The sequence below is a fragment of the Cellulomonas composti genome (genome assembly GCF_007990245.1).
Classification (GTDB): Bacteria; Actinomycetota; Actinomycetes; order Actinomycetales; family Cellulomonadaceae; genus Cellulomonas; species Cellulomonas composti.
Genome location: NZ_BJWG01000008.1, coordinates 1 through 57,671, shown reverse-complemented (window position 1 = coordinate 57,671; position 57,671 = coordinate 1). Strand labels below are relative to the sequence as shown.

Annotated in this window: 47 protein-coding genes and 1 pseudogene (1 of these 48 running past the window's edge); 32 read left to right on the top strand and 16 right to left on the bottom strand. The window is 73.4% G+C overall.

Annotated features, from left to right (window positions below; genetic code table 11):
• The 3 genes in view from CCO02nite_RS09740 to CCO02nite_RS09730 are tightly spaced (each overlapping or abutting the next) and all read left to right on the top strand, a layout consistent with a single transcriptional unit that may run on beyond the window.
• On the top strand, positions 1 to 1,158 hold the 3' portion of the coding sequence (locus CCO02nite_RS09740) for a class I SAM-dependent DNA methyltransferase (RefSeq protein WP_307724047.1). It extends 456 nt beyond the left edge of the window; the window shows 1,158 of its 1,614 coding nt (coding positions 457-1,614); its start codon lies beyond the left edge, outside the window; its stop codon occupies positions 1,156 to 1,158.
• Positions 1,151 to 2,263 carry a restriction endonuclease subunit S gene (locus CCO02nite_RS09735; protein ID WP_146842947.1) on the top strand — a complete coding sequence of 371 codons (1,113 nt, stop codon included), beginning with the start codon at positions 1,151 to 1,153 and terminating at the stop codon, positions 2,261 to 2,263. Before CCO02nite_RS09740 ends, CCO02nite_RS09735 begins: the two co-directional genes overlap by 8 nt.
• Positions 2,263 to 5,448, top strand: coding sequence for a type I restriction endonuclease subunit R (locus tag CCO02nite_RS09730; RefSeq protein ID WP_146842946.1), 3,186 nt, complete (start codon positions 2,263 to 2,265; stop codon positions 5,446 to 5,448). The genes CCO02nite_RS09735 and CCO02nite_RS09730 overlap by 1 nt, the downstream gene beginning before the upstream one ends.
• 168 nt (positions 5,449 to 5,616) lie before the next feature.
• On the opposite strand, the gene CCO02nite_RS09725 is transcribed toward CCO02nite_RS09730, so the two are convergent.
• A complete protein-coding gene (locus CCO02nite_RS09725; RefSeq protein WP_146842945.1) occupies positions 5,617 to 6,237 on the bottom strand; it encodes a hypothetical protein in 621 nt (206 codons plus the stop codon).
• 504 nt (positions 6,238 to 6,741) lie between these two features.
• Here CCO02nite_RS09725 and CCO02nite_RS09720 point away from each other — a divergent pair.
• A complete protein-coding gene (locus tag CCO02nite_RS09720; protein WP_146842944.1) occupies positions 6,742 to 7,920 on the top strand; it encodes an RtcB family protein in 1,179 nt (392 codons plus the stop codon).
• A 190-nt stretch (positions 7,921 to 8,110) separates the two neighbouring features.
• Entirely contained in the window at positions 8,111 to 9,046 is a 936-nt protein-coding gene (locus tag CCO02nite_RS09715; protein ID WP_146842943.1) for an endonuclease/exonuclease/phosphatase family protein, read from the top strand.
• Between the two features lie 4 nt (positions 9,047 to 9,050).
• Here the strand turns inward: CCO02nite_RS09715 and CCO02nite_RS09710 are convergent, their stop codons facing one another.
• Positions 9,051 to 10,307 carry a hypothetical protein gene (locus CCO02nite_RS09710; protein ID WP_146842942.1) on the bottom strand — a complete coding sequence of 419 codons (1,257 nt, stop codon included), beginning with the start codon at positions 10,305 to 10,307 and terminating at the stop codon, positions 9,051 to 9,053.
• Positions 10,308 to 10,422: 115 nt separating this feature from the next.
• Here CCO02nite_RS09710 and CCO02nite_RS09705 point away from each other — a divergent pair, with 115 nt between their 5' ends.
• Complete coding sequence (locus CCO02nite_RS09705) at positions 10,423 to 11,394, top strand: M15 family metallopeptidase (RefSeq protein ID WP_246117470.1); 972 nt, start codon at positions 10,423 to 10,425, stop codon at positions 11,392 to 11,394.
• 34 nt (positions 11,395 to 11,428) lie between these two features.
• Here the strand turns inward: CCO02nite_RS09705 and ligD are convergent, their stop codons facing one another.
• A complete protein-coding gene (ligD, locus tag CCO02nite_RS09700; protein ID WP_146842941.1) occupies positions 11,429 to 12,499 on the bottom strand; it encodes a non-homologous end-joining DNA ligase in 1,071 nt (356 codons plus the stop codon).
• A gap of 147 nt (positions 12,500 to 12,646) precedes the next feature.
• On the opposite strand from ligD, the gene CCO02nite_RS09695 reads away from it, so the two are divergent.
• From CCO02nite_RS09695 to CCO02nite_RS09670, 6 genes are all read left to right on the top strand, one after another.
• Positions 12,647 to 13,084, top strand: a complete 438-nt coding sequence (locus CCO02nite_RS09695; protein ID WP_246117469.1) for an ATP-binding protein — start codon at positions 12,647 to 12,649, stop codon at positions 13,082 to 13,084.
• Positions 13,085 to 13,213: 129 nt separating this feature from the next.
• Positions 13,214 to 14,752 carry a chromosome partitioning protein gene (locus CCO02nite_RS09690; RefSeq protein ID WP_146842940.1) on the top strand — a complete coding sequence of 513 codons (1,539 nt, stop codon included), beginning with the start codon at positions 13,214 to 13,216 and terminating at the stop codon, positions 14,750 to 14,752.
• Between the two features lie 178 nt (positions 14,753 to 14,930).
• Positions 14,931 to 15,518 (top strand): RNA polymerase sigma factor, encoded by a 588-nt coding sequence (locus CCO02nite_RS09685; RefSeq protein ID WP_307724046.1) that lies wholly within the window; start codon positions 14,931 to 14,933, stop codon positions 15,516 to 15,518.
• A 109-nt stretch (positions 15,519 to 15,627) separates the two neighbouring features.
• A complete protein-coding gene (locus CCO02nite_RS09680; protein ID WP_146842939.1) occupies positions 15,628 to 17,094 on the top strand; it encodes a hypothetical protein in 1,467 nt (488 codons plus the stop codon).
• A 193-nt stretch (positions 17,095 to 17,287) separates the two neighbouring features.
• The gene (locus CCO02nite_RS09675) at positions 17,288 to 17,947 is read left to right on the top strand and encodes an ABC-2 transporter permease (protein WP_186812655.1); all 660 of its coding nucleotides are present in this window, start codon (positions 17,288 to 17,290) and stop codon (positions 17,945 to 17,947) included.
• Position 17,948: 1 nt separating this feature from the next.
• On the top strand, positions 17,949 to 18,899 hold the full coding sequence (locus CCO02nite_RS09670) for a 5'-3' exonuclease (RefSeq protein ID WP_146842938.1): 951 nt from the start codon (positions 17,949 to 17,951) through the stop codon (positions 18,897 to 18,899).
• 61 nt (positions 18,900 to 18,960) lie between these two features.
• On the opposite strand, the gene CCO02nite_RS09665 is transcribed toward CCO02nite_RS09670, so the two are convergent.
• From CCO02nite_RS09665 to CCO02nite_RS09655, 3 genes are all read right to left on the bottom strand, one after another.
• Positions 18,961 to 19,488, bottom strand: a complete 528-nt coding sequence (locus tag CCO02nite_RS09665; RefSeq protein ID WP_146842937.1) for a hypothetical protein — start codon at positions 19,486 to 19,488, stop codon at positions 18,961 to 18,963.
• Positions 19,489 to 19,574: 86 nt separating this feature from the next.
• Positions 19,575 to 20,111, bottom strand: coding sequence for a DUF3806 domain-containing protein (locus tag CCO02nite_RS09660; RefSeq protein WP_146842936.1), 537 nt, complete (start codon positions 20,109 to 20,111; stop codon positions 19,575 to 19,577).
• A gap of 108 nt (positions 20,112 to 20,219) precedes the next feature.
• A complete protein-coding gene (locus CCO02nite_RS09655; protein WP_146842935.1) occupies positions 20,220 to 24,086 on the bottom strand; it encodes a S8 family serine peptidase in 3,867 nt (1,288 codons plus the stop codon).
• 229 nt (positions 24,087 to 24,315) lie between these two features.
• Between CCO02nite_RS09655 and CCO02nite_RS16225 the strand changes: the two genes are divergently transcribed.
• The 9 genes from CCO02nite_RS16225 (at position 24,316) to CCO02nite_RS09615 (ending at position 34,819) form a co-directional block, all read left to right on the top strand.
• On the top strand, positions 24,316 to 24,441 hold the full coding sequence (locus tag CCO02nite_RS16225) for a hypothetical protein (RefSeq protein WP_281284588.1): 126 nt from the start codon (positions 24,316 to 24,318) through the stop codon (positions 24,439 to 24,441).
• On the top strand, positions 24,434 to 26,158 hold the full coding sequence (locus CCO02nite_RS09650) for a GMC family oxidoreductase (RefSeq protein ID WP_146842934.1): 1,725 nt from the start codon (positions 24,434 to 24,436) through the stop codon (positions 26,156 to 26,158). The genes CCO02nite_RS16225 and CCO02nite_RS09650 overlap by 8 nt, the downstream gene beginning before the upstream one ends.
• 120 nt (positions 26,159 to 26,278) lie before the next feature.
• Entirely contained in the window at positions 26,279 to 27,601 is a 1,323-nt protein-coding gene (locus CCO02nite_RS16090) for a M15 family metallopeptidase (protein WP_146842933.1), read from the top strand.
• A 32-nt stretch (positions 27,602 to 27,633) separates the two neighbouring features.
• Positions 27,634 to 28,824 carry an AAA family ATPase gene (locus tag CCO02nite_RS09640; RefSeq protein WP_146842932.1) on the top strand — a complete coding sequence of 397 codons (1,191 nt, stop codon included), beginning with the start codon at positions 27,634 to 27,636 and terminating at the stop codon, positions 28,822 to 28,824.
• A gap of 70 nt (positions 28,825 to 28,894) precedes the next feature.
• Positions 28,895 to 29,332: an OsmC family peroxiredoxin gene (locus CCO02nite_RS09635; protein ID WP_146842931.1), complete on the top strand. Its 438-nt coding sequence runs from the start codon at positions 28,895 to 28,897 to the stop codon at positions 29,330 to 29,332.
• 70 nt (positions 29,333 to 29,402) lie between these two features.
• A complete protein-coding gene (locus tag CCO02nite_RS09630; protein WP_146842930.1) occupies positions 29,403 to 29,660 on the top strand; it encodes a ferrous iron transport protein A in 258 nt (85 codons plus the stop codon).
• Complete coding sequence (gene feoB / locus CCO02nite_RS09625; protein ID WP_146842929.1) at positions 29,657 to 31,561, top strand: ferrous iron transporter B; 1,905 nt, start codon at positions 29,657 to 29,659, stop codon at positions 31,559 to 31,561. The genes CCO02nite_RS09630 and feoB overlap by 4 nt, the downstream gene beginning before the upstream one ends.
• The gene (locus CCO02nite_RS09620) at positions 31,561 to 31,767 is read left to right on the top strand and encodes a hypothetical protein (RefSeq protein ID WP_146842928.1); all 207 of its coding nucleotides are present in this window, start codon (positions 31,561 to 31,563) and stop codon (positions 31,765 to 31,767) included. Before feoB ends, CCO02nite_RS09620 begins: the two co-directional genes overlap by 1 nt.
• Before the next feature lie 76 nt (positions 31,768 to 31,843).
• Positions 31,844 to 34,819: an FAD-binding and (Fe-S)-binding domain-containing protein gene (locus CCO02nite_RS09615; protein WP_246117468.1), complete on the top strand. Its 2,976-nt coding sequence runs from the start codon at positions 31,844 to 31,846 to the stop codon at positions 34,817 to 34,819.
• 51 nt (positions 34,820 to 34,870) lie between these two features.
• Here CCO02nite_RS09615 and CCO02nite_RS09610 read toward each other — a convergent pair whose 3' ends face one another.
• Positions 34,871 to 35,338, bottom strand: a complete 468-nt coding sequence (locus CCO02nite_RS09610) for a pyridoxamine 5'-phosphate oxidase family protein (RefSeq protein ID WP_146842926.1) — start codon at positions 35,336 to 35,338, stop codon at positions 34,871 to 34,873.
• A gap of 516 nt (positions 35,339 to 35,854) precedes the next feature.
• Between CCO02nite_RS09610 and CCO02nite_RS09605 the strand changes: the two genes are divergently transcribed.
• Both CCO02nite_RS09605 and CCO02nite_RS09600 read left to right on the top strand, forming a co-directional pair.
• Positions 35,855 to 36,148 (top strand): MTH1187 family thiamine-binding protein, encoded by a 294-nt coding sequence (locus CCO02nite_RS09605; protein WP_146842925.1) that lies wholly within the window; start codon positions 35,855 to 35,857, stop codon positions 36,146 to 36,148.
• Positions 36,149 to 36,359: 211 nt separating this feature from the next.
• Positions 36,360 to 37,856: a restriction system modified-DNA reader domain-containing protein gene (locus tag CCO02nite_RS09600; RefSeq protein ID WP_146842924.1), complete on the top strand. Its 1,497-nt coding sequence runs from the start codon at positions 36,360 to 36,362 to the stop codon at positions 37,854 to 37,856.
• Between the two features lie 12 nt (positions 37,857 to 37,868).
• Here CCO02nite_RS09600 and CCO02nite_RS09595 read toward each other — a convergent pair whose 3' ends face one another.
• The 6 genes from CCO02nite_RS09595 to CCO02nite_RS09570 all read right to left on the bottom strand — a co-directional run bounded on the left by CCO02nite_RS09595 (position 37,869) and on the right by CCO02nite_RS09570 (position 44,025).
• Positions 37,869 to 38,834, bottom strand: coding sequence for an alpha/beta hydrolase (locus CCO02nite_RS09595; protein ID WP_146842923.1), 966 nt, complete (start codon positions 38,832 to 38,834; stop codon positions 37,869 to 37,871).
• Positions 38,835 to 38,843: 9 nt separating this feature from the next.
• On the bottom strand, positions 38,844 to 39,797 hold the full coding sequence (locus CCO02nite_RS09590) for a zinc-binding dehydrogenase (protein ID WP_146842922.1): 954 nt from the start codon (positions 39,795 to 39,797) through the stop codon (positions 38,844 to 38,846).
• A gap of 37 nt (positions 39,798 to 39,834) precedes the next feature.
• Positions 39,835 to 40,533, bottom strand: coding sequence for a DUF5995 family protein (locus tag CCO02nite_RS09585; RefSeq protein WP_146842921.1), 699 nt, complete (start codon positions 40,531 to 40,533; stop codon positions 39,835 to 39,837).
• A gap of 91 nt (positions 40,534 to 40,624) precedes the next feature.
• Positions 40,625 to 41,359 carry a maleylpyruvate isomerase N-terminal domain-containing protein gene (locus CCO02nite_RS09580; RefSeq protein ID WP_146842920.1) on the bottom strand — a complete coding sequence of 245 codons (735 nt, stop codon included), beginning with the start codon at positions 41,357 to 41,359 and terminating at the stop codon, positions 40,625 to 40,627.
• 52 nt (positions 41,360 to 41,411) lie between these two features.
• Entirely contained in the window at positions 41,412 to 42,632 is a 1,221-nt protein-coding gene (gene metX / locus CCO02nite_RS09575) for a homoserine O-acetyltransferase MetX (protein WP_146842919.1), read from the bottom strand.
• 73 nt (positions 42,633 to 42,705) lie between these two features.
• Entirely contained in the window at positions 42,706 to 44,025 is a 1,320-nt protein-coding gene (locus tag CCO02nite_RS09570; protein ID WP_146842918.1) for a bifunctional o-acetylhomoserine/o-acetylserine sulfhydrylase, read from the bottom strand.
• A 482-nt stretch (positions 44,026 to 44,507) separates the two neighbouring features.
• Between CCO02nite_RS09570 and CCO02nite_RS09565 the strand changes: the two genes are divergently transcribed.
• Positions 44,508 to 45,902 (top strand): C40 family peptidase, encoded by a 1,395-nt coding sequence (locus CCO02nite_RS09565; RefSeq protein WP_146842917.1) that lies wholly within the window; start codon positions 44,508 to 44,510, stop codon positions 45,900 to 45,902.
• A gap of 52 nt (positions 45,903 to 45,954) precedes the next feature.
• Positions 45,955 to 46,371, top strand: coding sequence for a DUF2510 domain-containing protein (locus CCO02nite_RS15710; RefSeq protein ID WP_186812654.1), 417 nt, complete (start codon positions 45,955 to 45,957; stop codon positions 46,369 to 46,371).
• A 22-nt stretch (positions 46,372 to 46,393) separates the two neighbouring features.
• Here the strand turns inward: CCO02nite_RS15710 and CCO02nite_RS09555 are convergent, their stop codons facing one another.
• Complete coding sequence (locus tag CCO02nite_RS09555) at positions 46,394 to 46,888, bottom strand: inorganic diphosphatase (RefSeq protein ID WP_146842916.1); 495 nt, start codon at positions 46,886 to 46,888, stop codon at positions 46,394 to 46,396.
• 189 nt (positions 46,889 to 47,077) lie between these two features.
• On the opposite strand from CCO02nite_RS09555, the gene dacB reads away from it, so the two are divergent.
• The 7 genes and pseudogenes from dacB to CCO02nite_RS09520 all read left to right on the top strand — a co-directional run.
• The gene (dacB, locus tag CCO02nite_RS09550) at positions 47,078 to 48,499 is read left to right on the top strand and encodes a D-alanyl-D-alanine carboxypeptidase/D-alanyl-D-alanine endopeptidase (protein WP_146842915.1); all 1,422 of its coding nucleotides are present in this window, start codon (positions 47,078 to 47,080) and stop codon (positions 48,497 to 48,499) included.
• Positions 48,500 to 48,590: 91 nt separating this feature from the next.
• Complete coding sequence (locus CCO02nite_RS09545) at positions 48,591 to 49,742, top strand: Rv3626c family coenzyme F420 biosynthesis-associated protein (RefSeq protein ID WP_146842914.1); 1,152 nt, start codon at positions 48,591 to 48,593, stop codon at positions 49,740 to 49,742.
• 5 nt (positions 49,743 to 49,747) lie between these two features.
• Positions 49,748 to 50,788, top strand: a complete 1,041-nt coding sequence (tilS, locus tag CCO02nite_RS09540) for a tRNA lysidine(34) synthetase TilS (protein WP_146842913.1) — start codon at positions 49,748 to 49,750, stop codon at positions 50,786 to 50,788.
• A gap of 71 nt (positions 50,789 to 50,859) precedes the next feature.
• Positions 50,860 to 51,414: a hypoxanthine phosphoribosyltransferase gene (hpt, locus tag CCO02nite_RS09535; RefSeq protein WP_146842912.1), complete on the top strand. Its 555-nt coding sequence runs from the start codon at positions 50,860 to 50,862 to the stop codon at positions 51,412 to 51,414.
• 153 nt (positions 51,415 to 51,567) lie between these two features.
• The gene (gene ftsH, locus CCO02nite_RS09530; protein WP_146842911.1) at positions 51,568 to 53,604 is read left to right on the top strand and encodes an ATP-dependent zinc metalloprotease FtsH; all 2,037 of its coding nucleotides are present in this window, start codon (positions 51,568 to 51,570) and stop codon (positions 53,602 to 53,604) included.
• On the top strand, positions 53,601 to 54,203 hold the full coding sequence (gene folE, locus CCO02nite_RS09525; protein ID WP_146842910.1) for a GTP cyclohydrolase I FolE: 603 nt from the start codon (positions 53,601 to 53,603) through the stop codon (positions 54,201 to 54,203). Before ftsH ends, folE begins: the two co-directional genes overlap by 4 nt.
• Positions 54,204 to 54,237: 34 nt before the next feature.
• A pseudogene (locus CCO02nite_RS09520) lies at positions 54,238 to 54,825 on the top strand (1-acyl-sn-glycerol-3-phosphate acyltransferase); the annotation flags it as partial.
• Positions 54,826 to 55,018: 193 nt separating this feature from the next.
• Here CCO02nite_RS09520 and CCO02nite_RS09515 read toward each other — a convergent pair.
• Both CCO02nite_RS09515 and CCO02nite_RS09510 read right to left on the bottom strand, forming a co-directional pair.
• Positions 55,019 to 55,378 (bottom strand): VOC family protein, encoded by a 360-nt coding sequence (locus CCO02nite_RS09515; protein WP_146842908.1) that lies wholly within the window; start codon positions 55,376 to 55,378, stop codon positions 55,019 to 55,021.
• Positions 55,379 to 55,744: 366 nt separating this feature from the next.
• The coding region (locus tag CCO02nite_RS09510) for an HNH endonuclease (protein ID WP_146842907.1) at positions 55,745 to 57,671 on the bottom strand (1,927 nt) is incomplete at its 5' end.

Here is a 57,671-nt window from a genome sequence, read left to right as displayed (position 1 = left end):
ATCGACACGTTCTCCCGTCAGGACCTCGCCGCCGCCGAGTTCTCCGGCCTGGACGTGCTGGGCCGCGTGTACGAGTACTTCCTGGGCCAGTTCGCGTCGAACGAGGGCAAGAAGGCAGGCGAGTTCTACACGCCCCGCTCGGTGGTCGAACTCCTCGTCGAGATGCTCCAGCCCTACCGTGGGCGCGTCCTTGACCCGGCGTGCGGCTCGGGTGGCATGTTCGTCCAGGCCGACAAGTTCGTCGCCGCCCATGGCGGCTCACGCAACGACATCTCCGTGTTCGGTCAGGAGTCCAACCCGACCACCTGGCGGCTGGCGAAGATGAACCTCGCGCTGCGCGGCATCGAGGCCAATCTCGGCCCACAGTGGGGCGACTCGTTCCACGCCGACGCGCACCCCGACCTTCGGGCTGACTACGTGATCGCCAACCCACCGTTCAACGACTCCGACTGGGGCGGCGAACGGCTCCGTCAGGACGTGCGCTGGAAGTACGGCACCCCGCCGGCGCAGAACGCCAACTACGCGTGGTTGCAGCACTTCCTGCACCACACCTCGCCCACCGGCACCGTGGGGACCGTCCTCGCGAACGGCTCGCTCTCGTCGCAGCAAAACGGCGAGGGCGAGATCCGTCAGGCGATGGTCGAGGGCGACGTCGTCGAGTGCATCGTCGCGCTCCCCCCGCAACTCTTCTACGGCACGCAGATCCCGGTCTGCCTGTGGTTCCTCACCCGCAACAAGGGATCGGTCAACCGACACGGCCGCACAACCCGGGTACGTACCGACGAGACTCTGTTCATCGACGCCCGCGGGCTCGGGTCACTGACCACCCGCACGCTGCGCGAGTTCACCACCGAGGACGTCCTGCGCATCGCGGACACCTACCACTCCTGGCGCGGCACCGAGACCAGCGTCGACACGCAGTACGAGGACGTACCCGGCTTCTGCCGCTCCGTCTCGACGTCCGAAATCGCCGAGCACGGCTACGTTCTAACCCCGGGCCGATACGTCGGCAGTGAGGAAGTCGAGGACGACAGCGAACCGCTGGAGGAGAAGATCACACGTCTCACGACCGAGATCCGCAACGGATTTGAGGAGCGCTCCCGACTCCAGGGGCTGGTCATCGCGGCTCTTGACTCCTTGGCGGTCGCAGATGGGTGAAACGACCACTCTCGGGGATGTCGTCGACATCCTCACGGGATACCCATTCAAGAGCGCTGACTTCACGCAGAACCCTGAAGACGTACCGCTCCTGAGAGGCGACAACGTCGTCCAACGACGGATTCGCTGGGACGGGGTCCAGCGCTGGCCGAGGTCGGGCGCGGAGTCGTTCGCGCAGTACCGGTTGGCGTTGGGCGACGTCGTACTCGCCATGGACCGCCCATGGATCGAGGCCGGGCTCAAGGTCTCTGACGTCCGGGAGGGGGCGATCGGCGCGCTTCTCGTTCAGCGGGTCGCCCGGCTACGAGCAAAGGACGGGCTCGACCAGGGATACCTCAAATGGCTCCTCTACGAGCGGCGGTTCACCGACCACATCCTCGGCGTCCAGACGGGAACTGCGGTTCCGCACATCAGCAAGACGCAGATCCAGAACTACCGCGTGTCGCTTCCGCCGTTGGATGAGCAGCGGCGGATCGCCAGTGCGCTCGGGGCCTTCGAAGACCTCATCCACACGAACCATCGGCTGGTCGACGGTTTGTGGCAGCGCGCCGCGGCGGCGTACCAGGCGGCCGCCGCCTCAGGTGAGTTGTCGGTACTGAGTGAGCACATCGAGTTGAAGTACGGCAAGGCAATGCCGGCGCGTGACCGCCGCCCGGGGCCGCATCCGGTTGTCAGCAGCGCGGGCATCGTTGACCACAGCGATGCAGTCCTCGCACGCGGGCCAGGCGTCGTGGTCGGACGAAAGGGAACCGTCGGGTCGGTGACGTGGGTTTTCGATGACTTCTTCCCGATCGACACTGCGTTCTTCGTCGCGACCGACCTCCCGATGGCATACGCATACTTCGCGCTCCGCGACGCTGGGCTTGAGCACATGAACACGGACTCAGCGGTCCCCGGGTTGAACCGGACGAACGCCCTTTCGCGACTGGTCGCCGTGCCCGGAACAGCCAGGCTTGAAGCGTTTGACCGCGAAGCGCAGGTGTACCTCTCTGGAGTTCGCGCCCTAGAAGGAGAGATCGCCGACCTCATGCGAACCCGTGACGAACTCCTGCCACTGCTGATGTCCAGCAAGATCCGTGTGTCCGAGAGCATGGCGGTGACGTGATGGTCGGGCCGACCGAGGACGACCTTGAGCGCTGGGTTCTGGAGATCTTGGAGGAGTTGGGCTGGTCCCACGTCTACGGTCCTGACGTCGCGCCGGGGGAGGTCGCTGCGGAGCGCTCGGATTATCGCGAGGTCGTGCTCGTCGGCCGGCTGCGCATGGCGGTTGAGGACCTCAACCCTCGGCTGCCGCCGGCGGCGGTCGACGACGTTGTGGCCACCGTGACCCGCACCGAGTCGCCCGTGGTGGAGTCGGAGAACTGGATTGGGTACCGGTACCTGACCCAGGGGGTGCCTGTCGAGTTCCACGACGCTGATGGCGCCCTGCGGTCGGACCGGGCGCGGCTAGTCGACTGGGAGAATCCGCGGGCCAATGACCTGTTGGCGATCAACCAGTTCTCCATTGAGGGTCCCAAGAGGACGCGCAGGCCCGACGTGCTGCTGTTCGTCAACGGACTGCCGCTGGCGATCTTCGAACTCAAGCGGATCGGGAAGACCTACGCGAAGGTCAGTGGTGCGTTCCGGCAGTTGGCTACCTATCGCAGCCAGATACCCGACGTGTTCAAGTGGAACCAGGTGGCAGTCGTCTCAGACGGGTACGAGGCGCTGGCCGGGTCGTTCTCCGCGCCGTGGAACCACTGGGCGGCGTGGAAGACGATCGACGGCACTGTCCGTGACCCGAAGAGCCTTGACGGTCACCGCATCCCGCAGGTCGAGGTGCTGACTCGGGGGATGTTCCGCCCGGAGGTGTTCTTTGACCTGGTGCGGCACTTCGTCGCCACGTTCGGTGAGGGCGTCCAGACGCGCAAGGCGGTGGCCAAGTACCACCAGTACTGGGCGGTGAACAAGGCGGTCGATCAGACGCTGGAGTCGGTCGAGACGGACGGGCGCATCGGCGTCGTGTGGCACACGCAGGGGTCGGGCAAGTCGCTGGAGATGGCGTTCTACGCGGGCAAGGTGATGACCCATCCCGGGATGGAGAACCCGACACTGGTCGTGCTGACGGACCGCAACGACCTAGACGACCAACTCTTCGACGAGACGTTCGCCCCGTCCAAACCCGGCTCTCCCCTGCCGGAAGCACCGGTTAAGGCGGAGTCGCGCCAGCACTTGAAGGACCTGCTGGCCGGCCGCGAGTCGGGCGGGATCGTCTTCACCACGGTGCAGAAGTTCGGTCTGACCAAGGAGGACCGCGAAGCCGGCCGGTCGTTCCCGCTGCTGTCGGAGCGGCACAACATCGTGGTGATGGTCGACGAGGCGCACCGGTCGAACTACGACGTCATCGACGGGTTTGCCCGCAACGTGCGCGACGCGCTTCCGGAGGCGTCGTTCATCGGGTTCACGGGCACGCCGATTGACGAGAAGGACCGCTCGACCGCGGAGATCTTCGGTGAGTACATCGACGTCTACGACATGACGCAGGCGATCGAGGACGGCGTCACGGTCAAGGTGTTCTACGAGCCGCGCCTGGCCCGGGTCGAACTGCCGGAGGACGCCAAGTCTGAGATCGACGACGAGTTCGACGACGCCACAGTCGGCTCGGAGGAGGAGATCTCCGAGCGCCTGAAGTCCAAGTGGGCCAAGGTCGAGGCGATCGTTGGCTCGGACAAGCGGATCAATCAACTCGCCGCCGACATCGTCGAGCACTGGGAGGCTCGCCGGGAGGTGCTGGCGGGCAAGGCGATGATCGTGACGATGTCGCGGCGCATCGCCGTCGACCTGTACGAGGCGATCATCGCGCTGCGGCCCCAGTGGCACTCGGACGACGACAAGGCCGGCGTCCTCAAGGTCGTCATCACTGGAAACGCGACCGACCCTGCCACCTTCCAGCCGCACATTCGTAACCAGCAGGAACGTCGTGACATGAAGGCCCGCGCGTCCGACGCGAACGACCCGCTGGAACTCGTGATCGTGCGGGACATGTGGCTGACCGGGTTTGACTCCCCGCCGATGCACACCATGTACGTGGACAAGCCGATGCGCTCAGCCGGGCTCATGCAGGCCATCACCCGCGTGAACCGCACGTTCAAGGACAAGCCGTCGGGGCTGATCGTCGACTACATCGGCATCGCCGAGAACCTCAAGGACGCCCTCGCCACCTACACCGACCGCGACAAGCAAGACCGTTCCATCGGCGAGGACGTGCGTCTGGCCGCCATCCCCGAGATGCTCGTCGAGCACGCGATCGTCTCCGACCTCCTGCACGACATCGACTGGGTCACCGTCCTCGGTTCCGGTAACGCCAAGGCGTTCGTGTACGCGGTCACCGCGGCCGTCGACCACCTCCTGGAGTCCGAGCGCGGGCTCGACGAGACCAGTGACGACGTGCAGACCGGCGAGTTCGACACTGACGCCGCGGACAGCCCCTCACTCAAGAAGCGGTTCATGGCGCACACCGGGCGGCTCAAGCGGCTGTTCTCCCTCGTTCCGACCTCCAAAGAGGCGACTGCGATCCGCGACGATGTCGCGTTCTTCGACGCCGTGCGCCAGTCCATCGCCAAGATCGAAGCGGTCGACCGCACCCCGGACGGCGAGGCAGTCCTCGACACGGCCGTGCGGCAGATCATCAGCGAGCACATGTCGGGCTCCGGGGTCATCGACATCTTCGCCGAGGCCGGCCTCGACAAGCCCGACATCTCTGTGATCGACGACGAGTTCCGCGCGAAGTTCGCCGCGTCCGACAACAAGTCGCTGCAACTGGAGGCCGTGCGCCGCCTGATCTCCAAGGAGGTCAAGATCGTCGCCAAGCGCAACGTCGTGGCCGGGCGCAAGTTCTCCGAGATGCTCGCCGACGCGCTCAACCGCTACCAGAACCGCACGATCGACGCCGCGCAGGTCATCGCCGAGATCGTCGAGATCGCCAAGGCGATCCGAGCGCAGCGTCAGCGCGGCGAAGAGACGGGTCTCACAGAGAACGAACTCGCGTTCTATGACGCCCTGGCCACCAACGAGTCCGCACGCGAGGCGATGAAGGACGACGTCATGGTCCTCATCGCGCACGAACTCACCGACATCGTCCGCAACGACGCCAAGACCGACTGGCAGGTCAAGGAGACAGTCCGCGCGAAGTTGCGGACGCGGATCAAGCGGCTCCTGCTCAAGTACGGGTACCCCCCGGACAAGGAACCGCTGGCAACCGAGTTGATCATCCAGCAGGCCGAACAGATCGCCGAAGCCGACGCAGCGTGAGCCCTGGCTCAGCCTTCGCTAGCACGCCGATCAACGAGCGACTGGACGAGTGCGCTCCCCGCAGGCGACGTCGGAGCCCATCGTCGTGGCACAACCGTGTTGCACGGATTCCCTCGTTACCGCGACTCCGGCCGCATGAGGATCCGAGTCGGCTAGAGAGGTCTGTCACTATCGCGCTAGTGCGGTCGCAGGACCGCCCGCTCCGAGGTCGGCACGCAGAGCCGCGAGAGCAGCGTGCAGCGCTGCGTCGGCCTTGTCGAACGCCTCGTCGATCTCATCCTCGTCTGCTTCGCTAACGGCGCCGAGCCTCTTGCGAAACGTCCACTCGAAGGCGGAGACGGCGTTGACCGCCCGGCCCACCACCTCTCGAACCGCGTCGGGTGCGAGGAGGTCGAACTCGCCCAGCGCGTCCTCGATCTGCGCCCACTCCGCGCGGGCCCGCGCGAGTTGCTCCGCTTCAGCGGAACCCGGGACGCCAATGATGCTCCGCATGACCCTGATGTCCGCGAGTACCCGGTTCTGCGCCTTCAGTGCGCCGAGCACCTTCGCGTAGATCAGCCGCTTGTCGGCCAGCCACCGTCGGTCCAGATCGTCGTCCCGCGCGCGCTCCTCACGGGCCTGGGCGGCGAGCCGGTCCCGTTCGTCGCGCACCTTCGTGTCGTGCCGGTTCACGAAGAACTGCGTGATCGCCCAGCCGGTCGTCACCACGGCGAGCACCAGCGCGATGATCGCAATCATGTCCGGGCCTGCGTCTGCCCCTGCTGCCGTTGCACCTGCCTCCATGACCATGCTCGGACCGTAGCGGCGCTGGCAGACGCCCGGTCGGCGGCTCGCTGCCGCGATGTTCCGGCACAGCACCCACGCTGAGCGACGGGGGCGCTCGCGTGGCTCACCCGCGAACGAAACGGTAGGGGTGGGGGTCTCCACCCGGAGTCGACTCGTGCTAGGGCCGCGCTAGGAAACTACGTACTCCCTAGCGCGGCCATGCCGCATGTTGCCGACTGGCGGGTCGACGTTCGAGCACATCAGCGGCCATATCCGCTGCAGTGCCGCACGTTGCCGGATCGGCAGTGCCCAACTCGTAATGAGAAGGTCAAGGGTTCGATTCCCTTAGGCGGCTCAGACCACGAAGGCCCCGCCACCTGCACATCCGCAGGGGTGGGGCCTTGGTCATGCTCGGCCGGCATGCGACCTGCTGGGCCAAGCGGTGGGCCTGCCGCCGAACGGGTGGTGCGGGCGGCGGCGGCGCTATTGCCCGTGACTCGGGTCGTGGCGGCTGGCAGGGTCCGTGCCATGACCAGGCAGCACCTGTCCCGGACGCTCATCTCGTGGGCGTCCATCCTCGAGCCCGAGACCGCCGACCAGGCGATCCGGACCGCGAGCATGCCCTTCGTCTACCCGCACCTCGCCCTGATGCCCGACGCGCATCTCGGCAAGGGCGCGACCGTCGGCTCGGTGATCCCGACCCTCGGCGCGATCGTTCCCGCCGCCGTCGGCGTCGACATCGGCTGCGGCATGATCGCGGTGCGCACGCAGTGGACCGAGGACCAGGTCCGCGCACGCGGACCGCTCGCCCCGCTGCGGGAGTCGATCGAGTCGCGCGTGCCGCTGTCCGCGGGCGTGTACAACGAGGACCTCACCGACAGCGCGGCCCGGCGGGTCGAGGAGCTCGAGCAGCTGGCCGCCAAGGCCGGGTTCGACCCGGCCGGGTACGTGGGCAGCTGGCGGCTGCAGCTGGGGACGCTCGGGTCGGGCAACCACTTCATCGAGGTGTCGGTCGACGAGACCGGAGCGGTGTGGCTGTTCCTGCACTCGGGTTCCCGGGGGATCGGCAACCGGATCGCGCAGCACCACATCAAGGTCGCCGCCGAGCTCTGCAAGCAGTGGTGGATCAGCCTGCCCGACCCGGACCTGGCCTACCTCGTCGAGGGCACGGCCGAGTTCTGGGCGTACATCCGTGAGCTGCGGTGGGCCCAGCACTTCGCGCTGCTCAACCGCGAGGAGATGATGGACCGGGTCGTCGCGGCGATCGGCGAGCACATGGGCGAGCCGGTTGCCGAGTCCGAGCGGATCAACTGTCACCACAACTTCACGGAGCAGGAGCAGCACTTCCGCAAGCAGGTCTGGGTGTCCCGCAAGGGCGCGATCCTGGCCGACGAGGGTCGGCCGGGGCTGATCCCGGGCTCGATGGGGACGGCGTCGTACGTGGTCGTCGGCAAGGGCGATCGCCTGTCGCTCAACTCGTCGCCCCACGGCGCGGGCCGGGAGTACTCACGGTCGGCTGCCCGGCGGAAGTTCACGTTCGAGCAGCTCGACGAGGCGATGGCGGGGATCGAGTACCGGCGCACGGATGCGTTCATCGACGAGATCCCGGCCGCGTACAAGGACATCGACCAGGTGATGGCGGACGCCGCCGACCTCGTCGAGATCCGCCACACGCTGCACCAGATCGTCAACGTCAAGGGCGACTGAGCGCCCAGCACCCCAGATCGTGCGAGGGAATGGCCACCGAGAGCGGCCATTCCCTCGCACGATCGCGGGTCAGGGGGCCCTGATCGTGGCGTAGCGATCGCGGGGTCCACCTCACGCGCAGTCGTCGGGTGGGTCGGGTTCACCCGGTGGCGCTGTGGTGGGGCGGCGTGGTGAGTGGTGGCATGGGGGTGTGAGCGAGGTGGCGCCCGGGGTGGTCGCGGCCGAGGTCGACGCCGTGCGGGGCGCGGTGGCCGCGGTGGTGCCGGCGCGCACGGCAGACAACCTGCTCGTCGGGACGTGGAACCTGCGCGCGTTCGGCGACGTGAGCCGCACGTGGGCGGTCCGCGAGGGGCAGTCGCCCAAGCGGGACTGGCGCGCGGTGGCGCTGATCGCCGCCGTGGCCGAGCACTTCGACGTGGTCGCGCTGCAGGAGGTGCGGCGCAGCACGGCCGCGCTGCGGTTCCTGCTGCAGCGGCTCGGACCGCAGTGGAAGGTGCTGGCCTCCGACGTGACGGAGGGGTCGGCGGGCAACGGCGAGCGGCTCGCGTTCGTGTACGACTCGACGCGCGTCGAGCCGTCGGGGCTGGTGGGGGAGATCGTGCTGCCGCCGGTGGTCACGCAGCCGGCGGCGCAGTTCGCGCGGACGCCGTACGCGGTGGGCTTCGCGCGCGGGGACGTGCAGACGGTGCTGACGACGGTGCACGTGCTGTGGGGCAGGACGACGGCCCGCCTGGTCGAGGTCCAGCGGTTCGCGCAGTGGATGCGTGCTTGGGCGGACCGCGACGACGACTGGAACACCAACCTGCTGGTGCTCGGCGACTTCAACCTCGACCGCATCGGCAACCCGCTGTACGAGGCGTTCGTCTCGACGGGCCTGTGGCCGCCCGCGGAGCTGTCGGCGCTGCCGCGCACGATCTTCGACGACGACAAGGACCGGCACTTCTACGACCAGGTGGCCTGGTTCTCGCACGACGACGGGACCTCGACCCTGCAGTCGATGCGCTACACCGGCCGCGCCGGCTCGTTCGACTTCGTGCCGCGGATGTTCGCCGGGCTCTCGCGGACCGAGACGTCGTGGCGCATCTCCGACCACTACCCGCTGTGGGTCGAGTTCACGCTGGGGTGAGCGGTTACAGGACGGGCGGGCAGGGTCCGACGATCACGGGCACGCCGGCCGCGCGGGCGCGGATCTCGCCGTCGGGCGACGCCCAGCGGTGTGCCACGACGAGGCCGGGTCGCGCGGTGTCGGACGCGAGCACGACGACGGCGCGGTCGCTGCTGCCGGCGTCGTGGTCGGCTCCGGTGGCGCCGAGCCCGGGCACGACGATCGCGCCCGAGGGGTCCAGCGCGACCGGCCAGCTCAGCGCGGCGCGCAGGCCGCGCTCGGCGGCGAGCCACGCCTCGGCGGCGGCCAGCGCTACCTCGGGCGAGCCGTCGAAGTGCCGCACGCGCACGTGGGTGCCGTCGTCGAGCATCGCGAACGTCGTCGGGCCGTCGGTGAGCGCGCTCGCGAGCGCGCGGTCCAGGGCGCGCAGCGCGAGCTCCTGCAGCTCGGCGGACGGGACGAACGGGAGCTCCGCGGGCGTCCGGTAGTGCACGGTGGGCGTCTCGACGGCGGCGCTCGCCGAGCGGCGGCCGTGCCGCTCGCGCCGGGCGGTCGCCTCGGGAGGCGCGGCGGGCACCGACGGTTCCGACGACGACGCCACGCTGACCGGGGACGGGGGTGCCGACCCGGGCGCTGGTGCCGGAACCGGCGCCCGGGTGGCGATCGGGGGCGCCGCGACCACGGCGGGCGCGGCGTCGGGGCCGGCCTGGGGGCCGCGGGGCTGCGGGACGTGCGCGGAGGGCACAGCGGGGACAGCGGGCACAGCGGGCGCGACCGGGGTCGCCGACCCGGCGCCGAGGTGCTCGGCAGCCGCCGCGACGTAGCGTTCGACCCACGCCTCGTCGTCGGCCCCGTGCGTGCTGGTCCAGCGCCGCTCGACGTCGTCGAACGGGACCACGGCGGCGGAGCCGTCCACGGACAGCAGCGCGGGCGCGGGCGTCGCCGCGGCGACGCGCAGCACCCAGCCGGCCTGCCCCCCGCGCGCGAGGACGAGGTCGCCGACGCCGACGGCGATGGCGGCGAGCATGCCCGAGGGGTCGGGTCGGGTGCCGTCGGGTGCGGCGGCCCACCGGCGGTACGACGAGGCGAGCAGCGCGCCGAGGCCCGCGGAGCTGCGCACGTCGGCGCCGGAGGCGGCCAGGTGCGCGCGCAGGCGCTCGAGGTGGCCGTGCTCGCCCGGGGTCAGCTCACGCATGCCGGCGGCGACCGCGGCGGGACCGGTCGCGGTCGAAGGCGGCGTCGAGGTCGCCGGCGCGGGTGCGTAGGGGTGGGCCGTGCTCATGGGGGAGGGATCGACCGGGCGGGCACTCGTCTTGAGCGCGCGCGCGAGGGTTCCACCGGATGGGGGAGCCGTGGCCGTGTTGCACGGTGTGCGTGTCGGTCGGCACACTCGGCGGATGGTCGCCGGACCGCGTCGCAGCGTGCTCGTGGGCACCGTCACGGCTGCGCTGGTGGTCGGTGCCGGTGTCGGCTGGGTGCTGCGCGACCGTCCCCCGCCGCCGGCCGAGCAGGTCGCGCGCACGGTCGTCGTGACCCCGAGCGCGACGCCGGGGATGACCCAGGCGCAGTGGGCAGCCCTGCGTGAGGCCGAGCTGGCCGCGGCCAACGAGGCGACCCTCGCGGACGCCCTGACGCAGGCGCAGGCCGCGACGCTCGCCGCTCAGAGCACGCTCACCGAGTCCGCCGACGAGGTGGCCGACGACGCCGTGCGCGCCGCGCTCGCGGCGCTGGTCGCCGAGCTGCAGACGGCGCTCGCGGCCGACGACCCCGACGCGGACGCGATCCGCGCGCTCGTCGTCGAGGTGCAGACCGCGCAGGGGACGGTCGTCGCGGCGCACGAGGCGTGGCTCGCCGCGGCCGCGTCGCCGACGCCTCGTGCCGACGACGACGACGAGTGCCGGACCACGTACGACGGCCCCGCGTTCTACACGTCCGCGCCGACCGAGGGCGGCGACGGCTCGAACGGCAACGTGCCCGCCTCGATGCTCGCCGCGACGTCGTGGGGCGTGGACTCCCAGGGCACCCGCTACTGGTTGCGCACCGACGCGACGGCCGCGCTCGAACGGCTCAACAAGGACTTCCGCGCCGAGTTCGGGCACGACCTGGACCTCGACCTGACGTACCGCGACTACGCGACGCAGGTCGCGATGCGCAAGGCGCTCGGCTCGATCGCGGCCGAGCCGGGTACGTCCCGGCACGGCACGGGCCTCGCGCTCGACGTCCCGGAGTGGCCGTGCGAGTACGGGTACGACACCCCCGAACGCGACTGGCTCGTGAACAACGGCCCCGACTACGGCTGGGTGTCCCCGTCGTGGGCGCGCTCGAACGGTTCGAACCCGGAGTACTGGCACTACGAGTTCACCGGCTGACCGCCGGGACCGCCCGACGACGAACAGGGCAGGCCTACGTGGCGTCGTCGGGCTCGGGCCGCGCCCGCGAGGGCTGCACGCGCTTGGGCTCGCCCGGCATCTTGGGGTACTCCGGCGGGTACGGCAGGTCGCCGTGGCCCTCGTCGGACTCCTGCCGGTCCGCGAGCTCGAGCAGCGAGTCGATCGCGAAGCGGGGGCCGGCGTGCGCGGCGAGCGGCGCGAACAGGTCGCCGACCTCGGCGAAGCGCGCGGGCATCGTCGTGACCGTGAAGTCGTCGGGGTGCACGTCGCCGACCTCGTCCCAGCGCAGCGGCGCGGAGACGGTCGCACGCGGGTTGGCGCGGATCGAGTAGGCGGACGCGATGGTGCGGTCGCGGGCCATCTGGTTGTAGTCGACGAAGATCTTGACCCCGCGCTCCTCCTTCCACCAGCGGATCGTGACCTCGTCGGGCAGCCGCCGTTCCAGCTCGCGCCCGAACGCGATGGTCGCGCGGCGGGCCTCGACGAACGTCCAGCGCGGCTCGATCGGGACGAACACGTGGATGCCGCGGCCGCCGGAGGTCTTGGGCCAGCCCTCCAGGCCGTGCTCCGCGAGCAGCTCGCGCACGTGCGGCGCGACGCGCGCGGCGTCGGAGAAGTCGGTGCCGGGCTGCGGGTCGAGGTCGATCCGGAGCTGGTCGGGGCGGTCGACGTCGTCGGACGTCACCGGCCACGGGTGGAACGTGATGGTCCCGAGGTTCGCCGCCCACGCGACGACCGCGAGCTCGGAGGGCGCGACCTCGTCGGCCGTGCGACCGGACGGGAACGCGATGCGCGCGGTGCGCACGTACTCCGGCGCGCCCGCGGGGACGCGCTTCTGGTAGAACGCGTCGCCCTTGGAGTCGGTGCGCGTTGCGAGCTTGGCGCCCTCGAAGACGCCGCTCGGCCAGCGTTCGAGCGTCGTGGGCCGGTCCAGCAGCGCGCCGAGGATGCCGTCGCCGACCGCCACGAAGTACTCGACGACGTCGAGCTTGGTGATCCCGCGCCCGGGGAAGTACGGCTTGTCGGGGTTGCTCACGCGCACGGTCCGGCCCCGCACCTCGATCTCGACCGCGGGAGTGGGCATGGGGCCAAACCTAGGCTCGGAGCGCCCGGGCGGCGAGGTCACGGCGGCGCCCGGTTCCTGGTCGCCTGTCCGACTCGATGCCGTCTCGTGACCCGCAACGGTGCGTCCTGAGCGGCGCGAAGGCGTGTGTTCCGGCACCCTGGAGATGTGGGAGAGGTCCGAGACCTGGCGAGCGCACCGAGCGTGCGCCGACGCCGGCCCGTCGTGAGCGACGAGCTGGTGCTCCCGGCCGAGCCCACGGCCCCGCGCGTCGCGCGCCGCTGGGTGATGCGCACGGCCGCCCACGCGGGGGTCGGAGGGACGACGAACCAGCTCGCGGAGCTGCTCACGGCCGAGCTCGTCGCGAACGCGGTGGTGCACGCGCCGGACTGCGGTGACGTGAGCGTGCGTGTGGTGGTCGACTCCGCGGTGCTTCGCGTCGAGGTGACCGACGGCGGCGCCGGGCGGCCGGTGCTGCGTCATGCCGCGCCGAGCGACCCGAACGGCCGCGGGCTCGCGCTCGTCGAGGCGCTGTCCGTCTCGTGGGGCGCGACGGGCGCCGGGATCGGCAAGACGGTGTGGTTCGAGCTCGCCGCCGACGCCTGAGACAGCCCCGGACAACCGCCTCACCTGCGCGATCGCGCGCTCGGCCGCCGATTCGCGTAGTTTGCCCCTGGGGGTACTGACACCGTACCGACACCGTACGGACGCGGTACTGACGCGGGGAGGTGCGCCATGGGCGACGACGAGGCTTCGCGGACGCTGCCGCGGGTGAGCGCCGAGGTGCGCGACGACGGCACGGGAGCGATCTCCGTCGACGGCGTCATCGAGCGGATCCAGATGGCGACCCTGCAGGAAGCCGGAGCCGCGATCACCGCACGCGTGGCCGCGCTCGCGGGCGAGGTGGGCCATCCCGTGCCCGTCACGGTGCGCGACCCCGACGGCATGTGGGACCTGCTGATCCACGCCGACGGCCTCGTCGACGAGGCGCCCGGCGACCTCGCGGACGACCACGCCGCCCCGCAGTCGCCTGCGCTGGGCGCCCCCGTCGCGGCCGACGCACGTACCGCGACCCCGGGTCCGACGAGCGAGCCGGCGCCCGTGCCGGCGACGAGCACGTCGAACGGCGCGCCGACGAGCATGCCGGCCGCCCCGACCGCGGCTCCGACGAGCGGCCAGGCGGATCCGTCGCCGGCGCCGACGACCGGTCCGACGACGGGGCTCACGACCGAGCCCACGACCGAGCCCACGACCGGCCCCACGGCGGGCCCGACGAGTGCGAGCGGCGCCGAGCGCCCGGCCGCCGGCGCCGGCGCGGCGGTCGCGGGGCACACCGGGGCGCTGCCGACGCTCGACGACCTGCTCGCGGCGCGCCACCCGGCCTCGACCGGTCCGGCCGAGGAGGGCTGGCGCGTCGGGGTGCGCCGGGTGACGTTCGGCGCGATCCACCCCGGGCCGGGGCGCGCCGAGCGGCGTCGTCGGGTCCAGGTGGCGTCGGTGCGGCGGACGCTGGACGGCCCGCGCACGGTCGTCGTGATCAATCCCAAGGGCGGCGCGCACAAGACGACCGCGACGATGCTGCTGGCCGCGACGTTCGGGCTGCAGCGCGGCGGCTACACGCTCGCGTGGGACAACAACGAGACGCGCGGCACGCTCGGCTGGCGCTCGGTGCACACCGACCACACGCGTACCGCGGTGGACCTGCTGCACGCGCTCCCGTCGCTGGGCGGGGACGCGACCGTGCGGCTGGGCGACCTCGACGGCTTCGTGCGCACGCAGGCCGACGAGCAGTTCGACGTGCTGGCCTCCGACGAGGACGCGTCGTCGGCCACCCTCATGGACGCGGCCGCGTTCGAGTCGCTGCACCAGGTGCTCTCGCGGTTCTACCGCGTGCTCGTCGTGGACACCGGCAACAACATGCGCGCCTCGAACTGGCAGGCGGCGGTCGCGGCGGCCGACCAGATCGTCGTGGTCTCGACCATCCGCGAGGACACCGCGCAGTCGGCGGCGTGGGCGCTCGACGCGCTGCGCGCGACCGGGCACGAGGACGCGGTGCGCAGCGCGGTGACGATCCTGTCCGCGCCCGACGCGCGCGTCGACAAGGACCTGCGCAAGCGGCTGCGCACGCACTTCGGCGCGCTCACGCGGGCGGTCGTCGAGGTGCCGCACGACCCGGCGCTCGTCGCGGGCGGGCCGATCACGTACGAGGCGCTGCACCCGACGACGCGCGACGCGTGGCTGCGGGCGGCCGCCGTGGTGGCCGACGGGCTGTAGCCCTCGTCCGGTCCGACGGGTGGTTCGCCGTGGTTCGTCGGGCCTCCGGGCGCGGGCGGGTCACGGTCTGGTCACACCTGGGCGACGCAGTTCACGAAAGCGTGCAAGACGGTGCGGGGAGCCGACACAGTGGGGGTGGGGGCGCTGTGGCGTGCCCACCGACGACGAGGGGGGTCACGTGTTGCCGCGCATCGAATCGCCGGACGGTGAGAACGGACTCGCCGACGACCTCGACGCGCCCGAGGGCGACGCGGCCGCACCCGAGGTCCGCCCGATGGCCGGTGAGGGCCCGCCCCACGACGCCGACTGGTTCACCGCGCTGGTGCACGAGCACGAGCGCGCGCTCTACCGCTACCTCGTGCGGCGCACCGGGCAGGAGGCCGCCGACCTGACCGCCGACGTGCTGACGGTCGCGTGGCGCCGGCGCGACGACGTCCCCGACGGTGCCGAGCTGCCGTGGCTGTACCGGACCGCGGGCTTCGTCGTCGCGAACCATCGACGCAAGGGGCGCCCGATCCCCGTCGAGCACCTGCCCGACGAGGTCGAGGACGACGACCCCGCGCTGCACGCGGTGCGTGACGAGCAGGTGCGTGAGGCCCTCGCGGCGCTGAGCCCGCGTGACCGGCAGATCGTGCTGCTCAACGCCTGGGAGGGTCTGACGGGCCAGGCGCTCGCGGAGGTGCTCGGCGTGAGCCGTGGCGGCGCGGACGCAGCCCTCAGCCGAGCCCGCGCCCGACTGGCCGCGGCCTGGGTCGCGTCGGACTGAGTGCAGCACCGGCGCAGTGCAAGACCGGCGCAGTGCAAGACCGGCTCAGTGCAAGACCGGTCGCGCCGGGCACATGGAAGGGGTGAGGACGACTTCCCCGGAGGATTCCATGAACCGCTTCCCGACCGATCACGAGCCCGACGACGGGCAGGTCGACCCTGAGCTCCTGAGTGCGGCACTCGAGCGGGTCCGCGCGGCCGACCCCGCCGTGGACGCCGTGCTCGATGCCGACTCGCTGCACGAGACCCTGGCCGTGACCACGGGGGTCCAGGTGGGCACGGCGCCGGGCGACGAGCTGGCCGCGGCCCGGGCACGCCGGCGCACCCCCCGCTGGTTCCAGGTCGCGGCCGTCGTCGCGGGCATCGCGGTCGTCGGCGCGAGTGGCTACGCGATCGGGGCGAAGGGTGCGGACGCCTCGGCCACGAGCGCTGACGCATCGCTCGAGGCCCCGATGTCGCTCGGTGGTGCGGCGCCCGCCGAGCAGCAGGAGGTCGACTCCGGCGCCGCCGTCGACGCGCAGAATCTCGTCGGCGGGCGTGACGCGTTGCCGTCGAGCTACTGGTACGGCGGTCGTACGGTGTTCCACGGCGCGGGCCTGCCCACCGCGGGATCGAGCCACGACGCGTGGGGATTCGACCCGTCGGCGACCTACAGCCAGGCGACGGCTGCGCTCGCGGCCGACGTGTTCGGCGTCTCCGGCAAGCCTCGTCAGGACGCGGGCGGGTGGACGGTCGGCAAGCAGGACGGTTCTGTCCCGACCGTGACGATCGCCCCTGACGGGACGACGAGCGTGAGCTACTACGACCCGACGCGCGACCCGTGGGCCTGCGGGAGCGACGTGGTCGCTCCCCCGGACGAGCCCGACTCCTCGACGGCGGACGACGCGAAGGCGGACGACACGCCGGGAGACGACGGTGCGGTCAGCGGCGGATCGGAGCCTGACTTCGGCGTGGACGGGGACTGCACGGCTGAGGCGCCGTCGGCCAAGGACGCGACGGCGACGGCGCGTGACGCGCTCGCCGACCTCGGCCTCGACCCCGACGACTACGCGTGGACGACGCAGACCGACGCGGGCGCCTCGGTGAACGTGGGCGCCGAGCTCGTCGTCGACGGCCAGCGCACCGGCCTGACCTGGTGGTTCACGGTCATGTCCGACGGCGTGCAGTCGGCCTGGGGCTCGCTCGCACCGGTCGTGGCACTCGGTTCGTACGACGTGGTCAGCCCGGCGCAGGCCGTGGAGCGGCTGAACGACCCGCGCTTCGGCGCTTCGGGTGGTGGCGTGTACCCGATGGCCGCGCGCGAAGCGCTCATGGGCGCGATGGAGTCGGGCACCGACACGTCGTCGAACGAGGAGCCGACGAGCACGCCCACACCGCCCGCGGCGCCCGAGCCCGGTGCGTCGTTCTCGTGGCCGGTCATGGACGTGACGATCACGGCGGCGCGTCTCGGCGTGGCGCTGCAGACCGACGTGGACGGCTCGACGTCGCTGATCCCGACGTACGAGCTCACGAGCGACGACGGCTCGACGTGGACGGTCGTCGCGGTGGCCGACAGCATGCTCGACCTGACGAGCTGAGCCCGGTCTGGCGCAGGACGTCCGGAACCGGGTGGCAGGGTCCCCGGTCCGGGCACGGACGAAGCCGGTCGACGCGGAGGGGCGTCGACCGGCTCTCGTCGTCTGCCGGCGTCCTCCTGCTTTCGTCGTCGGCGGCCGCTAGCGTGGCCCCGACGAACGTCGGAGCGTCTCCGGCCGTCGGAAGGGGTCTGGCATGGACTCGTCGGGGCTGATCGCGCTGCTGGTCGGCGTGCTGCTGTGCTTCTACGGCATCCGTTCGGTGAACCTCGCGCTCCTGGCGGCGGGCTTCTCGGTCGGGTACCTGATCGCCGACGCGTTCACGACCGATTCCTGGACGAAGCTCTGGGTCGGGCTCGGCTCCGCGCTGCTCATGTGGCTGGTGGTCTCGCTCATCTTCCGGGTCGCGACGTTCTTCGTCGGGCTCGCGACGGGTGCCGTGATCGGCGCCAAGCTGGTCTCGGCGCTCGCCGGTCCCGGTTCGAGCGTGCTGCTCGGCATCATCGTGGTCGTGAGCGTGGCGTTCGCCTCCGCGCTGCTCGCGGAGAAGTACTCGCGGCGCGCGCTGCTGTGGCTCACCGCGCTCGGTGGCGCGAGCCTCATCCTCACGGGCGCGGCGCTGCTGTGGCCGGACGCGTTCGACATGCTGCGGCATCCCGAGGACGGCTGGCAGCAGACCGTCATGCTCGTCGTGTGGCTGGCCGTCGGCGGGTCCGGCTGGTACGTCCAGCGCCAGATCTTCCGCAAGCGCCTGGGCCTGCCGCCCAAGGAGCCGAAGACGGCTCCCGCACCGGCACCGGCTCCCGCACCGGCACCGACGCCCACCCAGCCGACCGAGCCGCCTGCGGGTTCGTGACGTGGGCGACGGCAGGCTGCTGCTGCTCGACACGGCGTCGCTGTACTTCCGCGCGTACTTCGGCGTGCCGGAGTCGGCGGGCCGCGCGCCCGACGGCTCCCCGACGAACGCGGTGCGAGGGCTGCTCGAGATGATCGCGCGCCTCGTCGTCGACCGTCGGCCGACCCGCCTGGTCGCGTGCTGGGACGACGACTGGCGCCCCGCGTTCCGCGTCGAGGCGATCCCGAGCTACAAGGCGCACCGCGTCGCGGTCCCGGTGCCCGGCACGACGGGCCTCGAGGAGGTGCCGGACACGCTCGCACCGCAGGTGCCCGTCATCGTCGAAGCGCTCGCGGCGTTGGGCATCGCGCGGCTCGGCGCGCCCGGCTTCGAGGCCGACGACGTGATCGGCACGCTCGTCGCGCGCGAGGTCGCACGCCCGGCCGACGAGCGCGACGCGGTCGACGTCGTCACGGGCGACCGGGACCTGTTCCAGCTCGTCGACGACGAGGCCCGGGTGCGCGTGCTGTACACGGTGAAGGGGATCCGCGACCTCGAGGTCGTCGACCAGGCGCGGCTCGTCGAGCGGTACGACGTGTCCACCGGCCGGGGCTACGCCGATCTCGCGGCGTTGCGCGGCGACCCGTCGGACGGGCTGCCGGGGGTGCCGGGGATCGGCGAGAAGACCGCGGCGGCGCTGATCCGCCGGTACGGCTCGCTCGCGGGAGTGCTCGCGGCACGCGACGCGCACGACCCCGGGCTGACCGCGACGCAGCAGCGCCGACTCACCGAGTCGGACGCCTACCTGCAGGTGGCGCCGGCCGTCGTGCGCGTGGCTCCGGACGCGCCCGTGGCCGACGAGGACGGTCGGCTGCCCACGGCACCGGCCGACCCGGACGCGCTCGTGCGGCTGGCGGAGCGGTGGGGGATCGGGTCGAGCCTGGCCCGCGTCGTCGACGCGTTGACACGCTGAGCGAGTCCCCAGCTAGACCCGAGCGAGCCCAGAGCGAGCCCCGAGCGTCGGGGAGTCGCGGTCAGTCCACGACCCAGACGCCGGGCGCGACCTCGTGCCAGCCGTCGCCGGGGCTCGTGCCGGGCGCCGCGAGGACGAGCGCGGGGTTCCCGTCGGCGTCGGCGACCGTGATGCGCAGGCGGTCGGTCGGGGCGGCGCACCCCTGGGTGGGCAGCGTGCCCGGCAGGACCGTGACGACGCAGACGTCACCGTCGGTGCCGATCGCCGCGTAGTGCGTGCCCAGGGCGGTGGTCGTCAGGAGACGGGTGCTGTCCGCGAGGACGGCGAGCTCGGCCAGATCGCCGTCGTCGAGCTTGTCCGCCGCGCTCTGCGCGACGGCGAGCTGCGGCACGACGGAGGTGGTCTCGGCGGCCTGCGCCGCACCGTCGGAGCCGGCGTTGCTGGCCCAGACGATCCCGACGACGATCAGCGCGAGGGCGACCGCGAACGCCACGACGGCCACCACGGCGGAACGGCGTCGGGGCGCCGGCTCGGCCTCACCGAAGTCGCCGAACGCCTCGACGAGGTCGAGGTCCTCGAACGTCGTCATGCCTTGAGTATCGGCGTGAGTGGCGTCACACGTGAGCATTCGGGACGGAATGCCCGGCGAGCCGCGCCATCGGATCGGGGTCGAGGCTACGGCGCGTGCGGAGGTATGCGGCCGAGGGCGCCGTCCACGACGACGTCGACGTGCTCGGCGAACCAGCCCGGCCCGACGTTGCCCCAGTGCGCGCCCACGGACGCGATCGGGAAGATGACGAGGTCGTGCTCCGCGTGGCTGAGCACCAGCTCGGTGCCCGCGCGGTCGGTGTAGGAGGCCCAGTCGAGCCCGGGCACGCGCTGGCGGACGAGGTCGCCGAGCCCGATCCCGAACGCGTGCACGAGGGGTTCGGGATCGCCCGGATCCGGCGCGTCCAGCCAGGTGCCGTGCACCCGGTCGAACAGCCCGCCCACCGTCGGGGTGTCGAAGCCGTGGTCGCACAGCTCCGCGACGAGCTCGCGGTGCTGCGCGGCCCACACCGACTCCGCGTCGTTCAGCGGGCGGACCACGCCGCCCGCCTCGTCGCCGGGCGCGTGCGGCTGCGGGATCTGCGCGCCGCCCCGAGGGCGTGAGACGCCGAACGGTTCCATGTCAGCCGCATCGGCGCGGATCGTCCCGGGCTTGACCTGCACCGACGATCGTCCACCGGTCGGACGAACCGGGGCGGGCCGCCGGAGACGGCGCGGGGACGCCGCGGGGGGATGACCCCACCGCGACGCCCCCGCCGGGAGGCCGTTCGACTACGGCACGACCTTCAGCGTGGCCGTGGCCGACGAGGCCGTCGTGGTGCCGCTGCCCGTGTAGGTGACCTTCAGGGCGTGGCTGCCGACGGTCAGGGTCTTCGGCAGCACGATCGTCACCTTGCCGGTCTTGCCGGACACGACGAGCGTCCCGCTGCCGAGCACCTTGGTGCCCTCGGTGACCTTGACGACGCCCGCGGGCGGCGAGGTCGCGCCGGTCACGGTGATGATCGCCTTGGCCGACACGCCCTTCTTGACCGTGGTGGGCGAGAGCGTGAGCTTCGTCGTGGTCGCCGACTTCGTGACCACGACGGTCTTCACGGACGACGAGGAGGCGGCGTACGCCGTCGTGCTCGTCGGGGTGAAGCTCGCCTTGATCTTGTGGGTGCCGACCGTGAGCTTGGCCGTGGTGCTGGCCTTGCCCCCGCTGACGGTGACCGTCTTGATGACCTTGCTGCCGTCGTAGAACGTCACCTTGCCGGCCGCGGCGGGCGACACGGTCGCCTTGAGGGTCGCGGTCGAGCCGTACGACGTGCCGCCCGTGACGGTCAGCGCGGTCGCGGTCGCCTTCGGCACCGAGACCGTGAGGATCTGCGCACGGTTCGTCGTGGAGTCGTTCTGCGGGTTGAGCACCAGCAGCTTGCCCGTGACCGCGGCCGACGACCGGTGCACCGGGATGGTCACGCCGCCGTCGGCGAGGGTGGAGATGCCGGAGCCGGTGCCGCCCTCCCACGGGCTGTCGATGTCGTTCTCGAACCAGAACGGCGGCGTGTACGGGTCGACCGTGAAGTCCGACGCGACGTCGCGGACGCCGCCCGCGGCGTAGTCGGAGTACGTCCACGCGGACACGACCGGCGTGTCGCCCGGGGTGATCCCGGCCTCCTCGAGGCCGAGCGACACGGTGACGACGTTGTTGTCGTTGATGCCCGTGTCGAGGTCGCCGGCTTGGTCGTTGGCGAGCTGCACGTCGAGCGTGTCGCCCGTGTTGTAGTCCACGGTGAAGGCCAGCGAGAGGTCCGTGCCCGCGTACTTCTGCACGTACGTCTCGATGTCGTACGAGCCGTCACCGTCGATGTCGATGTCGAACACGGGGATCGTGCTCAACCCGAGGGTCGCCCACTCGCCGTCGGTGACCATGCCCAGCACGAGGCGACCGTCGGCGGCCTCGCCGCCGGCGTCCACGAGAGCCGGTGCGGTGCTCGACCATCCGATGGAGCGGATGTCCCCGGCCTTGCGGGCCGAGTCGGACGTGACCTCGTTGCTGTCCTCGAGCTTGGGGCTGGTGGCCCCGAGGATCAGCGGCGTGGTGAGCGAGTACCAGCCGCCCGAGGCGATGCCGGTGCCGGACAGCGCCAGACCCGCCTCGCTGGACGGGCCGAACGCCACGGCGCTCGCGGTCAGGTCGGCGACGAGGCGCGGCGCGGCCTGGACGGGCACCCGCAGCTCCTGGTCGTCGTCCGTCGAGGTGAGGACGAGGCGGCCGGACACCGACGACACGAAGTCGCGCGGGATGCCCAGCTGGGTCTCCTCCATGGTCGGCTCGAGCTCGCGCTCCAGCGTGCTGGGGTCGACCGTGAGCGTGAGCGTCACGAGCGCGGTGTGGCCCGGTGCGACCGTGATGCTGGCCGGCGAGGCCGTGATCGTGGCGCCGCCGGAGGTGCTCGCGCTCGAGACCGACGTCGCGTAGGTCCGCGTCGACGCGCCGAGGTTCTTCACCGTGACGGTCTGGCGCTGCACCACGGTCTCGTCGGCGACGTCCACGACGCCGAACGTGACCGAGACCCGTGCGGGCTCCTGCGTGTTGTACGCGATCACGTCGTCGTCGACCGCCTGCAGGGCGTCCACGCGGCCGGACCCGACGCGCAGCGGCCCGTAGGCCACCCCGTCCGGACCGGGCTCGGTGACGACGTCGTGCGTCGACGTGTTCATGATCGCGGCCTTCGTCTCGGCCGCCGACCACGTCGGGTGGGCCGCGCGGACCAGCGCCGCGATGCCCGCCACGTGCGGCGACGCCATCGAGGTGCCGGACAGCACCGCCGAGCCGTCACCCGTGCCGGACGAGACCGACTGGATGCCGTCGCCGGGTGCGGCCACGTCGGGCTTGATCGTGCCGAGCGAGCCGTGCGCGCCGCGCGACGAGAACGAGCTGACGGTGTCCTCGTACCCGTCGAGACGGCTGGTCTGCGCCAGGCTCGGACCGATCGTGAGCGTGAGCGAGCCGTCCGTGATCGACGGCATGAGCGCGTCGGTCGTGGTGCTGGTCATCTGGGCGCCCGGGATGATGACGTCGCCCGAGATGCCGGCGGCGAACACCGGGTTCTCCGTGCCGATCAGGACGCCGAGCGCACCCGCGGCCCGCGCGTTGCCGAACCTGACGATGGACCCGCACGCGCGCGTCGCGTCGTTGTCGTCCCACCACAGGTAGGCGATCTTGCCCGCGACGATGCCGGCCTGCGTGGGCGTGAACGGCGTGCAGCCCGAGAAGTCCGCGGCGACGAACGCGACCGGTGCGGTCAGGTCCGCGGTGCCCGAGTACGCGATCGAGTTCTGCGCCGGCAGCAGCTGCCCGACGCTGAAGCCGTCGGGTGCCGGCGCGGCGATCTTCACCGAGTCGAGCACGGGGTTGGCCACGGAGCTGGCCACCGCGAGCGCGCTCGTCGCGCTGCCCGGGGAGCCGCCGATGTCCGTGAGGTCGTCAGAGTTGCCCTGGGAGGTCACGACGGTCACGCCGAGCGCGGTGAGCTCGTCGACGAGTGCGTTCTCCGGGTCGTCGACCGGCGAGCCGGTCGAGCCGAGCGACATGTTGATCACGTCGGCGTGGTCGGAGAAGTCGCCGTCGCCGTTCGGGTCGGCCGCGCGGTCGAGCGCGAGGCTGACCAGGTCGGTCGAGCCGCCGATGTCGCCGAAGACCTTGTACGAGTAGAGCTGGGCCTCGGGCGCGGACCCGGGGCCGATCTTGAAGCCGGACAGGTCGCTGAGCAAGGAGTAGTCGCCCGCGAACGTGTCGCCGTACGCGTCCACGCCGTAGCCGGCGGCCGTGCCGGCGACGTGCGACCCGTGGCCGCCCGCGTCGAGCGGGGCGTCGATGGGGTTCTCGTCGGGCGTCGGGACCAGGGTCGAGCCCGGCTCCTCGCCGCTCGCGTCGTACAGCGGACCCGCGAAGTCGTAGCCGCCGAGGAACTTGTCCTCGTCGAACGAGCCGGCCGGGATCGGCTGCGTGCCGTCCTCGCCGTACGCGGCCTCGTAGGCCTCGACCGTGCCCGCACCGCCGAAGTCGGCGTGCGTGTAGTCCAGGCCGGTGTCGATCACGGCGATCGAGACGCCGTCACCCGTCTCGCCCGTGTCCTGCCAGGTCTGCAGGGCCTTGGTGAACGCGACGGTGTTCGAGTTGCCGATCGTCTTCGGGACCACCCGGTACACGGCCTTGACGTCGGACGACGAGACGAGCGCGGCGATCTGGGCGGCGTCGCCCTGCACCAGCGTCGCCGAGGCGAGGTTCGTCAGCGTCGCGATGCGCTTGGGTGTCGCGGTCCCGGCGTTGCGGTCGGTGAGCTCGGTCGGGACGACGTCCTCGGCGACGGCCTCGGTCGTCGCCGCCGCACGCCGCACCGCGGCCGGCCCGCCCGTCACGTCGACGCCCGCCTTGGTGGTGAGCTGGACGAGTGCGGTGACCTGGCCCTCGGAGCCGGTCAGGTCCACGGTCTTGTGGAGCTTCTCGAACATGGCGCGCGCGACCGCGGGGTCGAACTTGTGCGAGCTCGAGATGGGCGTGCCAGGCGGGGCCGCGCCCGCTGGTGTGCCGAGCATCGCGGTGGTCAGGACCACCGAGAGTGCGGTGACTGACGCGAGGACTGGACGACGTGGCATGCGCCTACCCCTGTTCGAACGGATGGGACTGTCCCGCGTGCCTCGTCGGGTGACTGGAGTCACACGGGCCGAGGGGAACGTTACTTACCGGTAGGGACTTTCGTCACCTATAGGACGAGAACGAAGCAAACGGGTGACGCCGCCCGAGCCTGTCGCCCCGGTCGCCCACGCGGTGCGGAACACTGTCGGACATGCGCCGACGCATGCGATCAGCCCCGGAGCGGGCCTCATGAGCGGACCCACCATCGCGTGGCCCGTGCTCGTAGCCGCCGCGACGATCGGTGCTCTGGTCGACTTCACGCAGCAGGGCGTCGTCCTCGAGCTCGGCGACGGCACGGTCCACGTCCGTGCCTAGGTCGAGCGGTCCCGCTACCGAGGTCGACGTCGTGGTGGTCGGCTCGGGCTTCGGCGGGTCCGTGGCCGCGCTGCGGCTGGCCGAGAAGGGGTACCGCGTCCTGGTGCTCGAGGCGGGTCGGCGGTTCACGCCGCAGACCCTGCCGCGAACGTCGTGGGACGTCTCGCGCTTCCTGTGGGCGCCGCGGCTGGGCTGGCTCGGTATCCAGCGGATCCACGTGCTGCCCGACGTCGTCGTGCTCGCCGGTGCGGGCGTGGGCGGCGGTTCGCTCGTGTACGCCAACACCCTCTACGAGCCGCACGACGAACGGTTCTGGGCCGACCCGCAGTGGGCCGCCATCACGGACTGGCGCGCCGAGCTCGCGCCGCACTACGACCAGGCGCGCCGGATGCTCGGCGTCGTGACCAACCCGACGACCACGCCGGCCGACCGCGTGGTGCGCGCCGCGGCCGCCGACCTCGGCGTCGCCGACTCGTTCCGGCCGGCACCCGTGGGCGTCGTGTTCGGACGCGGTGACCGCCGCGAGCCGGGCGTGCCCGTCCCGGACCCGTTCTTCGGCGGCGCCGGACCCGAGCGCAGCGGGTGTCGCGAGTGCGGCGAGTGCATGACGGGCTGCCGGTGGGGCGCCAAGAACACGCTCCCGACGAACTACCTGCACCTCGCCGAGCGCCTCGGCGTGCGCGTGGTCCCCGAGGCGACGGTCACCGCGCTGCGCCAGGTCGGAGGGTCCGACGAGCCGGCGTGGGAGATCGACGTCGTCCGGACCGGCCGCCGCGGCCCTCGTCGGACCGTGCGGGCACGCCAGGTGGTCATGGCGGCGGGCGCGTGGGGGACCCAGGACCTGCTGCACCGACTCAAGGCCGACGGCACGCTGCCGGCGCTGTCCGACCGGCTCGGGCACCTCACGCGGACCAACAGCGAGGCGCTCGGCGGTGCCGCCGCGCGCTGGCGCGACCGGGCGCGCACGCCGGACCTCACGCGCGGCGTCGCGATCACGTCCTCGGTGTGGCTCGACGAGCGCACGCACCTCGAGCCCGTGCGCTACGGCCACGGCTCGAACCTCATGGGGCTGCTGTCCACCGTCCAGACACCCGGTGGTGGCCGGGTCCCGCGGCCCGTGCGCTGGTTCGGCCAGGTGCTGCGGCACCCGGGCCAGGTCGCGTCGCTGCTGCTGGGGATCGGCTCGTGGTCCCGGCGGACCGTGATCGGGCTCGTCATGCAGACCGGTGACTCGTCGATCGTCGTCGGGCCGCGGCGCACGTGGCGCGGTGTGCGGCTGACGTCGCGACCCGGGCCGGGCGAGCCCAACCCGACGTGGATCCCGGCCGCGGGAGAGGCGTACCGCGCGATGGCGCGGCACCTGGGCGGGTTCGCCGCCTCGAGCCTCGGCGAGGTGGTCGACGTGCCGATGACCGCCCACTTCATCGGCGGTTGCACCATCGGCGCGACGGCCGCCGACGGCGTCGTCGACCCTTACCACCGCGTGCACGGCTACCCCACGCTGCACGTCGTCGACGGTTCGGCGATCACCGCGAACCTCGGGGTGAACCCGTCGCTGACCATCACCGCGCAGGCCGAGCGCGCGTTCGCGATGTGGCCCAACCGTGGCGACGCCGACCCGCGCCCCGCACCCGGAGCGCCCTACGAGCGGGTCTGGCCGGTGGCCCCTCGTCGCCCCGCGGTCCCCGCCCACGCCCCGGCGGCGCTGCGCCGCTGACCCCCCCCTGCGGCGCGTGGCGGGTGTGAACGTCCCGTGCGCGCCGGGCACCACGGCCTGCGCACAACCTTGACGGTTCGTCTGCTGGACGTCCGTCCACGATGCCTACCGTGGACGACGATGAGTGACGAGTCGCCCCGCCGGCGCACGTCCGGCGGGGGGCGACATGTCGCACCGCGCCGCGCACGTGCGTTCCCCCGAGCACTGCCCCGCACCCCCGCGCGCCTGGCGCAGGGGGTCGTCGTCGTGCTCCTGGCCGGGGCGCTGACGACCACGGTCGCCTACGGGACGTCGCGTTCCGCGGACGGTTCCGCGGCCGCGACGGGTGTCGGCGCCGACGTGCAGCCCGACGAGAACCGGGTCGCACGTGCCGCCGTCGCCGCGGCTGCGCGCGAGGCGCTGGCGATCGCGCAGTCCGCCGGATCGCAGGGCGAGGAGGCGACCGTGGACCCGGACCGTCTCGCGGAGCTCGAGCAGGCCGCCGCCGAGCTCGACGCGCTCGTCGACGCGGCCGAGTCCGCGGGCGACGCGTCGGACCAAGGCAGCGACGAGCCGACGGCGTCGTCGTCGGACGTGGCATCCGACGCGACGACTGACGCAACCACCGACGCGACCACCGACCTGACGGACGCGTCGGACGCCGGCGCGTCGGCCCCGGACCCGGCGCGCGTCGCCGCGCCGACCGCAGAGTCGACGACCGATTCGACGACCGGGTCGACGACCGAATCGACGACGACCGAACCCGCGACGACCGACCCGACGACCGACCCGTCGACCGACCCGACCGCCGCCGCGACGGCGACGCCCGACGAGGTCGCCGGGCTCGGGGACGTCGACGCCGACCTCGCCGTGCCGCCCGTGACCGGGCCGGAGGACGAGGCGACCACGCGGTTGCGTGCGGCGCTCGCGCGCGTCGTCGAGCTGAGCGAGCAGGTGCTGGACATCGCCGAGGACAACCGCGCCGCCGACCTCGCCGCGGCGCAGGCCGCCGCCGACGAGGCCGCTGCGCAGGCGGCGCAGCGCGAGGCGTGGCGGACGTCGCTCGACGGGTACGCGAACGGCCGGATCCCGACGTCGGCGCTGTGCGGCGTCACGTTCGACGACGACGTGCTGCTGCGCTGCGACGCCGCCGCGGACCTCGAGCTGCTGGACTCCGCGTTCGAGGCCGAGTTCGGCACGCACCTCGAGGTCACCGACTCCTACCGGAGCTACGGGCAGCAGGTCTCGTGCCGCGCCCGCAAGGGCAACCTGTGCGCGGTGCCGGGGACGTCGAACCACGGCACGGGCATCGCGGTCGACCTGGGCAGCGGGATCGACGGGTTCGGCACCGCGCAGCACGCGTGGATGGACGAGCACGCGGCCGAGTTCGGCTGGGTGCACCCGTCGTGGGCGCAGGAGGGCGCGGACAAGCCCGAGCCGTGGCACTGGGAGTACTCCGGCTGACGTACCGGCCCGAGCGCCCTAGCATTCGGCGCATGAGCACCGGCCCCGACGGCGCGCCCGGCCGCGGCTGGCCGCTGGTGGGCCGCGCCGCCGAGCTCGACGACCTCGAGGAGCTGCTCTCGCGCGCGTGCGACGGCCCCGGGGGTGCGGTCCTGCTCGAGGGCGAGGCGGGTGTCGGCAAGTCCACGCTCGTGCACGCGCTCGTCTCCGGTGCCTCGCTGCTGGGCATCGACGCGCGCACGACGACAACGACGACGACCGCCGCACACGGGTCCACCGCAGCGTCCGACTCCACCCCTGGTTCCACCGCGGCGTCCACCACCGATCCCACCGCAGCGTCCATCCCCGAACCCGTCGCCGAACCCGTCACCGAGCCGGCCACGGTGCCCGCCAGCGCATCGCCCGGCACGGCATCCCCCGCCACCGCGTCCGCCGCCGAGGCGCTCGCCGCCAGCCTGCGGCGCGAACCCGCGGAGCGGCCGCGGGTCGTCGTGTGCGAGGACCTGCACGCCGCCGACGGCGACCTGCTGCGCGTGCTGCGGGAGGCCGGTGGCGTCGGGGCCGTGCCGGGCGTGCTCGTCGTGCTCACGTTGCGGCCGGTGCCGCACCGCCCGGAGGTGACCGAGGTGGTGACCTCGTGGACGCGGGCGGGCGCGCGGCACGTCGGCCTCGGGCCGCTGCCGCCCGCGGCGGCCGGTGAGCTCGCGGAGGCGATCATCGGCGCGAGCATCGGGCCGTCGCTGCGGGGTGCGGTCGCGACCGCGGGCGGCAACCCGCGCTTCGTCGTCGACGTGGTGGTCACGGCGCGCGACGAGGGTGCGCTCGGCGCGGTCGAGGGCGGCGTGGACGCGGTCGAGTCGCAGTGGCGCGCGGTGCTCGAGGAGACCGTGCGAGCGCGCGTGGCCTACCTGGGCGACGACGTGCTCGCGCTGCTCGCGAACGCGTCGGTGCTGGGCGTGTCGTTCGTCGTCGTGGACCTGGCCCGGCTCGCGGGCCGGCCCGTGCCGGAGGTGTGGCGCACGCTGCGGCACGCGCTCGCGGCGGGGGTCGTGCAGGCGCGCGGCGACCGGCTGGTGTTCCGGCACGACGTCGTGCGCGCCGCGCTCTACGGCGGCATCCCGGCGCCGGCGCGGGCCACCATGCACGCCCGGGCGGCGTGGACGCTGCGCGAGGCCGGTGCGCCGCACGCCGTGGTCGCCGCCCACCTCGAGCGCGCGCGGTGACGGCCGACGGCGCCTAACGTGGGGGCGGCTGCCGCGACCGGCGGCCGTCCGACGACGAAGGGGATCGACCATGCCGACTCGTAGCGCCCGCACCGCCTGGCAGGGCACCCTCGGCGAGGGAGCCGGCCGCGTCGAGCTCACCAGCTCCGGCGCCGGTGCCTTCGACGTTTCCTTCCCGCGGCGCGCCGCCGACGACGCCCAGGGCGTCACGAGCCCCGAGGAGCTCATCGCCGCTGCGCACTCGTCGTGCTACGCGATGCAGCTCTCCGCGCTCGTGGCCGAGGCGGGCGGCACGCCCGGGTCGCTCGACGTGACCGCCGACGTCACGCTGCGCCCCGACCCGGCCGGCGGGTTCCGCATCACGGGCATCGCGCTCAAGGTGCGCGGCTCGGTCGACGGTCTCGACGAGGCCGGCTTCGCGGCCGCCGCACAGGCCGCCAAGGCGACCTGCCCGGTGAGCAAGGCGCTCACGGGCACGGAGATCACGCTCGACGCCGCGCTGGCCTGAGCGCGGCCCACCCCGAAGTCGGGACCTGGGTCCCGTGAGGGGAGGCTTACCTGATCGCTAGCGTCGAGACATGGATCTCGCGTCGTGCGCGCCAGGGGTCGCGGTCCGGGTGGTCGACGTCGACCTCGACGACCCGGTCCGCCGCCGGTTCCGCACGCTCGGGCTCGCGCCCGGCGCGGTCGTGCAGGTCACGCACCGCGGCGCGTTCGGCGGCCGCGTGGTCGGCGTGGGCGCGGACCGGCTCGCGATCGACGCCGGCACGTGCCGACGCGTAGCCGTCGAGCTCGTCGTACCCGTCTCGCCGCTCCGCGTCGGCGGTGTCTCGTGACCTGTCACGACGAGGGTGCGGCGGGCGCCGCCGTCGCGGGGACCGCGCTCGCGGGGGCGCCGCGCGTCGTGCTCGTCGGAAACCCGAACGTCGGCAAGTCGACGCTGTTCAACGCCGTGACGGGCTCGCGGCAGCGCGTCGTCAACGCCCCGGGGACCACCGTCGAGCTGCAGGACGGACGGTGGTGGACCGGCGGTCGTGACGTGCGGCTCGTCGACCTGCCGGGCACCTACGGCCTGCAGGCGCGTTCGCCCGACGAGCAGGTCGCCGCCGACGAGGTGCGCGCCGCGGCGACCGACCTCGCGGTGCTCGTCGTGGACGCGGCCGGTCCCGCGCGTTCGCTGCTGCTCGTCGGGCAGGTCGCGCTCGCGGGCGTGCCGCTGGTCGTCGCCCTGACCATGACCGACGTCGCGCGCTCGCGCGGCCTGGCGGTGCCGGTCGAGCACCTGCGCGCCCGGCTCGGCGTCCCGGTCGTCGAGATCGACCCCCGCACGGGCCGCGGGTTCGCCGAGCTCGCCGCCGCGGTTGACGCCGCGCTCGTCGACCCGCCGCGCGTCCCGGCCCCCGTCACCGACGGCGCCGACGACGGCGTCGACGAGGAGGACGCCGTCTTCGACTGGGTCGCGGGGGTGCTGGCAGACGTGCCGGCGCCGGTGACGCCCGTGCGCACCTGGTCCGACCGCGTCGACCGGCTGCTGCTCGACCCGCGCGTCGGGATCCCCGTGTTCCTCGTCGTGATGTGGGCGCTGTTCGAGCTCACGACGACCGTCGCCGCGCCGCTCATCGAGGGCGTCGACGGCCTGGTCAACGGCTGGTTCGCCGACGTGCTGCGCGGCATCCTGCCGTGGGGCTGGTTGCAGGGCCTGCTCGTCGACGGCGTGCTCGCGGGCGTGGGCACCGTGCTGTCCTTCGTGCCGCTGATGGGGCTGATGTTCGTCGCGGTCGCTCTGCTCGAGGACTGCGGCTACCTCGCGCGCGCCGCGTTCGTCGCGGACCGCGCGATGCGGGGGATCGGGCTCGACGGCCGTGCCGTGCTGCCGCTCGTCGTCGGGTTCGGGTGCAACCTGCCGGCGCTCGCCGCGACCCGCACGCTGCCGCACGCGCGTCAGCGCCTGCTCACCGGGCTGCTCGTGCCGTTCACGTCGTGCACCGCGCGGCTGACCGTGTACGTGCTGCTCGCGTCGGTGTTCTTCCCGAACGTCGCGGGCACCGCGATCTTCGCGATGTACGTCGCGTCGATCGCGCTCGTCGTGCTCGGCGGGCTCGCGCTGCGCCGCACGCTGTTCCGCGACCTGCAGCGCGAGCCGCTCGTGCTCGCGCTGCCCGCCTACCAGCGGCCCGCGCCGCGTGCGATCGCCGTCTCCACCTGGGTGCGGGTGCGCGCGTTCGTCCGCAAGGCCGGCGTCATCATCGTCGCCACGCTCACCGGGGTGTGGGTGCTGATGGCGATCCCGGTCGCGGGTCAGCACGCGTTCGCGGACGTGCCGGTGGAGGACTCGCTGTACGGCCGCACGGCGCAGACCGTCGCGCCGGTGTTCGCGCCCGCGGGCTTCGGCTCGTGGGAGGCGACGGCCGCGCTCGCGACGGGGTTCGTCGCCAAGGAGGTCGTCGTCGGGTCGTTCGCGCAGACCGCCGCGGTCGCAGAACCGGCCGACCCCGCCAACCCGGGCACGCTCGGCGACCGGCTGCGCGCGACGTTCGACGAGTCCTCGGGCGGGCACGCGGTCGCCGCGGCCGCCGCGTTCATGTGGTTCGTGCTCGCCTACAGCCCGTGCCTGGCGACGCTCGCCGAGCAGCGCCGGCTGTTCGGCGCCCGCTGGGTGCTGTTCGGCGTGGCCGTGGGGCTCGTGGTCGCGTGGGTCGGGGCCGTGCTCGTGTTCCGGATCGGGGTGCTGCTCTGATGGGCGTGCTCGACGACGTGCTCACCGCGACGCGCGCGGGGTCGACCCCCGACGCGGTCGCGCGTTCGCTGCGGCTCGACCGCGGGCTCGTCGACCTCGCGCTCGAGACCTGGGCGGCCCGCGGCGTGCTGGTGCGGGCCGGTGACGCGTGCGGCACGTGCCCGTCGTCGTCGTGCGGCTCCTGCCCGAGCGCGCCACGCACCTGAGACATCCCTCCCGCGGTCCGTCGTCGCTGTCCGGACCGCGGGAGGGCCCATGGCGCCGGGCCCTCGGGGTGCGAGGATGCACCCCGTGACTGCCGTGGCCGACGAGAACCGCGTGGGAACCGACGTCGTCGCCGCGCTGCGCTCCGCCGTGCGAGGCGCGGTCGACGACTCGACGAGGCGCCGCGCGGAGTACTCGACCGACGCGTCGAACTACCGCGTCGTGCCGCAGGTCGTCGTGTTCCCGCTCGACGTCGACGACGTGCAGGCCGCGCTCGCGGTGACCCGCGCGGCCGGTGTCCCGTTGACGGCGCGCGGCGGCGGGACGTCCGTGGCGGGCAACGCGATCGGCCCCGGCGTCGTGCTCGACTTCTCGCGGCACGTGAACCGTGTTCTCGAGATCGACCCCGAGGCGCGCACGGCGCGGATCGAGCCGGGGCTCGTCATGGGGGCGCTGCAGAAGGCCGCCGCGCCGCACGGGCTGCGGTTCGGCCCCGACCCCTCGACGTGGGCGCGCGCGACCCTCGGCGGGATGATCGGCAACAACGCGTGCGGCCCGCGGGCCGTGGCCTACGGCCGCACCGCCGACAACGTCCTGGCGCTCGACGTCGTCGACGGCACGGGCCGACGCTTCACGGCAGGCGCCGGTGCGGGTGCGCTCGACGCCGTCCCGGGGCTCGACGCGCTCGTGCGGGGGAACCTCGAGCTGCTGCGGACCGAGCTCGGCCGGTTCGGTCGGCAGGTCTCGGGCTACTCGCTCGAGCACCTGCTGCCGGAGAAGGGCACCGACCTCGCCAAGGCGCTCGTCGGCACCGAGGGCACCGTCGGCACGCTGCTCGGCGCGACCGTGCGCCTCGTGCCCGTCGCCGCCGCGCCCGTGCTCGTCGTGCTCGGCTACCCGGACATGCCCGCCGCCGCCGACGCGGTGCCCGCGCTGCTCGCGCACCACCCGCTCGCGATCGAGGGGATGGACTCGCGCCTGGTCGACGTCGTGCGCCGTGTGCGCGGTGCCGGCGCCGTGCCGGACCTGCCGCCGGGTGCCGGCTGGCTCATGGTCGAGGTCGGCGGCGAGACGCTCGACGAGGCGATGGTGCGGGCCCGCGCGCTCGCGGCCGACGCCGCCACGACCGCCGTCGCGCTGTTCCCGCCGGGGCCTGACGCCGCCGCGATGTGGCGGATCCGCGAGGACGGCGCCGGCCTCGGCGGCCGGACGCCCTCGGGCGCTCAGGCCTGGCCGGGGTTCGAGGACTCCGCGGTCCCGCCCGAGCGGCTCGGCGCGTACCTGCGCGAGCTCGAGGCGCTCATGGCCACGCACCGCGTCGACGGCCTCGCGTACGGGCACTTCGGCGACGGCTGCGTGCACCTGCGGCTCGACGTGCCCATGGAGCGCTCGGGCGACCCGCTGCGCGCGTTCATGACCGACGCCGCGCACCTGGTGGCCGCGCACGGCGGGTCGCTGTCCGGCGAGCACGGCGACGGCCGCGCCCGCTCGGAGCTGTTGCCCGTCATGTACTCGCCGCGCGCGATCGAGCTGTTCGGCGCGTTCAAGGCGCTGCTCGACCCCGACGACCTGCTCAACCCCGGCGTCCTGGTGCGGCCCAACCCGCTCGACGCCGACCTGCGCCGTCCCGCCGCGCGTCCGCTGCCGGCCTCGACCGGCTTCTCGTTCGCGCACGACGCCGGCGACCTGACGACCGCGGTGCATCGCTGCGTGGGGGTCGGTCGCTGTCGCGCCGACAACACCGCCGCGGGCGGCTTCATGTGCCCGTCCTACCTCGCGACGAAGGACGAGAAGGACTCCACGCGCGGCCGGGCCCGCGTGCTGCAGGAGCTGGCCAACGGCTCGCTCGTCTCGCGCGGCTGGTCCTCGCCCGAGGTGCACGAGGCGCTCGACCTGTGCCTGAGCTGCAAGGCGTGCTCGTCGGACTGCCCGGCGGGCGTCGACATGGCGCAGTACAAGTCCGAGGTGCTCCACCGTACATATCGTCGGCGGCTGCGTCCGGTCAACCACTACGCGCTCGGCTGGCTGCCCCGGTGGGCCCGTCTGATCACGTCGTGGGGCCCGCTCGCGCGGGTCACCAACGCCGTGCTCGGCGTGCGTCCGGTGGCCAAGGCCGTGCTCGCCGGCGGCGGCATGGACACGCGCCGCGGGATGGTCACGTTCGCGCCCGAGCCGTTCCGGGCCTGGGTCCGACGAGACGGCGCGGATCAGGTCACGCGCACCGCCGCTGCTGCCTCCGCCGGTGCCGGCAGCCCCGACTCGGGTGCCCCCGGCGGGGGCGAGCGGCCCCGGGTGCTGCTCTGGACCGACTCGTTCAGCGACGCGCTGGCGCCGTCGGTCCCGCGGGCCGCGGTCGCGGTGCTGCGCGACGCGGGCTACGAGGTGCTGGTGCCCGACCACCAGGCCTGCTGCGGACTGACCTGGATCAGCACGGGCCAGCTCGACGGCGCCCGGCACCAGCTCGAGCACCTGCTCGAGGTGCTCGGCCCGTTCGCGGTCAACGGCATCCCGATCGTCGGCCTCGAGCCGTCGTGCACCGCGGTGCTGCGCTCGGACCTGCTCGACCTGCTCCTCGACGACCCGCGTGCCGTCGCGGTCGCTCGAGAGACGCGCACGCTGGCCGAGCTCCTGACGGCCCCGGCCCCGGTCGGCCCCGGCGAGCGCTGGCAGGTGCCGGACCTGTCCGACGTCACCGCCGTGGTCCAGCCGCACTGCCACCACTACGCCGTCATGACCTGGACCGCCGACCGCCGGCTCCTGACCGACGCGGGCGCGCAGTTCTCCGCGCTCGCCGGGTGCTGCGGGCTGGCCGGCAACTTCGGCATGGAGAAGGGCCACTACGACGTCTCGGTCCAGGTTGCCGAGAACTCGCTGCTGCCGGCCCTGCGCGCCGCCGAACCCGGCGACGTCTACCTCGCGGACGGCTTCTCCTGCCGCACGCAGGCCGAGCAGCTCGCCGGAGTCGATGGCGTCCACCTCGCCGAGCTCCTGGCGGCGCACCTGCCCGCCGCCCACCGCTCCGCCGCGGACGCAGGCACCCCCCAGATCTCCTAGCCCGCGGACGCCGGCACCCCCCGAGCTCCTGGTCCGCGGATCGCCCGACCCTTACTCCCGGCGCACGCGCTCGACCCCACGCCCGGGATGCCACGTCGTCACCACGAGCTCGCGCGCCGCCTCGTCGACGCACGTGTGCACGACCTGCGCGACGTCGAGCGCGAACCACGCACCGGTTGGTCCGTCGCCGACCGGGCGCGGGATCGCGACCAGCCGTCCGGCGAGCTTCGCGTCGCCCACCCACGCGGACAAGTCCGACGGCGGCTCGAGCGTCGGCGAGTGCAGCGCCACGCGCGGGTCGCGAAGCACGTCCCGCAGCTTCACCGAGCCGGGCATCATCCCGAGCGTCACGTCCTCGCCGAACTCGCACTCCGTCGCGGAGATCCGCGGCGCCCCGTCCGCCCGCAGCGTGGCGAGCGTCTTGTTGGTCCCCGCCTGGAACACCGCGCGCACGAGCGCCGCCAGATCCGGCGCCTCCGCCTCGACATCCGCCCACCGCACCCGCACATCCGCACCCATCCCCCTGTTCTACGCCCCACCACCCACACCCCACCGCCCCGCCCCCACCGCCCCACCCCCCGCCCCGCCCCCACCGCCCCACCCCCCGCCCCGCCCCCACCGCCCCACCCCGGTCGGGCCGCCGCCCCGCCGCCCGCCACGCCGCCCCCGCCGCGCCGTCGGCGCTGAATGCAGACATGGATGCAGCTCCGGCGCGCTCCACCCGCCCAGTTCTGCATCGATCCCTGCACTCACGGTCGAGCTGCGAGCGCGCACCGCTCAGGGCACAGCGCACGGCTGCCGCGGGGGGGGGGCTGGGTGGTGGTGTGGGTGCAGTGATGGGTGCGGGTCTGGCGGGGTGGACCCGCCGGGTCCTGCATCGATCGCTGCGTCCATGGGGCTGGCGCGCAGACTCCCCACCGTCGGGAATCCGGGTCGGCGCGGGGAAGGGGCGGTCGAGGGGGGGCGTGGGCCGGGGGGGGTCTTGGTGGGCGGACCGGGGTGGACACGGGAGGGTGGGGTGGTGAGGGTGGGTGCATGCTCGTTGCCTTCTCTGTTGCCCCGCTCGGTGTGGGTGAGTCCGTCACGGCCGCTGTCGCGGACGCCGTGCGCATCGTTCGCGAGTCCGGCCTGCCGAACCGCACCGACGCGATGTTCACGACGATCGAGGGCGAGTGGGACGAGGTGATGGACGTCGTGCGCCGGGCCACCGAGGCGGTCGGGCAGCACGGCGGTCGCGTGAGCCTCGTGCTCAAGGCCGACATCCGACCTGGCCACACGGGTGAGCTGACCGGCAAGGTCGAGCGCGTCGAGGCAGCGCTCGCGCAGTGACGCGAACAGTGACGCGCGCAGTGACTCGCGCGTGACCTGGGGCGCGGTCTCGAACGGACTGGACATCGGACCAACTCGTACCCGTCCGGCGGACTGACGTGGGCCGCGTGGCGTGACAAGGTAGGCACGCCGGTGCGCGGGAGCGCGCGGCGCTCCACTGCCGACGGGGTCCGGGCCTACCCTTGGCCGCCCCAGGAAGGGCTGGTCGGGAATGCCCATCTTCGAGCTCGACGACGGCCGCCCCCGCCTCGTCCAGCCGATGCAGCCACTGCCCGGGTCGTTCCGCGCGGACTGCGGTGCGCTCCTCACGCATCACCTCGCGGCGATCGCCGGCGAGCCGCTGTTCGCGGTCCGGCCGCGGGTCTCGGCGCCGGACCACGCGGACCTGCCGGAGCTGCTCGCGCTCGACGCGACGGGTCGCGCCGTCGTCGTCGAGGTCGTGCAGGTGCTCGACGACGAGGCGGTCGTGAGCGCGCTGCGCCATGCGGGCGCTGCCGCCCGCATGACTGCGACGGACCTCGCCCGCGCCTACCACGCCGACCCGGCCCGGTTCCCGGTGGACTTCGCCGCGTTCCGTGAGCAGGTCGCGTTCGGCGCCCAGACGAGCCGCCGCGAGGGCGTGCGCCTCGTCGTGCTGTGCTCCGAGGTCGCGCCCGAGGCCGGCGACACGCTCGGCTACCTGCGTGGACCGGGCCGGCACGTCGACGTGCTGCAGCTCGGCGTCGTGCGCGGGGTCGACGAACGTCGGATGCTCGAGGTCTCGCCGCTCGCGCGGCACGAGGTGACGCGGCGCCCCGTCGAGCCGACCGCGCTGCGCCTGGTGCGCTCCAGCGAGGCCTCCTTCGCCACCGCGATGGCCTACGAGGGAGAGCGGCGCCGCCCGCCTGTCCCTGGGAGCGCACTGACGCAGCCGGCCCCGCCGCCGCACGCGCTGCCGCCGGCCTCGGCGTTCCCGTCCGCGCACGCGCCGACCCGCGCCCAGCCGACGGTCCCGCCGACCCCCGCCCCGCCCACGGTTCCGCCGGCACCGACGGTCCAGGCTCCCGCGACGCAGGTCCCCGCGACGCAGATTCCCGCGACGCAGTCGCCCGCGACGCAGCCTCCCGCCGCACACGCTCCCGCCGTGCCCGCCGCGTCGTCGGCGAACCTCGGCATGGTCCCCCCGGCCCCGACGAGCCCGCCGCCGACGAACCCGTACCCGGCAAGCCCGTACCCGACGAACCCGTACCCGACGAACCCGCACCCGACCGGTCAGCAGCCGACGAACCAGCCGAGCACTGCGCCGACCGCCCCGCCGACCGCAAGGCCGGCCGGCCCGGTCTCGGTGCCGCCGGAGGCTGCGCTCGCGGCGGCGGAACGCGCGTCGACGACGGCCCCGACGCCGGTCGTCGACCCGGGTCCGGCGCTCGACGAGGTACCCGCGCAGCGCGATCCCGGTCTGCCGCACCCCGCGCTGGCCACGCTCGCGCACCAGCGCCGGGTGCTGACGACGCTCGTCTGGTTCCGCGAGCGCCGCGGCCAGCGGGTGATCGCGACCCTGCGGCACGACGGTCTCGTCGAGCTCGCCGACGGGCGCGTGTTCACGGACCCGGGGCACGCCGCCGCGGCCGCGGTGGACGCCCCGCACGAGATCGACGGCTGGCGCACCTGGCGCATCGGCGACGGCGGTCCCACGCTCGCGGAGGCGGCCCGCTACGCACCGTCCTGACGCACCGCCTGCTCAGTCCCAGCCGTAGGCGGCGACCCAGCGGTCGAGCTCGGCGTACACGTGGGCACGGACGGGAGGTGCGGACAGCACCAGGTCGTGCACGCCGCCGACGATGCGCACCACCGTCACGCATCCCCCGAGCTGCACGGCCCGCCGCGCGAGGAGGTCGACGTCGAGCACGACGTCCGAGCTGCGCATGTCCTCGCTCCAGCGCGGTGAGATGAGGGTCCGCGACGACGCCATCATGAGCACGGGCACGTCGATCGTCAGGCCGCGGGCCACCAACGCATGGCCGGTCATCACGGCGCTGAGCCAGCCCGCGCGCACGGGGAACGACGGCGTGGGCCGCCACTGCTCGTCGTAGGTCCACTCGCCGCCGGTCGCGGTCGAGATGGTGCGCGAGTAGAAGCCCGGGTCGACGTTCGGCAGCGCCGCCTTGGGCTGGAACCGCGCGATCTGGGCGATCGCCGGGCTCGAGACGTGCCGCACCACGGAGGACCCCTGCAGCTCGAGCCACGGGCTGTTGAGCACCAGCCCGCTCGCGACGCCGGGGTGCCGATGGGCCCACAGGCACAGCGTGAGCCCACCGGTCGAGTGCCCCATGAGCATGAGCCGGGCGTGCTTGCCGTGCGTGGCGCGCAGCACGTCGATCGCAGCCTCGATCTCCTCGTCGTACTCGCTGAGGTCGTCGATGTATCCCGGGGTCTGGTGCGGGAGCAGACTGCGGCCGTACTTGCGCAGGTCGAGCGCGTAGAACGCGACGCCACGGGCGTGCCAGTACTCGGCCAGCCCGGTCTGGAAGAAGTAGTCGGACCAGCCGTGCACGTACAGCAGGACGCGCGCGGGGCGGGCCGGCGCGGCGTCGGGGGAGTACCGCACGAGCGTCGCGACGACCTCGCCCTCGTCGTCGGCGCGCAGGTGCAGGGTGCGCCGGAGGTACCCCGGACCCAGGACGTCCTTGCGCCACGCGCTGGCCACCGTGCCCCCTCAGAGCGTCAGGACGATCTTGCCGAACTGCGTCCCGGCCGCGAGGCGCGCGAGGCCGGAACGGGCGTCGGCGAGCGGGAACGTCGAGTCGACGAGGGGGCGCACGCCCGTGCGGGCGAGGAACGCGAGCAGGTGCTCGAGGTCGTCGCGCGTGCCCATGGTCACGCCGCGCACCTCGAGCTCGGTGAAGAAGATCCGCGTGAGCTCGGCGTTCTCGGGCTCGCCCGAGGTCGCACCCGCGACGACGATGCGCCCGCCCGGCCGCACGGAGCGCACCGAGTGCGACCAGGTGGCGCGGCCGACGGTCTCGAGCACGAGGTCGGCGCGCGGCACGCGGGCGCCGGGTTCGACCGCGGCGGCTGCGCCGAGCGCCAGGGCCCGCGCACGGCGTTCCTCGTCGCGACCCGTCACGACGACCTCGAGCCCGGCCGCGGCGCCGAGCCGGATCGCCGCGGTCGCGACGCCGCCGCCGGCGCCCTGCACGAGCACGCGCTGCCCGGGCTGCGCGCCGCCGACGCTGAACAGCATCCGGTAGGCGGTGAGCCAGGCCGTCGGCAGGCACGCGGCCTCGACGAACGAGAGCTCGGCGGGCTTGTCCACGAGGTTCCAGGCGGGAACGGCGACCTGCTCCGCGAGTGCACCGTCGTACCGCTCCGAGAGCAGGCTGCGCGGTTCGTCGGCCGGGACACCGCGGCCGTGCGGGCCGCCGATCACGCCGTGCACGACGACCTCGCGCCCGTCGACGACGCCCGCGGCATCGGTGCCGAGGATCATCGGCAGCTGGTCGGCACGCAGCCCGACGCCCCGCAGCGACCACAGGTCGTGGTGGTTGAGCGCGGCGGCACGCACGTCCACGACGACCCAACCGTCGCGGACGGGCGGGGCCGGACGTTCGTCGACGACGAGTCCGTCGAGGGAGTCCGACGAGAACCGGCTGACGTAGGCGGCGAGCACGGACCCACGGTATGCCCGCGGACCCCGTCGGCGCAGGTCAGCCGAGTGCGATGAGGAGCTGCCGCCCGACGAGCCCGACCGTGCGGGCGAGCGCGTCACGCGCCGCGGAGGCCACCCAGCCCGCGTCGCGCAGGTGCCAGAGCACGAGCGCGTTCGCCCAGGCGGCGTCGCGCGCCTTGTCGATCGAGAAGTCGGAGACGAGGTCGGCCAGCGGCGACAGCGGCGCACCCGCGCGGACGACGACCTCGTCGAGGAACGACTGCCGGATGGGCCGCACCACCTCGGCGAGCACTTGGTTCACGCGCTCGAAGTCGGCGTGCACCCCGGGGGCGTGCGGCGTGACGCCGCGCGCCTCGCACGTCGCGACGACCGCGAGTGCGAGGTCGTGGTTGATGTGCGCATTCATCCCGGCGAGCGCGAACTGGATCGGCTCGATCCCGTGCGTCGTGCGGCGTTCGACGAGCGGCGCCCAGGCCTTGTTCACGTCGCGGCGGGCCGCCAGGTCGCGCGGGACGTCGAGGAACAGGTCGGCGAACCGCACGTCGAGGTCCTCGACGAACGCGGCGTCGACGAACGTGCCGTCGGTGACCCGAAGCGCCATCAGGACCGTGACCTGCCGGTACATCTCGCAGAACACACGCAGCCCGTCGCCCGCGGGCCAGACGGCGGACTCGGCGTCCATCGCCGCGACGACGTGCCCGATCGCGATCGAACCCGCCGGAGGCAGCTGCGTCATGCGCCCACTGTGGCGCACGCCCGCGCCGAGGGCCAGGGTTCACGGTGGGCCCGGGTCCACGGTCGGTCAGGGCTCACCGTCGCCCCAGGGCTCACAGGATCGGCAGCATCCGGCCCAGGTCCGGCAGGCCGTCGCTCGTCCAGCGCGGTGCGAGCGCCGCGGCGAGGCTGCTCGTGCCGCACGGCGCGCGTCCGGTGGCCAGGCGAATCCACGTCAGCGGGTCGACGACCTCGAGGTCCCAGCCGCCGCGGGCGACGACGATCGCGAGCAGCTCGCGCGCGACGAGGTCGAGCGCGCCGGGGTCGACGGGGTCCGGGCCGGCGTCGGCACCGGGGACGCGGCGCACCGAGACGGCGAGGTCGTCGGCGTGCACGACGAGCTCGATCACGCGCGAGACGGTCATGGTCGACAGCCGCACGGGTCCGCGCCGCGCCTGCACGACGAGGTCGCGGCCGTCGGCCGCCGCGAGGGTCGCGAACGCGGCGGCGGCCCGTGCGTCGATCCAGCCGACGGGGTCGGGTGCCACCTGCGCGGCGATCGCGCGTGTGGTCTCGGCGATGTCGGCGGCACGCCCCGCGTAGGTGCCGAGGTACTCGGCGAGCGTGAGCGGCGTGGTGTCCGCGGGCAGCGGCGTGCACGCGGCGAGCGCATCCATGGCGCGGCCGACGTGCGCGACCAGCGCGGTGACGGTCCAGCCCTCGAGGATCGAGGGCGCGGCGGCCACGGCGGTGTCGTCGGCCTCGACGACGACCTCGAGGATCCAGGCGCGCAGCCGGTCCCACTGGCTGTGCAGCGCGGTCGTGGCCTCGGCGAGCGTCGCGGTCATGCGCCCATCCTGCCGTGCTCGAACGGGCCCGACGACGGACTCGTCGACGCGCTCAGGGACGGGTGCGGACCCGCTCGGCGAGGAAGTCCGCGACGTGCGCGCCGACCTGGTCCTCCTCGATGAGGAAGCCGTCGTGGCCGAAGTCGGAGTGCACCACCCGCACGGGCCCGGCGCCGGGCACGTGCTCGGCGATCCGCTCGGACTGCGTGAGCGGGAAGAGCCGGTCGGTGTCGACCGCGACGACGAGCCCGCGGGCCGTGACCTGCGACAGCGCGTTGTCCACGCCCCCGCGGTCGCGGCCGAGATCGTGCGTGATCATCGTGCGCGTCAGCGTCACGTACGTGTTGGCGTCGAACCGCCGCGCGAGCTTGTCGCCGTGGTGCTCGAGGTAGGACTGCACGGCGAACCGGCCGCCCTCGAGCGGGTCCTCGGCGCCCTGCGGGATGCGGCCGAACCGCTCGTCGAGCTCGAGCGCCGACCGGTAGCTCTGGTGCGCGATCTGGCGCGCGAGGCCGAGGCCGACGTGCGGACCCTCGCCGGGTGCGGCGTCGTAGTAGTCGCCGTTGCGGAAGGCCGGGTCGCCGTGGATCGCGGCGAGCTGGGTGTGGAAGTTCGCGATCTGGTCGCCCGAGGTCTGCGCGGTCGTCGCGATCGCGGCGAACGCCTCGACGCGGTGCGGCTCGGACGCGGCCCACTCGAGCACGCGCTGCCCGCCCATCGACGCGCCGATCACGAGCGCCCACGAGCGGATGCCGAGCAGGTCCGCGAGGCGCACCTCGGCGGCCACCTGGTCGCGCACCGACAGCCGCGGGAACCGCGAGCCCCACGGCTTGCCGTCGGGCGCGTCCGACGAGGGTCCGGTGGAGCCCTGACAGCCGCCCAGCACGTTGGGGGCGACGACGAACCAGCGGTCGGTGTCGATCGGGGCGCCGGGCCCGACCATCGACTGCCACCAGCCGGCGGTCGGGTGACCGTCGCCGGCAGGTCCGGTGACGTGGGAGTCGCCGGTCAGGGCGTGCAGCACGAGCACGGCGTTGCTGCTGTCCTCGTCGAGCGTGCCCCAGGTCTCGAAGGCGAGCCGCACGGCGGGCAGTCGACCGCCCGACTCGAGCGCGAACGGGCCCAGGTCGGCGAACTCGCGGCGGCCGACGGGGTCGCCCTGGCGCCACGCCGAGGAGGCGGGCACGGGGGCTCGCTGCGGCACCGGCAGGCGGCTCGCCCGGGTGCGGGCGTGCGGCGCGCGCGCGGTGGCTGCGGCGTTCTCGTCGGACACGAGGAACCAATCTACGCAGGGGTGGGGCGGGTGGCCCGTCCTGACCGCGGGTCGGGACGGGCCACCCGGGGGGTCAGGCGCCCTTGGCGGCGCGGAAGCCCGCGTCCAGGTCGGCCAGGATGTCGTCGATGTGCTCGATGCCGACCGCGAGCCGCACGAGCCCGGGGGTCACGCCGGACAGCGCCTGCTCGTCGGGCGTGAGCTGGCTGTGCGTCGTCGAGGCCGGGTGGATGACGAGCGAGCGCACGTCGCCGATGTTCGCGACGTTGGAGTGCAGCTCGAGCGCCGAGACGAACGCCTGCCCGGCCTCGGTGCCGCCGTCGATCTCGAACGCGAGCACCGCACCTCCGCCGCGGGGCGCGTACTTGAGCTGGTTGGCGTGCCACGGGCTGGACTCGAGACCCGCGTAGTGCACGCCGAGGACGTCGTCGCGCGCCTCGAGCCACTGCGCGACCTTCGTCGCGTTCTCGACGTGCCGCTCGACGCGCAGCGAGAGCGTCTCGATGCCCTGCGCGATGAGGAACGCGTTGAACGGCGAGATCGCGGCGCCCAGGTCGCGCAGGAGCTGGATGCGCGCCTTGAGGATGTACGACAGGTTCACGCCGAACAGGCCGCCGACGCCGAGCGTCTTGGCGATCTCGAGCCCGTGGTACGAGGGATCGGGCGCGTTGAAGCCGGGGAAGCGGTCGGGGTGCTGCGCGTAGTCGAACGAGCCGCCGTCGACGATCACGCCGCCGATCGCCGAACCGTGCCCGCCGAGGTACTTCGTCGCGGAGTGCACGACGACGTCCGCACCCCACGACAGCGGGTTGATGAGGTACGGCGTCGCGACCGTGTTGTCGACGATCAGCGGTGCGCCGTACTCGTGAGCGACCCCCGCGACGAGCTCGATGTCGAGGATGTCGGACTTCGGGTTCGGGATCGTCTCGGCGAAGAACGCCTTGGTGTTCGGCCGGATCGCCGCGCGCCACGCGTCCGCGTCGTGCGGGTCGGTCACGAACGTCGTCTCGACGCCGAGCTTGGGCAGCGTGTAGTGCAGCAGGTTGTAGGTGCCGCCGTAGAGCGACGGGCTCGCGACGATGTGGTCGCCCGCCTCGGCGACGTTGAGGATCGCGAACGTCGCGGCGGCCTGGCCGGACGCCACGAGCAGCGCGCCGACGCCGCCCTCGAGCGACGCGATGCGGTTCTCGACGACCTCCTGCGTCGGGTTGCCGATGCGCGTGTAGATCGGGCCGAGGTCCTGCAGCGCGAACCGTGCGGCGGCCGTGCCGGCGTCGGGGAACACGTAGGACGTGGTCTGGTAGATCGGCAGCGCGCGGGCGCCGGTGGTGGGGTCGGGCTGCTGGCCGGCGTGGACCTGGCGGGTCTCGAAGCTCCAGTTCTCGTTGCTCATGGGTCTGCTCCTCGCTTCGGGTGGATGGATACCGACTGCGGTGACCACGGGGAGCTCGGGCAGCCGACATCCCCCGCGGTGCGGGTTCGGGGTGGGCGCACGGATCGAGCGGTGCTGGGGCGGGGGTCGGGGTCCGGCCGTCAGGGGCGGATGACCTGCCCGCGGGCATGGCCGAGCGTGCGCTGTCAGCGACACATTCGGCAGAACATGTTGCGGAGGCTATGCGACTCGACCTCCGCCGCGGGACGTCCGTCTCACATCCCGGACGTGAATCACCCGAACGCGTGCGCGCGGTGTCGTCCGACGTCCGGTTCGTCCCGAGATTCGCGGCCGTGGGCCGTGTGACTCGTGGGACTCGTGTGACTGGTGTTCACTTCTGTGGCGCAGACCGGTAGCGTCCCGAGAGGTCGTCGTGGACGGCCGCGCGGGCCCTGCGCCCGCGGCGACGAGGACGACGAGACGGCTCACGGGGGTACGCGACGGTGGACGACCGGGGACGGCTGCGCTGGGCGGGCGCTGCGGCGACGGCCGCGATGCTCGTCGGGCTGCTCGTCGGCGTCGCGCCGGGCGCGCTCGCGGACCCGACCGCGCCGAGCGACCAGGACGTGCGCGACGCGCAGGCCGCGGTCGACGACGCGCAGCGGTCGGTCGCCGAGATGGAGATCCGGCTCGCCGAGCTGTCCACCGCGGCCGACGCCGCGGACGTCCAGGTGCAGATCGCGGGCGAGTCGTACACGCGGGCACTCGTCGCGGCGCAGGACGCGCAGGACAAGGCCGACGAGGCCGCGGAGCGCTCCGCGAAGGCCGACTCCGAGGCCGAGACCTCGCGGCGTGAGCTCGTCGCGATCGCCCGTCAGATCGCGCGGTCCGGCGGCTCGGCGGACATGATCGAGGCGCTGCTCTCGGCCGACGGGTTCCAGGACGTCGCCAGCCGTACCAGCGCGCTCGACCAGTTCACCGCCAAGACCGACGACGCGGTCCAGCGCTACCGGGCCGCCCAGCTCGTCGCCTCGACGCTCGCGGAGCAGTCCGACACCGCCGCGCAGGACGCCAAGGACGCACAGACCGCCGCGCAGGACGCGCTCGCCGAGGCCCAGCAGGTCGCGGACGACGCGGACGCCGCGCGCGTCGCCGGTGAGCAGGAGCGCAACGGCCTGCTCGTCGCGCTCTCGCAGGCGCGTCAGACCAGCGTCGACGTCGAGCGTCGCCGGCAGGACGCGCTCGACGAGGAGCGCCGCCGCCGCGAGCAGCTCGACAACCAGCCGAGCCCGGACCCGACGACCCCGCCGTCCAACCCGACCACGCCCCCGTCGAACCCGACCACCCCGCCGTCCGACCCGACCACGCCGCCGTCGAACCCGACCACGCCGCCGTCGAACCCGACGACCCCGCCGTCCGACCCGACGACCCCGCCGACGACCCCCCCGGTCACGCCGTCGCCGTCGCCGACACCGACGAAGCCGCCCGCCACGCCGCCCTACGGACTGGGTACCGGGCGTTCGGTCGGCTCCGCGCAGGACGGGCTCGAGGCGCTCTCGTCGGCCAAGAGCAAGATCGGTGCGCCCTACGTCTGGGGCGGCACGGGTCCGGGGTACGACTGCTCGGGCCTGACGATGACGTCCTGGAGCGCCGCGGGCGTCGCGATCAACCGGACGTCCCGTGACCAGTACAAGCAGGTCCTCAAGATCAGCTACAACGACCTGCGCCCGGGCGACCTGGTGTTCTGGAGCACCGACCCGTCCAACCCCGACTCGATCTACCACGTCGCGATGTGGGCGGGCAACGGACAGATCGTCGAGGCCCCGCGACCGGGCCTGACGGTGCGCCTGACCACGATGCGCTGGGGCGGCACGATGCCCTACGCCGGCCGTCCCTGACGCCGGGCACGCCGCGTCTTAACCTGCGCCCATGGCGTGCCGATGCGACGGCATGAGCGTTCCTCCGCCGACGACGGCGCCCGGTTGGTACGTGGACGGTGAGACACCCGGCGTGGTCCGGTGGTTCGACGGGGCCGGCTGGACGGAGCACACCCAGCCGCTCGCGCCCGCCGCGGGCGTACCGGCGCCCCGGCCGTCCGACGAGACGGGGCCGGGCAGCGCGGTGCACTGGCTGGTCCCCGTCGGCAGGTCGTGGCAGTCCGTGACCGCCGGCTACGTCGGCCTGTTCTCGCTGCTGGTCTGGCCCCTCGGACCCGTGGCGATCGGCCTCGGCGTGTGGGCGCTGGTCCGCGCGCGGCACGGCGGGCACGGGCGTGGGCGCGCGATCTTCGCGATCGTCGCCGGCGTCGTCGCGACGGGTGCCGGCCTCATGTGGCTCGACCTCAGTCGTCAGTTCGCCAACATCTAGTCCGACGAGTAGTCCGACGAGGTCAGTGGTCGTAGCCCGCGTCGATGGCGCGCTGGCGCGAACGCTCGATCTCGGCCTCGGCCTCGGCCTTGCCCGTCCAGTGCGCACCCTCGACGGACTTGCCCGGCTCGAGGTCCTTGTAGACCTCGAAGAAGTGCTGGATCTCGAGGCGGTGGAAGTCCGAGACGTCGTCGATGTCCTGGCGCCAGGCGGCGCGCTGGTCGCCCGTCGGCACGCACAGCACCTTGTCGTCGCCGCCGGCCTCGTCGCGCATGCGGAACATGCCGAGCGCGCGGCAACGGATCAGGCAGCCGGGGAACGTGGGCTCCTCGAGCAGCACGAGCGCGTCGAGCGGGTCGCCGTCCTCGCCGAGCGTGCCCTCGATGAACCCGTAGTCGTCGGGGTAGCGCGTCGAGGTGAAGAGCATGCGGTCGAGGCGGATGCGCCCCGTCGCGTGGTCGACCTCGTACTTGTTGCGCTGACCCTTGGGGATCTCGATCGTGACGTCGAACTCCACAGCTCTCCTGTCCGCTGCGTCCGTCGCCCTCGTCGGACGGTCGCGCGTGGTGGTCTCGCGGCGCGCCGCTCGGTATCGGGCGCGCGCTGCTGTGCATAGTCTGACGCACCGGCGGCAGACTCGTCCCCCTCAGGCCCTTCCCGGGGATGGTGACGAGCGGCACAGGACGACGAGACGGGCGCGACGACGATGAGCACGGGAGCACGCGTGATGGGCGTGACGATGCTCGTCGTGGTGCTCGCGGCCACCGGTTACGTGTACGCCGATGCGCGGGATCTGGTGCCCGGCCTGGTCACGCTCGAGCCGACCCCCGAGCCCGCGGCCCCGTTCCCCACGGCGCCGGGCGCGGTCGAGGCGCCCGAGCTCACCACCGCGCTCACCGCGCTCGACCCGGCCGCGCCCGAGCCCGCCGCGGACCGCGTGCAGGCGCTCGTCGACGAGATGGCGGCCGACTCCCGCCTGGGCGGCGAGAAGAACGTCAGCGTCCTGGTCACCGACCAGCTCACCGGCGAGGTCGTCGCGTCGCACCGCAGCGAGACGCCGCGCACGCCCGCGTCGACCGCCAAGCTCGTCACCGCGACCGCTGCGCTCGGCTCGGTGCCGGGGACCTCGACCGTCGCGACGAGGGTCGTGCAGGGCGACGCCGCGGACGCGCTCGTGCTCGTCGGGGGCGGGGACATGATGCTGGCCGCGGACGCGGGCGACCCGGATGCCGTGCTCGGCCACGCGGGCCTGGGCGACCTCGCGCGCGCGACCGCGAAGGACCTGCGACTGCGCGGCGTCACGAGCGTCACGCTCACGGTCGACGACTCGCTGTTCTCCGGACCGAGCGTCAACCCCGACTGGGACCCCGTCGACCTGTCGCTCGGCTACGTCGCGCCGGTCACGTCGATCGCCGTGAACATCGCCAAGACGAAGGCCGGGGAGTACGTCCCGCGCTACGCCGACCCGTCGCAGCACGCGGCGGGCGTGTTCGCGGACCGCCTCGAGGAGGCCGGGATCACCGTCGAGGGGTCGGTGCGGCACGGCGTCGCGTCCGAGGGTGCCGCGCAGCTGGCCGAGGTGCGGTCCGCGCCGCTGGCGGACGTGGTCGCGTTCTTCCTCGAGTCGTCGGACAACACGATCACCGAGGTCGTCGCCCGGCTCGTCGCGCTCGACCAGGGGCTGCCGGGCAGCTTCGACGGCGCGACGCAGGCCGTGCTGCGCGTCGTCGCGGGCATGGGCGTGGACACCACGGGCGCACACCTGTCCGACGCGTCCGGCCTCGCGCGCGGGTCCACGCTGACGGTCGAGACGCTCGACGACCTGCTCACGCTCGTCGTCGATCCGGGCCGGCCGATGCTGCGCTCGATCGCGGCGGGCATGCCGATCGGCGGCCTGACCGGCACGCTCGCGGACCGCTACCTCGAGTCGCCCGCGCGCGGGATGGTGCGTGCCAAGACGGGCAGCCTCGCGAACACGAGCGGCCTGGCGGGGACCGTGCAGGACGCCGACGGACGTCAGCTCGTCTTCGCGGTGCTGGCCCGCACGCCCGACGCGTGGCAGGGCGGCGCGCGGCAGGCCATCGACGCGTGGGTGACGCAGGTCCAGGCCTGCGGCTGCAGGGGTTGACGTCCGGCTGACGTCCGGCCGGCGAGTAACCGGCGTCCGGCCGACGAGGAAGCGGCGACCGGCCGACGAGCAGCACGGTTACCGTGTCCGCATGGACAGCCTGGGACCCGTGGACTGGGACACCGCCGCGTCGGTCGCGCGCCGCCTGAGCCGGCCGGGGCCGCGCGCCGGCCGGGACCAGCTCGACGAGCTCGTCGGACAGCTGCGTGAGTCCGCGACGCGCGCCGCCGTGGAAGCCTCCCGGACCACGCGTCTGGTCCCCGCGGACGGCCGCCCGCCGCAGGAGGTCTCGCGCGTGCTCGTCGTGGACCGTGCGGGCTGGGCACGCGCGAACGCGCAGATGTTCGCTGTGCTCGCCGGACCGCTGACCGAACCGCTCGCCGGACCGCCCGCCGAACCGCTCGGCGGGGCGCCCGTGGCCGACGACGCGCCCGTCCCGTCGGCCGGTTCGCGCAGGTCCGCCGGGATGCAGGTCGGCGCGGGCCTCGCGTTCCTCTCGGGCAAGGTGCTCGGGCAGTTCGACCCGTTCACGCCGCCCGTCCCGCCCGGGGGCGGTCCGCGGGACCCGCTCGCGCCCGGCGAGGGGCGGCTCCTGCTCGTCGCGCCCAACGTGCTCCACCTGGAACGCGTCCTCGGCGTCGACCCGGCGGACTTCCGGCTGTGGGTCGCGCTGCACGAGCAGACGCACGCGCTGCAGTTCGCGGCCGCGCCGTGGCTCGCGCCGCACCTGCGCGCGCGGTTCTCGCTCGTCCTGGCTAACCTCGTCGGCGGCACCGAACCGGACGCGTCGGGCGACCTCGCCGAGCGGTTCTCGAGCCTCGTCGAGCGGGCCGTGCAGGCCGTGACGAAGCCCGACGGCAGCGTGCTCGACGCGCTGTCCGACGAGCAACGCGTCGTCGTCGACGAGGTCGGTGCGGTGATGTCGCTGCTCGAGGGGCACGCCGACGTCGCGATGGACGCCGTCGGACGGCGCGTGGTGCCGTCGGTGCGGCAGATCCGCGCGAAGTTCGAGGCGCGCCGGGACAGCGCCGCCCGCAAGCGCGGGGCCGCGGGCCTGCTGCGGCGGCTGCTCGGGATGGACGCCAAGCTCGCGCAGTACCGCGACGGGGCCGACTTCGTCCGGCACGTGCGCGGAGCCGTGGGGCTGACCGGGTTCAACGCGGTGTGGGAGTCGGTCGAGCACCTCCCGACGCCCGCGGAGATCGAGGACCCCGCAGCGTGGGTCCGCCGCGTGCACGGCTGACGACCATGCCCGGACCGGCCCCCGCCGTCGCTCGGGTGCGCTCGGCGGTGCGCTCCGCACTCGCCGACGTGCCCCCCGGCGCGCTCGTGCTCGTCGCGTGCTCCGGCGGTCCGGACTCGCTCGCGCTGGCCGCCGCGGCCGCGTTCGTCGTGCCGCGCCTGCACCGCGGGTCCGACGACGCAGCGCCCGCTCGCGTCGGCGCGGTCGTCGTCGACCACGGTTGGGCGCCCGGATCCGACGAGGTGGCCGCGGCCGCTGCCGCGACGTGCCGCACGCTCGGGCTCGACCCGGTGCACGTCGTCGTCGTGCGACCCGGCAGCGCCGGGGGACCGGAGGCGGCCGCCCGGACCGCCCGCTACGAGGCCCTCGCGGACGTCGCCGCGCGCACCGGTGCGGCGGCGGTGCTGCTTGGGCACACGCTCGACGACCAGGCCGAGACGGTCCTGCTCGGGCTCGCCCGCGGCTCCGGCGCGCGGTCCCTGGCCGGCATGGCGCCGCGCCGGGGGCTGCTGCGCCGACCGCTGCTCGGGGTGCCGCGCGCGGACACGCTCGCCGCGTGCGACGCGCTGGGCCTGACACCGTGGCACGACCCGACCAACGCCGGCGCACCCGAGCACCCGCTGCGCAGCCGGGTCCGCGCGCAGGTGCTCCCCGTCCTGGAGGAGGTGCTCGGTCCCGGCGTCGCGGCCGCGCTCGCACGCTCCGCCGACCAGCTCCGGGAGGACGCCGACGCACTCGATGCGGCCGCCCTCGCGGTGCCGGCGTACGGGTCGGCGGACGGGTCGGCGGACGAGGTGGCGGGCGGGGTGGCGGACGGCCTCGACGTCGCCGCGCTCGCACCTCTGCCCGACGCCGTCCGTCGTCGCGTCCTGCGTCGGGCGGCCCTCGACGCGGGCTGCCCCGCCGGCGCGTTGCGCCGCGAGCACGTGCTCGGGCTCGACGCGCTCGTCGTGGACTGGCACGGGCAGGGCCCGGTCGACCTGCCGGGCGGTCGGGCGGCCCGCCGCTCCTGTGGCAGGCTGGTGATCGGGCCCGCCGGGGCATGACGGTCCCGGACTCCTCGAGGCTCACCGAACCGTCCTGGCGCTCCCGGCCAGGCCGACGACCAGGAGCACCAGTGGACCCTGCGGACATGGGACGCGACCTCGAGCGGGTGCTGCTCACGCAGGAGCAGCTGCACGCCCGGCTCGACGAGATCGCGGCGCAGATCGACGCGGACTACGCGGACAAGGAGCTGCTGCTCGTCGGCGTGCTCAAGGGTGCCGTGATGGTCATGGCGGACCTCGCGCGGCGGCTGCACGCCCCCGTGCAGATGGACTGGATGGCCGTCTCGTCGTACGGCTCGGGCACCAAGTCCTCCGGCGTCGTGCGCATCCTCAAGGACCTCGACACGGACCTGACCGGCCGGCACGTGCTGGTCGTCGAGGACATCATCGACTCCGGGCTCACGCTGTCGTGGCTGCTGTCGAACCTGCGCAGCCGCGGGCCGGAGAGCGTCGAGATCGCGACGATGCTGCGCAAGCCCGAGGCGGCCAAGGTCGAGGTCGACGTGAGGTACGTCGGCTTCGACATCCCGCCCGAGTTCGTCGTCGGGTACGGCCTGGACTACGCCGAGAAGTACCGCAACCTGCCGTTCGTCGGGACGCTCGCACCGCACGTCTACGGGGCGTGACCGGGTCCGACGAGGCAGGAGCGTGACGTCCGGCGCTCGCTGTGGGCCGATGTGCCCTTGGCGAACACCGCACGGAACGCACGGTTCGACCGTGTACTTTCGACCGATCAGCCCGTCGGAGCAGGAGGTTGAGGGGCTCGGCCCCGAACGCCCATGAATGTCAAGCGCTTAGTTCGCGGTCCCCTGCTGTGGATCGCCCTGGCGGTCGTGCTGCTCTGGATCGGCGTGAGCACGCTGGCCCAGCCCAACGTCCGCTCGATCGACACCTCCGACGGCCTGTCCCTGCTCGCGGACGGCAAGGTCGAGCAGGCGAAGATCACCGACGGCGTGCAGCGCGTCGACCTCACGCTCACCGAGCCGTTCGAGAAGGACGGCGAGGACTACGGCAAGCTCGTCACGTTCCAGTACGTGGTGCCGCAGGGCGAGACCGTGGTCCAGGCGGTCGCGGACGCGGACCCGCCCAAGGGCTTCACCTCGGTCAACCCGCAGACGTCGTGGTGGAGCAGCCTGCTCACGCTGATCCTGCCGTTCATCATCATCCTGGGCATCTTCTGGTTCCTGATGGCGAACATGCAGGGCGGCAGCTCGCGCGTCATGAGCTTCGGCAAGTCGCGCGCCAAGCTGGTCTCCAAGGAGTCCCCGCAGGTCACGTTCGCCGACGTCGCGGGTGTCGACGAGGCGGTCGAGGAGCTCCAGGAGATCAAGGACTTCCTCACCGAGCCGGCCAAGTTCCAGGCCGTGGGCGCCAAGATCCCCAAGGGCGTGCTGCTCTACGGCCCGCCCGGGACCGGCAAGACCCTGCTGGCGCGCGCCGTCGCGGGCGAGGCCGGCGTGCCGTTCTACTCGATCTCCGGTTCCGACTTCGTCGAGATGTTCGTCGGCGTCGGTGCCAGCCGTGTGCGCGACCTGTTCGAGCAGGCCAAGCAGAACGCGCCGGCCATCATCTTCGTCGACGAGATCGACGCCGTGGGCCGTCACCGCGGCGCCGGCCTGGGCGGCGGGCACGACGAGCGCGAGCAGACGCTCAACCAGATGCTCGTCGAGATGGACGGCTTCGACGTCAAGACGAACGTCATCATGATCGCGGCCACCAACCGGCCCGACATCCTCGACCCCGCGCTGCTGCGTCCCGGCCGCTTCGACCGTCAGGTCGCCGTCGAGCCGCCGGACCTCAAGGGCCGCGAGAAGATCCTGTCGGTCCACGCGCAGGGCAAGCCGATGGCGCCGCACGTCGACCTCACGGCCGTCGCGCGCCGTACGCCCGGCTTCACGGGCGCCGACCTCGCGAACGTGCTGAACGAGGCCGCGCTGCTCACCGCGCGCCAGAACGGCACGATCATCGACGACCACGCGCTGGACGAGGCGATCGACCGCGTCGTGGCCGGCCCGCAGAAGCGCACGCGCGTCATGAACGTCAAGGAGCAGAAGCTCACGGCGTACCACGAGGGCGGCCACGCGCTCGTCGCGGCGGCGCTGCGCTACACCGACCCGGTCACCAAGGTGACGATCCTGCCGCGCGGTCGCGCGCTGGGCTACACGATGGTCATGCCCGTGGAGGACAAGTACTCGGTCACGCGCAACGAGCTGCTCGACCAGCTCGCGTACGCGATGGGCGGGCGCGTCGCCGAGGAGCTGGTGTTCCACGACCCGACCACGGGTGCCGGCAACGACATCGAGAAGGCGACAGCCACCGCGCGGCGCATGGTCACGCAGTTCGGCATGAGCAGCCGGCTCGGCGCGATCCGGCTCGGTCAGGACTCGGGCGAGGTCTTCCTCGGCCGCGACGTCGGCCACCAGCGCGACTACTCCGAGGAGGTCGCAGGCTCGATCGACCTCGAGGTGCGCGCGATGATCGAGGACGCGCATGACGAGGCGTGGTCGATCCTCGTCGAGTACCGCGACGTGCTCGACCACCTGGTGCTCGAGCTGCTCGAGAAGGAGACGCTGAACGCGGCACAGCTCGCGGAGATCTTCCAGCCGATCGTCAAGCGCCCGCCGCGGCAGGTGTGGCTCTCGAGCGACCAGCGCGCCGTCTCGGACCGCCCGCCCGTGCTCACGGCAGGCGAGAAGGCGGCGCTGAACGGCCACACGGTCGTGCCCGAGGACGAGGCCGCGGCCGCCAACCACGAGCGTCCGCCGAGCGAGGTCATCGAGGTGCCCCCGGGCCAGACGCCCGAGGTCGACGGATGATCACCCCGATCACGCCGCCGTCCGGCGCTGTAGGGGAGTACGACGAGGCGCGGGCCCGCGCCGCCGTCCGCGAGCTGCTGATCGCCGTCGGCGAGGACCCGGACCGCGAGGGCCTGCTCGAGACGCCGGCGCGGGTCGCCCGCGCCTACCGGGAGATCTTCGCCGGCCTGCGGCAGGTGCCGTCGGACGTGCTGACCACGACCTTCGACCTCGGCCACGAGGAGATGGTCCTGGTCAAGGACATCGAGGTGTACTCCACCTGCGAGCACCACCTCGTTCCGTTCCACGGCGTCGCGCACGTCGGCTACATCCCCGGCGAGGACGGGCGGATCACGGGCCTGTCCAAGCTCGCGCGGCTCGTCGACGTGTTCGCCCGGCGCCCGCAGGTGCAGGAGCGGCTGACGTCGCAGATCGCCGACGCGCTCGTCGAGCACCTCGAGCCGCGCGGAGCGATCGTCGTGGTCGAGTGCGAGCACCTGTGCATGTCGATGCGCGGCGTCCGCAAGCCCGGCTCACGGACGGTGACCTCGGCCGTTCGTGGCCAGATGCGCGCCACCGCGACGCGTGCCGAGGCGATGAGCCTGATCCTCGGCCGCTGACCGGCCCCGCGACCAACGACAGGAGGGCGGACCGATGGGGGTGCGCCGCACGACCGCCCTCGCCTACTGGCGGGTGAGCCGATGGAAGCTCGTCACCGAACGTGTGCCGCGCGACGGCGTCGGCATCATCCTCGGGGCGCCGCACACGTCCGCCTGGGACTTCGCGTTGATGCTCGGCATCGCCTGGGAGCAGCAGCTCACCTTCCGGTGGCTGGGCAAGCACACGCTGTTCGGCGGCGTCGCCGGGCCGCTGATGCGGGCGCTCGGCGGCATCCCGGTCGATCGACGCAACCCCGCCGGCCTGGTCGACGACCTCGTCGCGAGGGCCAGGTCCGGCGAGCGGTTCTACCTCGTCGTCACCCCCGAGGGCACGCGCCACGGCTCGGGCTGGAAGTCCGGCTTCTACCGCATCGCCCGCAGCACCGGCTGGTCGGTCACCCTCGGGTACGTCGACCGCACGACGCGGACCGCCGGTCTGGGCCCGACCGTCGAGCTCACGGGCGATCCCCGCGCCGACATGGACGTCATCCGCGCGTTCTACGCCGACAAGTCCGGCTTCCATCCCGAGCTGCGCACCGAACCCCGCCTCGCCGCCGAGACGACCCCGGACCCGACCGCGACGGACGAGCCCGCCCCGGACCCGACCGCGACAGACGAGCCCGCCCCGGACCCGACCGCGACAGACGAGCCCGCCCCGGACCCGACCGCGACGGTCGAGCCCGCCTCGGAGTAGTCGCCGCCGCGACAGCGCAGCGCCCACATCCGGGTGCGCGGCGCGCATGTCGGTTCAGGACGAGGACGCGCTGTTGTGCCGGTCAGGACGTCGTGCTCTCGTAGAGGCCGATGTGGTTGCCGTCCGGGTCGGAGAACACTGCCCACGAGCTCGTCTCGGTGATGGGTTCCTTGCCCATCAGCACGGTCCCGCCGAGCTCGACCGCCTTGGCCAGCGCTTCGTCGATCGAGTCGACCTCGACGTAGCTGCGGGGCTGCGTGAAGCCCTCCGAGCGCGGCGCGAGCCCGCCGCCGCTGATCTTGTTCGGCGCCTGCCACATGGGGTAGCCCTCGAAGCCGGGGACGTCGGCGATGTCCCAACCGAACACGCCGCCATAGAACTGTGCGGCCGCCGCCAGGTCAGCGACCGGGATGTCGATGTGCGTGATGTCGCCGTGAGGCATGGCGTACTCCTGCGCTCGGTCCGGGGCGCCGCGCGCCCGAGATGCGGATGAATCGGACCCCGGCAGCGTATGCCGGAGCACGCCTGCGTGCCGACCGCGTGCCGATCGTCCCCACGTCCCCTCCGACCGTGTGCCGACGGTCCGCGCGTCCGTGCCGACCGTGTGTCGACGGACCCCCGTCCCCTCCGACCGTGCGTCGACGGACCCCCGTCCCCTCCGACCGTGTGTCGACGGACCCCCCGTCCCCTCCGACCGTGTGCCGACGGTCCCCGCGCCCGTGCTGACCGTGTGCCGACGGTCCGCGCGTCCGTGCCTACCGTCCGCGCGTACGTTCCGATGGCGCGGCGTCGGGAGTGGTGGGCGTGGTCAGAAGGGTGGTGGTTGGTCGGCCGAGGACCGTTCCGTGTGATGTCCGCGGCCGAGCAGCTCGTTCCAGCCGTCGGCGCCGGGTCGTGTCTCGTAGGTCAGGCCCAGGGGTGTGCGCCAGCGGAACACGCCGGGTGATACCTGGGTCACCCGGAACGCACCGGTGCTCTTGACGGTGTGGCAGGACCGGCAGGCGGGGGCGAGGTTGTCGGCGCTGGTGGGTCCGGGTGGTTGGTCGGGGGCCCATGGGGGTGGGTGGAACTCGATGGTGTGGTCGAGGTCGGCGCCTGAGGCTGGTGAGGAGCACGAGGGCGCGTAGCACTGCCGGTCTCGGGCTCGGACGTGGTGTTCGATGTCGGCGGGTGGCTTGTAGCGGGTCCTGCCGACGTCGAGGACAGCGTTGCTCAGCGGGTCGGTCACGATCCGACGCCAGACTCCGCCCCGGGCGAGCGCGCGGGCCTGGGCGGCGCTGATCGGGCCGTGCCCGGCGAGCTCGGCCGGTGCGTCGTCGAGCCCGATCAGGGTCTCGAGTGAGACGACGACGTCGATGTTCACGCGTGGGCGTCGGCGTCTGGCCTCGGCCGCGAGGTCGCCGCCGACCGGCGTCGAGGCGTCGGCGGACACGGCACCCGTCGATGCAGGGCCGGGCGATACGACCCGGATCGACGCAGCACCAGCCGGTGCGAGGCCAGTCGACACAGCACCAGCCGGTGCGAGGCCAGGCGACACAGCACCAGCCGGTGCGAGGCCAGTCGACGCTGCGCCCGTCGGCGCGGAGCTCGCCGACGCGGGGTCGCTCGACGCGGGATCGCTCGGCGCGGGGTCGGCGGGCGCGGGATCGCTCGACGCGGAGCTCGTCGACGCGGCGTCGCTCGACGCGGGGCCGCTCGGCGCGGGGTCGGTGGGCGCGGGATCGCTTGACGCGGGGTCGCTGGGCGCGGGGTCGGTGGGCGCGGGGTCGCTTGACGCGGGGTCGCTGGGCGCGGGGTCGCTTGACGCGGGGTCGCTGGGCGCGGGGTCGGTGGGTGCGGGGTCGCCCGCGCGGGGTGTTGGGGTCGCGGGCGGGTCGGCGTGGGTGCACGGTGGCGTCGGTGTGCCGAAGGGTGTCGGTGCCGGGCCGTGCGCGTCCAGGTCCGGGTCATCCGAGTCGAGCGCGTTCTCGCCGAGGGTCAGGTCGATCAGGGTGTCGGCGCGTAGCTGGTCGAGGGTGCGCGGGTCACCCGTGGCGCGTCGGGCGCGCGCGACGGACTCGAGCACGCTGTCCAGGGCGGCGGCGGTCTCGGCGGGCAGGACCGCGCGCAGGCTCGACATGCCGTCCGGTAACGCACGGGGCCGCTCCACCCGCCGGGTGCGCCGCGCCTCACGGTGGGCGCCCGCGGCGTACTGGGCGTCGGCGGCGATGATCGCCCGCTCCAGATCGGCGCTGAGCTGGGTCGGGGTGCGCCGGTTCGCACCGGGCAGGACCTGCTCCTGGACGAGCTCGGCGACCTGCCAGGGCACGTCCGCCAGCCGGCGCACCACGATCCGGCCACGCACCTCGTCCAGGTCCCCACCCAGCAACGCCTGCGTCGTGGGCTGCAGACCCGCACCCATCGCGTGCCCCTCACGTACCAGGTGCTGTGCGGCCTGCTTGGAGCACCCCAGCCGCCAGGCGATCTCCGTCGCCGCGAGCCGGTCCCCCGCGAGCGCGTGACCGCTCATCGAGGTGTGCCGCGCGAGCGCCGCGGCCATCAACGCCCGGCGTGCGTACAACCAGCCCGACAGGCGGTCGGCGGCCGCGATCCCCTCCAACCACAACAGCGCATCAGGGTCCACCCCGTCGGCCACCGCGGCCGCCGACTCCGGATCGACCGTGCACACCGCCGCCCGCACCGACGCCGCCCACTCCAGCGCGTCCTGCTCCTCATCGACCAGGTCACCCTCGGGA

Bases quoted from the DNA above. Each gene is read 5' to 3' on its own strand.
- CCO02nite_RS09515 (WP_146842908.1), bottom strand. From the start codon at position 55,378: ATGCCTCACGGCGACATCACGCACATCGACATCCCGGTCGCTGACCTG.
- folE (WP_146842910.1), top strand. From the start codon at position 53,601: ATGATCACCCCGATCACGCCGCCGTCCGGCGCTGTAGGGGAGTACGAC.
- CCO02nite_RS09610 (WP_146842926.1), bottom strand. From the start codon at position 35,338: ATGGGTGCGGATGTGCGGGTGCGGTGGGCGGATGTCGAGGCGGAGGCG.
- CCO02nite_RS09665 (WP_146842937.1), bottom strand. From the start codon at position 19,488: ATGACGACGTTCGAGGACCTCGACCTCGTCGAGGCGTTCGGCGACTTC.
- CCO02nite_RS09705 (WP_246117470.1), top strand. From the start codon at position 10,423: ATGGTCGCCGGACCGCGTCGCAGCGTGCTCGTGGGCACCGTCACGGCT.
- ligD (WP_146842941.1), bottom strand. From the start codon at position 12,499: ATGCCCACTCCCGCGGTCGAGATCGAGGTGCGGGGCCGGACCGTGCGC.
- CCO02nite_RS09605 (WP_146842925.1), top strand. From the start codon at position 35,855: ATGCTCGTTGCCTTCTCTGTTGCCCCGCTCGGTGTGGGTGAGTCCGTC.
- dacB (WP_146842915.1), top strand. From the start codon at position 47,078: ATGAGCACGGGAGCACGCGTGATGGGCGTGACGATGCTCGTCGTGGTG.
- CCO02nite_RS09730 (WP_146842946.1), top strand. From the start codon at position 2,263: ATGGTCGGGCCGACCGAGGACGACCTTGAGCGCTGGGTTCTGGAGATC.
- CCO02nite_RS16225 (WP_281284588.1), top strand. From the start codon at position 24,316: ATGAGCGGACCCACCATCGCGTGGCCCGTGCTCGTAGCCGCCGCGACG.
- CCO02nite_RS09725 (WP_146842945.1), bottom strand. From the start codon at position 6,237: ATGGTCATGGAGGCAGGTGCAACGGCAGCAGGGGCAGACGCAGGCCCG.
- CCO02nite_RS09580 (WP_146842920.1), bottom strand. From the start codon at position 41,359: ATGACCGCGACGCTCGCCGAGGCCACGACCGCGCTGCACAGCCAGTGG.
- CCO02nite_RS09655 (WP_146842935.1), bottom strand. From the start codon at position 24,086: ATGCCACGTCGTCCAGTCCTCGCGTCAGTCACCGCACTCTCGGTGGTC.
- CCO02nite_RS09545 (WP_146842914.1), top strand. From the start codon at position 48,591: ATGGACAGCCTGGGACCCGTGGACTGGGACACCGCCGCGTCGGTCGCG.
- CCO02nite_RS09570 (WP_146842918.1), bottom strand. From the start codon at position 44,025: ATGAGCAACGAGAACTGGAGCTTCGAGACCCGCCAGGTCCACGCCGGC.
- ftsH (WP_146842911.1), top strand. From the start codon at position 51,568: ATGAATGTCAAGCGCTTAGTTCGCGGTCCCCTGCTGTGGATCGCCCTG.
- CCO02nite_RS09675 (WP_186812655.1), top strand. From the start codon at position 17,288: ATGGACTCGTCGGGGCTGATCGCGCTGCTGGTCGGCGTGCTGCTGTGC.
- CCO02nite_RS09735 (WP_146842947.1), top strand. From the start codon at position 1,151: ATGGGTGAAACGACCACTCTCGGGGATGTCGTCGACATCCTCACGGGA.
- CCO02nite_RS09630 (WP_146842930.1), top strand. From the start codon at position 29,403: ATGGATCTCGCGTCGTGCGCGCCAGGGGTCGCGGTCCGGGTGGTCGAC.
- CCO02nite_RS09620 (WP_146842928.1), top strand. From the start codon at position 31,561: ATGGGCGTGCTCGACGACGTGCTCACCGCGACGCGCGCGGGGTCGACC.
- CCO02nite_RS09680 (WP_146842939.1), top strand. From the start codon at position 15,628: ATGAACCGCTTCCCGACCGATCACGAGCCCGACGACGGGCAGGTCGAC.
- CCO02nite_RS09600 (WP_146842924.1), top strand. From the start codon at position 36,360: ATGCCCATCTTCGAGCTCGACGACGGCCGCCCCCGCCTCGTCCAGCCG.
- CCO02nite_RS09710 (WP_146842942.1), bottom strand. From the start codon at position 10,307: ATGAGCACGGCCCACCCCTACGCACCCGCGCCGGCGACCTCGACGCCG.
- CCO02nite_RS09635 (WP_146842931.1), top strand. From the start codon at position 28,895: ATGCCGACTCGTAGCGCCCGCACCGCCTGGCAGGGCACCCTCGGCGAG.
- CCO02nite_RS15710 (WP_186812654.1), top strand. From the start codon at position 45,955: ATGAGCGTTCCTCCGCCGACGACGGCGCCCGGTTGGTACGTGGACGGT.
- CCO02nite_RS09720 (WP_146842944.1), top strand. From the start codon at position 6,742: ATGACCAGGCAGCACCTGTCCCGGACGCTCATCTCGTGGGCGTCCATC.
- CCO02nite_RS09640 (WP_146842932.1), top strand. From the start codon at position 27,634: ATGAGCACCGGCCCCGACGGCGCGCCCGGCCGCGGCTGGCCGCTGGTG.
- CCO02nite_RS16090 (WP_146842933.1), top strand. From the start codon at position 26,279: ATGAGTGACGAGTCGCCCCGCCGGCGCACGTCCGGCGGGGGGCGACAT.
- CCO02nite_RS09585 (WP_146842921.1), bottom strand. From the start codon at position 40,533: ATGACGCAGCTGCCTCCGGCGGGTTCGATCGCGATCGGGCACGTCGTC.
- CCO02nite_RS09690 (WP_146842940.1), top strand. From the start codon at position 13,214: ATGGGCGACGACGAGGCTTCGCGGACGCTGCCGCGGGTGAGCGCCGAG.
- CCO02nite_RS09615 (WP_246117468.1), top strand. From the start codon at position 31,844: ATGCACCCCGTGACTGCCGTGGCCGACGAGAACCGCGTGGGAACCGAC.
- tilS (WP_146842913.1), top strand. From the start codon at position 49,748: ATGCCCGGACCGGCCCCCGCCGTCGCTCGGGTGCGCTCGGCGGTGCGC.